At 60.8% G+C, this 57,671-nt stretch carries 44 protein-coding genes and 1 pseudogene (2 of these 45 cut by a window edge); 20 read left to right on the top strand and 25 right to left on the bottom strand.

What is annotated here, in order from left to right; translation table 11 throughout:
• Positions 1-559: the 3' portion of an anti-sigma factor gene (locus M5G20_RS04765; RefSeq protein WP_273918158.1), read on the top strand. It extends 164 nt beyond the left edge of the window; only the last 559 of its 723 coding nucleotides appear in the window; its start codon lies beyond the left edge, outside the window; it ends in the stop codon at positions 557-559.
• A 113-nt stretch (positions 560-672) separates the two neighbouring features.
• Entirely contained in the window at positions 673-1,035 is a 363-nt protein-coding gene (locus tag M5G20_RS04760) for a hypothetical protein (RefSeq protein WP_273918157.1), read from the top strand.
• A gap of 81 nt (positions 1,036-1,116) precedes the next feature.
• Here M5G20_RS04760 and M5G20_RS04755 read toward each other — a convergent pair whose 3' ends face one another.
• Positions 1,117-2,205: a DUF1615 domain-containing protein gene (locus tag M5G20_RS04755; protein WP_273918156.1), complete on the bottom strand. Its 1,089-nt coding sequence runs from the start codon at positions 2,203-2,205 to the stop codon at positions 1,117-1,119.
• A 282-nt stretch (positions 2,206-2,487) separates the two neighbouring features.
• Between M5G20_RS04755 and M5G20_RS04750 the strand changes: the two genes are divergently transcribed.
• Positions 2,488-4,701 (top strand): TonB-dependent receptor, encoded by a 2,214-nt coding sequence (locus M5G20_RS04750; protein WP_273918155.1) that lies wholly within the window; start codon positions 2,488-2,490, stop codon positions 4,699-4,701.
• Between the two features lie 91 nt (positions 4,702-4,792).
• Positions 4,793-6,328 carry an FAD-dependent oxidoreductase gene (locus tag M5G20_RS04745; RefSeq protein WP_273918154.1) on the top strand — a complete coding sequence of 512 codons (1,536 nt, stop codon included), beginning with the start codon at positions 4,793-4,795 and terminating at the stop codon, positions 6,326-6,328.
• 34 nt (positions 6,329-6,362) lie between these two features.
• Here M5G20_RS04745 and hemB read toward each other — a convergent pair whose 3' ends face one another.
• Positions 6,363-7,337: a porphobilinogen synthase gene (hemB, locus tag M5G20_RS04740; RefSeq protein WP_273918153.1), complete on the bottom strand. Its 975-nt coding sequence runs from the start codon at positions 7,335-7,337 to the stop codon at positions 6,363-6,365.
• 69 nt (positions 7,338-7,406) lie between these two features.
• Positions 7,407-8,117, bottom strand: coding sequence for a glutathione binding-like protein (locus M5G20_RS04735; RefSeq protein ID WP_273918152.1), 711 nt, complete (start codon positions 8,115-8,117; stop codon positions 7,407-7,409).
• A 367-nt stretch (positions 8,118-8,484) separates the two neighbouring features.
• On the opposite strand from M5G20_RS04735, the gene M5G20_RS04730 reads away from it, so the two are divergent.
• Entirely contained in the window at positions 8,485-9,159 is a 675-nt protein-coding gene (locus tag M5G20_RS04730) for a histidine phosphatase family protein (protein ID WP_273918151.1), read from the top strand.
• 187 nt (positions 9,160-9,346) lie between these two features.
• Here M5G20_RS04730 and mnmH read toward each other — a convergent pair whose 3' ends face one another.
• The 3 genes from mnmH to M5G20_RS04715 all read right to left on the bottom strand — a co-directional run bounded on the left by mnmH (position 9,347) and on the right by M5G20_RS04715 (position 22,119).
• Entirely contained in the window at positions 9,347-10,450 is a 1,104-nt protein-coding gene (gene mnmH, locus M5G20_RS04725; RefSeq protein WP_273918150.1) for a tRNA 2-selenouridine(34) synthase MnmH, read from the bottom strand.
• Complete coding sequence (gene selD / locus M5G20_RS04720) at positions 10,450-11,484, bottom strand: selenide, water dikinase SelD (RefSeq protein WP_273918149.1); 1,035 nt, start codon at positions 11,482-11,484, stop codon at positions 10,450-10,452. Before selD ends, mnmH begins: the two co-directional genes overlap by 1 nt.
• Before the next feature lie 108 nt (positions 11,485-11,592).
• Entirely contained in the window at positions 11,593-22,119 is a 10,527-nt protein-coding gene (locus M5G20_RS04715; RefSeq protein WP_273918148.1) for an autotransporter-associated beta strand repeat-containing protein, read from the bottom strand.
• A 389-nt stretch (positions 22,120-22,508) separates the two neighbouring features.
• Between M5G20_RS04715 and M5G20_RS04710 the strand changes: the two genes are divergently transcribed.
• Entirely contained in the window at positions 22,509-22,736 is a 228-nt protein-coding gene (locus M5G20_RS04710) for a DUF6555 family protein (RefSeq protein WP_273918147.1), read from the top strand.
• Positions 22,737-22,762: 26 nt separating this feature from the next.
• Positions 22,763-23,041: a hypothetical protein gene (locus tag M5G20_RS04705; RefSeq protein ID WP_273918146.1), complete on the top strand. Its 279-nt coding sequence runs from the start codon at positions 22,763-22,765 to the stop codon at positions 23,039-23,041.
• Positions 23,042-23,072: 31 nt separating this feature from the next.
• Here M5G20_RS04705 and M5G20_RS04700 read toward each other — a convergent pair whose 3' ends face one another.
• The 3 genes from M5G20_RS04700 to M5G20_RS04690 are packed head-to-tail and all read right to left on the bottom strand — an operon-like array spanning position 23,073 to position 24,269.
• A complete protein-coding gene (locus M5G20_RS04700; protein ID WP_212626986.1) occupies positions 23,073-23,231 on the bottom strand; it encodes a metallothionein in 159 nt (52 codons plus the stop codon).
• A 49-nt stretch (positions 23,232-23,280) separates the two neighbouring features.
• Positions 23,281-23,778, bottom strand: a complete 498-nt coding sequence (locus M5G20_RS04695) for a DMT family transporter (protein WP_273918145.1) — start codon at positions 23,776-23,778, stop codon at positions 23,281-23,283.
• Positions 23,778-24,269, bottom strand: a complete 492-nt coding sequence (locus tag M5G20_RS04690) for a DMT family transporter (protein ID WP_273918144.1) — start codon at positions 24,267-24,269, stop codon at positions 23,778-23,780. The genes M5G20_RS04695 and M5G20_RS04690 overlap by 1 nt, the downstream gene beginning before the upstream one ends.
• A gap of 112 nt (positions 24,270-24,381) precedes the next feature.
• Between M5G20_RS04690 and M5G20_RS04685 the strand changes: the two genes are divergently transcribed.
• Positions 24,382-25,317 carry a LysR family transcriptional regulator gene (locus tag M5G20_RS04685; RefSeq protein WP_273918143.1) on the top strand — a complete coding sequence of 312 codons (936 nt, stop codon included), beginning with the start codon at positions 24,382-24,384 and terminating at the stop codon, positions 25,315-25,317.
• A 76-nt stretch (positions 25,318-25,393) separates the two neighbouring features.
• On the opposite strand, the gene M5G20_RS04680 is transcribed toward M5G20_RS04685, so the two are convergent.
• A complete protein-coding gene (locus M5G20_RS04680) occupies positions 25,394-27,076 on the bottom strand; it encodes a methyl-accepting chemotaxis protein (RefSeq protein WP_273918142.1) in 1,683 nt (560 codons plus the stop codon).
• A 179-nt stretch (positions 27,077-27,255) separates the two neighbouring features.
• Positions 27,256-28,572 (bottom strand): Na+/H+ antiporter family protein, encoded by a 1,317-nt coding sequence (locus M5G20_RS04675; protein ID WP_273918141.1) that lies wholly within the window; start codon positions 28,570-28,572, stop codon positions 27,256-27,258.
• 233 nt (positions 28,573-28,805) lie between these two features.
• Here M5G20_RS04675 and M5G20_RS30205 point away from each other — a divergent pair.
• The 3 genes and pseudogenes from M5G20_RS30205 to M5G20_RS04665 all read left to right on the top strand — a co-directional run.
• Positions 28,806-30,095 (top strand): annotated as a pseudogene (locus tag M5G20_RS30205) (HAMP domain-containing protein); the annotation flags it as partial.
• 102 nt (positions 30,096-30,197) lie between these two features.
• Positions 30,198-30,953 (top strand): methyl-accepting chemotaxis protein, encoded by a 756-nt coding sequence (locus M5G20_RS30200; RefSeq protein WP_443218287.1) that lies wholly within the window; start codon positions 30,198-30,200, stop codon positions 30,951-30,953.
• A gap of 286 nt (positions 30,954-31,239) precedes the next feature.
• Positions 31,240-32,916: an MFS transporter gene (locus tag M5G20_RS04665; RefSeq protein WP_273918139.1), complete on the top strand. Its 1,677-nt coding sequence runs from the start codon at positions 31,240-31,242 to the stop codon at positions 32,914-32,916.
• 69 nt (positions 32,917-32,985) lie between these two features.
• Here the strand turns inward: M5G20_RS04665 and M5G20_RS04660 are convergent, their stop codons facing one another.
• From M5G20_RS04660 to M5G20_RS04645, 4 genes are read right to left on the bottom strand one after another with little or no spacing between them, the layout of a single operon-like run.
• Complete coding sequence (locus M5G20_RS04660) at positions 32,986-34,302, bottom strand: sensor histidine kinase (RefSeq protein WP_273918138.1); 1,317 nt, start codon at positions 34,300-34,302, stop codon at positions 32,986-32,988.
• The gene (locus M5G20_RS04655; protein ID WP_150735429.1) at positions 34,299-34,967 is read right to left on the bottom strand and encodes a response regulator transcription factor; all 669 of its coding nucleotides are present in this window, start codon (positions 34,965-34,967) and stop codon (positions 34,299-34,301) included. Before M5G20_RS04655 ends, M5G20_RS04660 begins: the two co-directional genes overlap by 4 nt.
• 3 nt (positions 34,968-34,970) lie before the next feature.
• Positions 34,971-35,294 carry a PepSY domain-containing protein gene (locus M5G20_RS04650; protein ID WP_273918137.1) on the bottom strand — a complete coding sequence of 108 codons (324 nt, stop codon included), beginning with the start codon at positions 35,292-35,294 and terminating at the stop codon, positions 34,971-34,973.
• On the bottom strand, positions 35,294-35,602 hold the full coding sequence (locus M5G20_RS04645) for a PepSY domain-containing protein (RefSeq protein ID WP_273918136.1): 309 nt from the start codon (positions 35,600-35,602) through the stop codon (positions 35,294-35,296). The genes M5G20_RS04650 and M5G20_RS04645 overlap by 1 nt, the downstream gene beginning before the upstream one ends.
• A 159-nt stretch (positions 35,603-35,761) precedes the next feature.
• Between M5G20_RS04645 and M5G20_RS04640 the strand changes: the two genes are divergently transcribed.
• From M5G20_RS04640 to codA, 4 genes are all read left to right on the top strand, one after another.
• Complete coding sequence (locus M5G20_RS04640) at positions 35,762-36,841, top strand: patatin-like phospholipase family protein (RefSeq protein WP_273918135.1); 1,080 nt, start codon at positions 35,762-35,764, stop codon at positions 36,839-36,841.
• Positions 36,842-36,916: 75 nt separating this feature from the next.
• Positions 36,917-37,273 (top strand): 6-carboxytetrahydropterin synthase QueD, encoded by a 357-nt coding sequence (gene queD / locus M5G20_RS04635; RefSeq protein ID WP_008056290.1) that lies wholly within the window; start codon positions 36,917-36,919, stop codon positions 37,271-37,273.
• Between the two features lie 114 nt (positions 37,274-37,387).
• A complete protein-coding gene (locus M5G20_RS04630) occupies positions 37,388-38,218 on the top strand; it encodes an alpha/beta fold hydrolase (RefSeq protein ID WP_273918134.1) in 831 nt (276 codons plus the stop codon).
• A 106-nt stretch (positions 38,219-38,324) separates the two neighbouring features.
• The gene (gene codA / locus M5G20_RS04625; protein WP_273918133.1) at positions 38,325-39,569 is read left to right on the top strand and encodes a cytosine deaminase; all 1,245 of its coding nucleotides are present in this window, start codon (positions 38,325-38,327) and stop codon (positions 39,567-39,569) included.
• A gap of 1,456 nt (positions 39,570-41,025) precedes the next feature.
• Here the strand turns inward: codA and M5G20_RS04620 are convergent.
• The 3 genes from M5G20_RS04620 to M5G20_RS04610 all read right to left on the bottom strand — a co-directional run bounded on the left by M5G20_RS04620 (position 41,026) and on the right by M5G20_RS04610 (position 43,689).
• A complete protein-coding gene (locus tag M5G20_RS04620; protein WP_273918132.1) occupies positions 41,026-42,003 on the bottom strand; it encodes a hypothetical protein in 978 nt (325 codons plus the stop codon).
• A 10-nt stretch (positions 42,004-42,013) separates the two neighbouring features.
• The gene (locus tag M5G20_RS04615; protein WP_273918131.1) at positions 42,014-42,502 is read right to left on the bottom strand and encodes an Hcp family type VI secretion system effector; all 489 of its coding nucleotides are present in this window, start codon (positions 42,500-42,502) and stop codon (positions 42,014-42,016) included.
• 197 nt (positions 42,503-42,699) lie between these two features.
• Positions 42,700-43,689, bottom strand: a complete 990-nt coding sequence (locus M5G20_RS04610; RefSeq protein WP_273918130.1) for a diaminopimelate epimerase — start codon at positions 43,687-43,689, stop codon at positions 42,700-42,702.
• 167 nt (positions 43,690-43,856) lie between these two features.
• Here M5G20_RS04610 and M5G20_RS04605 point away from each other — a divergent pair, with 167 nt between their 5' ends.
• Positions 43,857-45,008, top strand: a complete 1,152-nt coding sequence (locus M5G20_RS04605) for an MFS transporter (protein WP_273918129.1) — start codon at positions 43,857-43,859, stop codon at positions 45,006-45,008.
• A 110-nt stretch (positions 45,009-45,118) separates the two neighbouring features.
• Here M5G20_RS04605 and M5G20_RS04600 read toward each other — a convergent pair whose 3' ends face one another.
• The 3 genes from M5G20_RS04600 to M5G20_RS04590 form a co-directional block, all read right to left on the bottom strand.
• Complete coding sequence (locus M5G20_RS04600; protein ID WP_273918128.1) at positions 45,119-47,545, bottom strand: TonB-dependent siderophore receptor; 2,427 nt, start codon at positions 47,543-47,545, stop codon at positions 45,119-45,121.
• 98 nt (positions 47,546-47,643) lie between these two features.
• Positions 47,644-48,627 carry a FecR family protein gene (locus M5G20_RS04595; protein ID WP_273918127.1) on the bottom strand — a complete coding sequence of 328 codons (984 nt, stop codon included), beginning with the start codon at positions 48,625-48,627 and terminating at the stop codon, positions 47,644-47,646.
• Between the two features lie 64 nt (positions 48,628-48,691).
• Complete coding sequence (locus M5G20_RS04590; protein WP_273918126.1) at positions 48,692-49,192, bottom strand: sigma-70 family RNA polymerase sigma factor; 501 nt, start codon at positions 49,190-49,192, stop codon at positions 48,692-48,694.
• A 188-nt stretch (positions 49,193-49,380) separates the two neighbouring features.
• Here M5G20_RS04590 and tynA point away from each other — a divergent pair, with 188 nt between their 5' ends.
• Positions 49,381-51,669 (top strand): primary-amine oxidase, encoded by a 2,289-nt coding sequence (tynA, locus tag M5G20_RS04585; protein WP_273918125.1) that lies wholly within the window; start codon positions 49,381-49,383, stop codon positions 51,667-51,669.
• A 70-nt stretch (positions 51,670-51,739) separates the two neighbouring features.
• Here tynA and feaR read toward each other — a convergent pair whose 3' ends face one another.
• From feaR to M5G20_RS04565, 4 genes are all read right to left on the bottom strand, one after another.
• Positions 51,740-52,654, bottom strand: a complete 915-nt coding sequence (gene feaR / locus M5G20_RS04580) for a transcriptional regulator FeaR (protein WP_273918124.1) — start codon at positions 52,652-52,654, stop codon at positions 51,740-51,742.
• A gap of 102 nt (positions 52,655-52,756) precedes the next feature.
• The gene (gene paaX / locus M5G20_RS04575) at positions 52,757-53,680 is read right to left on the bottom strand and encodes a phenylacetic acid degradation operon negative regulatory protein PaaX (protein WP_273918123.1); all 924 of its coding nucleotides are present in this window, start codon (positions 53,678-53,680) and stop codon (positions 52,757-52,759) included.
• Between the two features lie 80 nt (positions 53,681-53,760).
• Positions 53,761-54,357 (bottom strand): phenylacetic acid degradation protein PaaY, encoded by a 597-nt coding sequence (gene paaY / locus M5G20_RS04570; protein ID WP_273918122.1) that lies wholly within the window; start codon positions 54,355-54,357, stop codon positions 53,761-53,763.
• 83 nt (positions 54,358-54,440) lie between these two features.
• Positions 54,441-54,707, bottom strand: coding sequence for a hypothetical protein (locus M5G20_RS04565; RefSeq protein ID WP_273918121.1), 267 nt, complete (start codon positions 54,705-54,707; stop codon positions 54,441-54,443).
• Between M5G20_RS04565 and paaF the strand changes: the two genes are divergently transcribed.
• The 3 genes in view from paaF to paaH are tightly spaced (at most 37 nt apart) and all read left to right on the top strand, a layout consistent with a single transcriptional unit that may run on beyond the window.
• On the top strand, positions 54,706-55,479 hold the full coding sequence (paaF, locus tag M5G20_RS04560) for a 2,3-dehydroadipyl-CoA hydratase PaaF (RefSeq protein ID WP_273918120.1): 774 nt from the start codon (positions 54,706-54,708) through the stop codon (positions 55,477-55,479). The genes M5G20_RS04565 and paaF overlap by 2 nt on opposite strands.
• A gap of 37 nt (positions 55,480-55,516) precedes the next feature.
• Positions 55,517-56,308: a 2-(1,2-epoxy-1,2-dihydrophenyl)acetyl-CoA isomerase PaaG gene (gene paaG, locus M5G20_RS04555; RefSeq protein ID WP_273918119.1), complete on the top strand. Its 792-nt coding sequence runs from the start codon at positions 55,517-55,519 to the stop codon at positions 56,306-56,308.
• Positions 56,309-56,311: 3 nt separating this feature from the next.
• Positions 56,312-57,671: the 5' portion of a 3-hydroxyacyl-CoA dehydrogenase PaaH gene (paaH, locus tag M5G20_RS04550; protein WP_273918118.1), read on the top strand. 158 nt of this gene lie beyond the right edge of the window; only the first 1,360 of its 1,518 coding nucleotides appear in the window; its start codon is at positions 56,312-56,314; its stop codon lies off the right edge, out of view.

The following is a 57,671-nucleotide window of genomic DNA, read 5'->3' as shown; positions in this document are numbered from 1 at the left end:
GGGCCTGACTGAACTGGCCGAACCACAAACCCCATCGACGCACCTGTGGCAGCGCATCGAACGCAGCGTGAATGCCCTGAGTCGCCCATCATCGACAACGCGTGAGATCACACCGGCAACCTGGTGGAATCGCCTGCCTCTGTGGCGAGGGCTTACCGGTGCCGGGCTGGCTGCAAGCTTATTGCTCGGCGCGTTGCTGCTGACGCAAACCACGGCCAAACCGACTTATCTGGTGGTGCTGGTCGCCCCGCAGGACAAGGCGCCCGGCTGGGTCATTCAGGCCAGCAACCCCAGGGAAATCCAGCTGATCCCGCTGGGTGTCGCGGAGGTTCCGGAGGACAAGGCACTGGAGTTCTGGACCAAGGCCGAAGGCTGGCAAGGGCCGGTGTCCCTCGGTCTGGTGAAGCCGGGGCAAACGCTTTCGGTGCCGTTGGACAAACTGCCGCCGTTGGAGCCCAACCAACTGTTCGAGCTGACGCTGGAAAACCCCAATGGCTCGCCAATCGGCAAGCCAACCGGGCCGATTCAATTCATCGGCCGCGCTGTGAAGGTGCTCTGAGCGGCAACATCATTGCTGTCGATGTTCACCATCACCTCAATGAAGTTCTCTTAAAAATTGTGCGGCGTAACATGGGCTCCATACCCACCAACAACACCCCGGAGCACACGATCATGAAACGCCAAACCATCCTCAGCATTGCATTCTCGATCTTCGCAGTTAACGCGTTTGCCGCGACCTCTGCTCAACCCGTAGTCGCTGAAGGCGGCTCGGACCGACTGATTGAAAGCCGTGTGGCTGAAGGTGGTTCGGATCGCTTGATCCAGAATCGCGTAGCTGAGGGCGGTTCGGATCGCCTGATCGAAAAACGCGTCGCTGCCGATGGTTCGGATCGTTTGAAAGGTAACGAAGTCGCCGCCGATGGTTCTGACCGCCTGCAAGGCAACACCGTCGCGGCTGATGGCTCGGATCGCCTGAAAGGCAACGAAGTCGCCGCCGATGGTTCCGACCGCCTGAAAGGCAACACCGTTGCGTAACTGAATCACCCCACCGCAGTACCCCAGCAAAAAGCCCGGCCTGATCAGCCGGGCTTTTTCATGCCTGCGTTTTTCTGATCCTCAATTACGCGCCATACAACGCCGATAACGCTCATCCACCCGTTTGGCGAACCACGCGGTGGTGAGTTTTCGAGTGATTTTCGGGCTTTGCAGGACAATCCCCGGCAACACTGCACGGGGCAGCGCTCGCCCCTCGGCCTTTTCAGCCAAGGCAAAGACCCGCTGATAGAGCTTGCTGTCCTCGAATTCGAGGCTGCTGCCCTCCTCCAGTTGGTCCCTGATCGTCGGATTGCGCATGTCCAACTGCTTGCCAAGGGTGCGCACCGCCAGCTCCGTGCTGCCGGGCATGATCGAGCCGTAGCGGATCAGGTCGCCATCCAGCGCCAGCGGGATGCCCGAGGCACGACTGACGGCGTTCTGGAACGCGGCATTGCGGCTGGCGTACCAACCGGCATTGAAGTCGGCAAAGCGATACAGCGGCTGTTCGTAACTCACCGGGTAACCCAGCAAATGGGCGATGCCGAAATACATGCCGCCGCGGCGGGTAAAGACTTCACGACGAATCGAGCCATCCACCGGGTAGGGATACCCCTTGGCCTGTTGCTCGGCAAAATCGATGCTGACCTGCATCGGCCCACCGGTGTGTACCGGGTTGAAACCGGCGAACAGGGTCTGGCCCATGGGCACCATGCCGATGAAATCATCGAAGATCGCACTCAGTTCTTTCTCACTGCGCGCTGCATTGAGGCGGTCGCTGTAGGTTTTGCCATTGGGCGAACTCACCCGCAGTGCCCCGCTGACCAGCAGTCCGGGAATGTGTGCCTTGGTCGCTCGGCGATCGATTTCCTCGCGGGCGATCTTGCCCAGCCCCGGTACGCTCGGGTCGACCTGGAAAGTTGATTCCTGCTCGGTCACCGCGAGCACGGCACACAGGTTTTGCGTGGTCGGTGCAATGCTCTGTGCGGCGAACGCGGCGTAGATATCCGTGGCCCAGCCTTGACGGTCGACCGTTTTGGCCGGCAGCAAACGCACGATTTGCGCCTTGACCTCGGCAGGTTTGCGCACCGGTGGCTCCTGGGTCCGTTGGCTGCTGCAACCGGCCAACACCAGCAACGCGGCGACGCTCATGATCAATCGTTGGGCTTGCATGTTGCTCCAGGGAGTCCGTTGAACCGGGTTAACCATACGACCAATGGCATTGCGCAGGCTATGACTGCGGCACAGAGCAACTGTTCCTCCGGCAACCCGAATCTCTGCCCGGAGTGATGGGAATTGCAACCCCCTCCAATCTTCACCTGCAGACCGTAATGACAAAATGATTGCGCGATGCGATTGGGAACTTCTATCATTTGCATCTGGAGTCGCATTTGCGCATGGAGTTTTGCGCCGTCATTTCCTTTTCTACCGGCGCTCACCGCCCAGGAACGAAACATGATTACTCCAGTCCGCACCGGCGCTCCCTTTCGCCCGACGCTGATCGCCCTGCTTTGTTCATTAACCTTCACCGCCCATGCCGCAACCCCCGCGCCCGCTCCGCAAGCCGATGGCAAAGCGCTGGTGCTGGACGACGTCAACGTCAACGCCCAGGCCCCGTCACCGTCCGAGCTGCCACCGGTGTACGCCGGCGGCCAGGTAGCGCGGGGCGGCCAACTGGGCGTGCTGGGCAATCAGGACGCGATGGACGTGCCGTTCAGCGTGACGGCCTACACCGAACAACTGATCCGCGACCAGCAGGCCGAAACCGTTGGCGACGTTTTGCTCAACGACTCATCGGTGCGTCAGGCTTCCGGGTTTTCCAACCAGGCCGAGACGTTCATGATCCGTGGCCTGCCCCTCAACGGTGACGATATTTCCTACAACGGTCTCTACGGCATCCTGCCGCGGCAGATCATTTCCACTGACGCGCTGGAGCGTGTGGAAGTCTTCAAAGGTCCGAATGCCTTCATCAACGGCGTGACCCCGACCGGCTCCGGCATCGGTGGCGGCGTCAACCTGCAACCCAAACGCGCCGGGGACGTGCCGCTGCGTCGCTTCAGCACCGACATCAGTGACGACGGGCGCATCGGTGAGCATCTGGATGTCGGCCAACGCTTCGGCGAGGACAACCGCTTCGGTGCGCGCATCAACCTGTCGCAACGCGAAGGCGACACCGCCATCGACGATGAAAACCAGCGCTCCAAACTGTTCGCCATCGGCCTCGACTATCGTGGTGATGCCCTGCGCATTTCCGGTGATTTCGTCTACTCGAAGGAGCGCATCAACGGTGGCCGCAGTTCGGTGAATCTCGGCACCGCCACGCACATCCCGGATGCGCCGTCGGCCGACACCAACTACGCACAGAAGTGGGGCTTTACTCAGATTGAAGACACCTTCGGCATGCTCCGCGCCGAGTACGACCTGAACGAGAGCTGGACCGCTTACGCGGCCGCCGGTGCCAAACACACCCGCGAAGTCGGCAACTACAACAGCACGACCCTGGTCGGAAACGATGGCAGCTCCACCACGACCGGCTCGTTCATTCCCCACGACGAGGACAACACCAGCACCATGGCCGGCCTCAACGGCAAATTCGCCACTGGCCCGGTCAGCCATCAACTCAACTTCGGCCTGGCCGGCATCTGGACGCAACAGCGCAACGCCTACGATTTCGACCTGACCCGTTACCCGAACAACATCTATCACCCGGTTGACGTCCCGGCACCACAGGGCGGCTTCTCCGGCGGCGACTTGCACGATCCGGGCATCACCGGCAAGACCTTCGTGCGCAGCGGCGCGGTGTCCGACACCCTGGGGTTCTTCGATGATCGCCTGCTGGTGACCGTCGGCGTGCGGCGCCAGCAAATGGTCGTTCAGGGCTATGCCTACGGTACCGGCACCCGCACGTCCAACTATGACGAATCGATCACCACGCCGGTGTACGGCATCGTGTTCAAGCCGTGGGAACATGTGTCGTTCTACGCCAACCGCATCGAGGGTCTGGCGCAGGGGCCGACCTCGCCGACGACGTCCGGTTCGCGAGTCGTGGTCAATGGCAATGAAGCGTTCGCCCCGGCGCGCTCGAAGCAGATCGAAGCCGGTGTGAAAGTCGACATGGGCACCTATGGCGCCACCCTCGGTGTTTATCGCATCGAGCAGCCGGCGGATGGTTACACCGAAGTCATCGACGACACCACCGCACGCTTCGTGAACGACGGTGAGCAAGTCAATAAAGGCGTGGAACTCAACGTCTTCGGCGAGCCCATCGACGGTCTGCGTCTGCTCAGCGGCGTCACGGTGATGGACACCGAATTGAAGAAAACACAGGGTGGCCTCAACGACGGCAACCACGCCATCGGTGTCCCGACCTTTCAGTTCAACGCCAGCGTCGATTGGGACGTACCCGGCCTGCAAGGCGTAGCACTCAATGGCCGGATGTTGCGCACCGGTGGCCAATACGCCGATGCCGCAAACAACCTCAGCCTGCCGACCTGGAACCGCTTCGACGCTGGCGCTCGCTACGCCTTCAAGGTTCAGGAGAAAGACGTGACCCTGCGCTTCGGCGTCGAGAACGTGGCCAACAAGAAATACTGGGAATCGGCGCAGGGCGGCTATCTGACCCAGGGCGAACCGCGGATGGCGAAGCTGTCGGGCACCATCGACTTCTAGTCGTTGACGCTCGTTTTTCCGTTGAGCAGTCAGCCTGGCCGCCCTACGCCTGTGGACCATACTTGAACCACACGGCGAAGAGGATGGGTTCATGCACCGAAGCGACGTCTTGATCATCGGCGCCGGCCCCACCGGGCTGGTGCTGGCCTTGTGGCTAAGCAAACTGGGGATCCGCGTGCGGATCATCGACAAGACGTCAGCCCCCGGCACCACGTCGCGGGCACTGGCCGTGCAGGCGCGGACGCTGGAGCTGTATCGCCAGCTCGGCCTGGCGGATGCCATCGTCCAGCGCGGCCATCGCGTGGCTGCGGCCAATTTCTGGGTCAAGGGCGAGCCCGTGGCCCGCTTGCCCCTGAGCCGTATCGGCGAGGGTCTGACACCCTACGCGTTTCTCGAAATCTTCCCGCAGGATGAACACGAACGGCTGCTCATCGAACGTCTAGAAACCTTCGGCATCCGCGTCGAGCGCGACACCGAGCTGCTGGGCTTCGAGGAAACCGGCGATGGCATCACCGCCACCTTGCGCCTGGCCGACGGTCAACAGGAAACCTGCCAGGCCTGCTACCTGGCGGGCTGCGACGGCGCCCGCTCAATCGTGCGCAAAACCCTGGACACCGGATTTCCCGGCGGCACCTATCAACAAATTTTCTACGTCGCCGACGTGCAGGCCAGCGGTCCGACGTTCAACGGCGAACTGCACGTGGATCTTGATGAAGCGGACTTTCTCGTGGTGTTCCCGCTGGCCGCTGAAGGTCGTGCGCGATTGATCGGCACCGTGCGCGATGACCGCGCCGAGCAGGCCGAAACCCTGCGATTCGAAGACGTCAGCCGCCGGGCCATCGAGCACATGCAGGTCAAGATCGAACAGTTGAACGGGTTCTCGACCTACCGCGTGCATCATCGGGTGGCGGATCATTTCCGCACCGGCCGGGCTTTTTTACTGGGCGACGCCGCCCATGTGCACAGCCCCGCCGGTGGCCAGGGCATGAACACCGGTATCGGCGACGCGATTAACCTCGCCTGGAAACTCGCGGCGGTGCTGAGTGGCGGTGCCGAGGCCGGCTTGCTCGACACCTATGAAACCGAACGCATCGCCTTCGCCCGCAAGTTGGTGGCCACCACCGACCGGGTGTTCACGTTCGTCACCGCCGAAGGCCCCATGGCTGATGTATTGCGCACACGCCTGGCGCCATTTCTGATTCCAAAAATGGCCTCGTTTGAAGCCTCCCGTGAATTCCTCTTCCGCACGATATCGCAGATCACCCTGAACTACCGCGCGATGCCCCTGAGCAACGGCGTTGCCGGGCACGTGCACGGCGGCGACCGCTTGCCCTGGGCGCACGACGGTGAAGGTGACAATTTCGAATCGCTGAAATGCCTGACGTGGCAGGTGCATGTGTACGGCGACACCAGCGACGAGATGATCGCCTGGTGCCACGAACACCATCTGCCGTTGCAGGTGTTCGATTGGCGGCCGGCGTTTGAAGAAGCCGGATTGGGCCGCAATGGCTTTTACCTGTTACGGCCCGATACCTATGTGGCGATTGCCGAGACGTGTTCCGATCCGAAGGTGATTGAGCGGTATTTCAATCACCACGGGATCCGGCCGTTTTTCAACAACCCCTGACTTGAACAATCCATTGTGGGAGCGGTGGTGTCGTTTAGATCCCGGCCAGTGCCAGGTCCATCGCGAAGTAAGTGAAGATCAGGTCAGCGCCGGCACGCTTGATTGCGCCAAGGCTTTCGCGCACCACACGGTCCTCATCGATGGCACCTGCCTGGGCAGCGAATTTGATCATCGCGTACTCGCCGCTGACTTGATACGCCGACAATGGCAGGCGCGAGGCCTCGCGAATGTCGCGGATGATGTCCAGATACGCACCGGCCGGTTTGACCATCAGCGCATCGGCACCTTCCTGCTCGTCCAGCAGCGATTCACGCAACGCTTCACGGCGGTTCATCGGGTTCATTTGATAGCTTTTGCGGTCACCCTTGAGCGCGCTGCCGCCGGCTTCGCGGAACGGACCATACAACGCCGAAGCGAACTTGGTCGAATAGGCCATGATCGCCGTCTGGGTGAACCCGGCTGCGTCCAGCGCCCGGCGAATCGCCTGGACCTGCCCGTCCATGGCGGCGGACGGCGCGATCACGTCGGCACCGGCACGGGCCGCGGCGACCGCTTGCTTGCCGAGGTTGAGCAGGGTCTGGTCGTTGTCGACTTCATGGTTATGCAGCACGCCGCAATGGCCATGGTCGGTGTATTCGCAAAAACAGGTGTCGGACATGACAATCATCTCCGGCACCGCGTCCTTGGCAATGCGCGACATGCGCGACACCAGGCCGTTGTCGTTCCAGGTATCGCTGCCACGGCTATCGAGGTGATGCGACACGCCAAAGGTCATCACCGACTTGATCCCGGCCCGGGCATACCGCTCGATCTCGCCGGCCAGTTTCGACTCGGGAATGCGCATTACGCCGGGCATGCTTTTGATCGGGACGAAGTCATCGATTTCTTCTTCGACGAATATCGGCAGCACCAGGTCGTTCAGGCTGAACTCGGTTTCCTGGAACAGACTGCGCAGGCTCGCATTGCGGCGCAGACGGCGTGGGCGTGCTTCGGGGAACTGACTGGACATGGGTATTCCTGAGAAACGGGGAAATTTGCAGGAGCAAGCTTGCTCGCTCCTGCAAGGGGTTGTGGGGTTTCAGTTGGCGATGGGTTTGGGGATTTCCAGACCGCGTTTCACTGCCGGCCGTGCGAGGAATTTTTCCAGCACGCGGGTGACGTTCGGGAAGTTCTGGATGCCAACCAGATCGCCGGCTTCATAGAAGCCGATCAGGTTGCGGATCCATGGGAACGTGGCGATGTCGGCGATGGTGTAGCGTTCGCCCATGATCCACTCCCGACCTTGCAGGCGTTTATCGAGAACACCGAGCAGGCGTTTGCTCTCTTCCACATAGCGGTCACGGGGGCGTTTGTCTTCGTAGTCTTTACCGGCGAACTTGTTGAAAAAGCCCAGCTGGCCAAACATCGGACCGATGCCGCCCATCTGAAACATCAGCCACTGAAGGGTTTCGTAACGGCCAGCCCCTTCCTGCGCCAGCAGTTGCCCGCTCTTGTCAGCCAGATAAACCAGGATCGCGCCGGATTCGAACAACGGCAGCGGCAGACCGCCAGGACCGTGGGGGTCGAGGATCGCCGGAATCTTGTTGTTGGGGTTCAACGACAGGAACTCGGGGGACATCTGATCGCTGGTTTCGAAACCGACGCGATGCGGCTCATACGGCAAGCCAATCTCTTCCAGCATGATCGAGACCTTGACGCCGTTGGGGGTCGGCAAGGAGTAAAGCTGAATCCACTCCGGATACTGGGCCGGCCATTTTTCAGTGATGGGGAACGCAGACAAATCGGTCATGGGTTGGATCCACGAGAAAATTGAGAACGCCGATCATAAAGGAGATCACGCGGGTTGAGACCGTCGAAGCCATCAATAACGCTGATGGTCGAGATCAATGCGGATCACAGCGTGATTGCGAGCCTTGGGTGTAGGGTGTCCATAAATCCGCAACATCATGTCGATAACCTTCGCTGCAACCCGTTGAAGGTTACCGGTAAATTGCTGCGCTCTCGGCCGGAATCGAACCAATGGGCTTCAGAGGACTCTGAGCACTGCCCCTTTGAAACGGACCGGCTTCACGACATGGAAAACACCCGACGCTGGAAAGTCGCGGTGTAAAGGTTTGTCAGCCTTAAACCCAATGCGCTGAAGAACCCTTTATTCCATGATCAATCCACTGAAATTTGCCAATCGCTTCAAACATCGCGCCTACCTGTTCTTGCCCGCCCTGCTGGCAACCAGTGCGTTGTTTTTGTCGCTCGAATCCAGTGAGAGCCGCGCTCAGCCGGCCGATGGCACCCAGACGCTGGTGTTCCTGCGTCATGCGGAAAAACCGGCCGGTGGCCTGGGCCAGCTCAATTGCCAGGGACTGAACCGTGCGATAGACCTCGCGACCCTGCTGCCGGAAAAGTTCGGCAAGGCCAACTACGTATTTGCCGCGAACCCGACGCGCAACGTCGAGGAAGGCGAGCTGGACAACTCCTACAGTTACATTCGCCCATTGATGACCATCAGCCCCAGCGCGATCAAGCTCGGTCTGCCGGTGAACATCAACTTCTCGGCCAACGATACCAGCGACCTGGCCGATGAACTGCTGCACGACAAGTATCACAACTCGGTCATTTACACGGCGTGGTCCCACGGCTATCTGCCAGAGTTGATCAACAAGGTCGCCGGGGAAGCGGTCGGCAAGAAGCAGAAGATCACCGAAGATTGGGAATCCAGCGACTTCGATTCGCTGTATGTCCTGACGCTGACCTGGCACAACGGCAAGGCCAGCCTGCAGAGCAATATCTACAAGCAAGGGCTGGATAACGGGCAGGAGACTTGCCCGACCTGAGTCTTGCGTGGCCTGGGCGGGCCTCATCGCTGGCAAGCCAGCTCCCACAGGGGCGTTGCGTGGCCGGTTCGGCCCTCATCGCTGGCAAGCCAGCGCCCACAGGGGTCTTGTGTGACCACAAAATCCGGGAGTAACCAAGAACATTGTGGGAGCTGGCTTGCCAGCGATGCGACCGGTGAATCCACCCTCAACCCCGTTGATTCACCCGCTCACGCAAATACTCCAACACCGCCCCCCGCTCCCCGGCAAACTCGATCCGCGCGCCTTTCTTCTCGCGCTGAAAGGCGTACATCGGATCGTAATACTCAACCAGTAGTCCTTCGATCCAGCCCCGGTGCAAATCCACCGCGCCGCTGCGGCCCTGCTCGATCAACGCTTGCTCCATCAGGATCAGCATCCGCCGATGGCGCTCGCCGCCCAGGCGCTTCTGCACGTTATTCAGGCTGTCCAGCAAACGCTCGGAAAACAGCGTAAAGCCCTGGTCGCCGTGCACGCTGATGAACTCGGCACACAGGTCCACCACATAATCGCGCAAGATCCGCTCGACACGCCCCTGCAGGCTGTCTTCGAGCCAGACCATCGGAAACTGTTGCATGCCTTGATACAGCAGCAGTGGCAGCGCACAACTGCCGACTGCCCGGCTCTCGTCTTCGAGCACGAATTGCTCGAGACCGCGGGCACGCTTTTTCAGCACATCCACTGCCAGGCGATTCTCGAAGTCGATGTTCGACGGCTGACCCGTGGCGCGTTTGCCGAAACTCGAACCGCGATGATTGGCATAGCCCTCAAGGTCCAGCCCGTTGCTCAATAGCGCCAGGACTTCGGTTTTGCCGGTGCCGGTCATGCCGCCCAGCAATACGAAATCACACTGGGCCACGGCTTGATCGACCGCCTCCAGCAGGAAGGTGCGCATGGCCTTGTAGCCACCACCGACCCGCGGATAGTCGATGCCCGCCTCGTCCTTGAGCCATTGCTGAACGATCTGCGAACGCAGGCCACCGCGAAAACAATACAAAAGACCATCGGGATGCGCCCGGGCGAAATCCGCCCAGGCCTGGATCCGTTCGGCCTTGACCGCCCCGGACACCAGTTGATGACCCATTTCGATGGCGGCCTGTTGGCCCTGTTGCTTGTAGCAGGTGCCGATGCGCTGCCGCTCGTGATCGTTCATCAGCGGCAGGTTGACCACGCCGGGAAACGAACCCTTGGAAAATTCGATCGGCGCACGGGCGTCCATCATCGGTCGGTCGTTGAGAAAGATGTCGCGGTAATCGGTGCAGTCGACAGACATCAAGACACCTCGACCGCGTGACTCTGTCGCTCGACCAGTTCGCCGATCGGCGCCAGATCAAGGCCCAGCTCGGCGGCGACTTTGAGGAATTCGGCATTGCCCTCGGGGGTGACGGCGATCAACAGGCCACCGCTGGTCTGCGGATCACACAACACGCGCTTGTGCAGCTCCTGCAGGCGCCCGAGTTTGCTGGCGTAGCTATCGAAATTGCGCAAAGTGCCGCCGGGAACGCAGCCTTGTTCGAGGTAATACTCGACGCCCGGCAAACGCGGCACCCGGTCGTATTCGATACGTGCAGTCAACTGGCTGCCATCGGCCATTTCCACCAGATGCCCGAGCAGGCCGAAACCGGTGACGTCGGTCATTGCGGTCACGCCTTCGAGTTTGCCAAAGCGGCTGCCGGGTTTGTTCAGGGTGCACATCCAGTCGCGGGCCAGGCCGACGTCGGTGCTGCGCAACTTGCCCTTCTTTTCCGCCGTGGTAAGGATGCCGATGCCCAAGGGTTTGGTCAGGTACAGCAAGCAACCGGCGGTGGCGGTGTCGTTGCGCTTCATGTGGCGTTTTTCCACCAGCCCGGTGACGGCCAGGCCGAAGATCGGTTCCGGCGCATCGATGGAGTGACCGCCCGCCAATGGAATGCCGGCCTCATCGCACACCGAGCGCCCGCCACGAATGACTTCCCGGGCAATTTCCGGCGCCAGCACGTTGACCGGCCAGCCGAGGATCGCGATGGCCATCAACGGATCGCCGCCCATGGCGTAGATATCGCTGATGGCATTGGTGGCGGCGATGCGACCGAAATCGAACGGATCATCGACGATCGGCATGAAAAAGTCGGTGGTCGATACCACGCCGCGCTCTTCATCGATGGAATAGACCGCGGCGTCATCGCGCGAGGCGTTGCCGACCCACAGCTTCGGGTCCAGATTCTGCGCACCGCTACCGGCCAGAATCACTTCCAGTACTTGTGGGGAAATCTTGCAACCGCACCCAGCGCCATGGCTGTACTGGGTCAGGCGGATCGGCTCGCTCATCAGGGGCACCTCGTTGGGTCAATGGCGCCGATTCTAACAGAGCGAGGCATGGCTGAACCCGAGACAAAAAAACCGCCCTTGCGGGCGGTCAAGCATTGCAGAAGCGAATCAGAACCCGAGGCTGAAACTGATGGTCATCGCATGGTCGTTGCTGTCGCCGGAGACCTGCCCCGAATAACCGATACCGAGTTTGCCGGTCGGGCTGATCTGGAAATCCACCCCGGCTTCAAGCACCGCGCTGTCCTCGGCAATCGGCACACCCTGCACGGTGTACGAGGCACCGCCGTCGATAAAGGTCATGTCCGCGTCGGGCTTGGTATCACCGAAGGCGTGACGCCAGCCAATGGCGGCACGCGGGGTGAACTGTCCACCGTTGGCCAGGGTGATGCGTTTGCCGGCGCGCAGGCCGAGGGTGGAGAACGTGATGTCCTGGTCGGACTCAGCCGACAGGCGCCCCACCCCGCCTTTCTCCTTGGCTTTGTCGCTGTCGTAGTTGACGTAGGCCAGGCCGGCGAACGGCTCAAGGGCAATGCCGGCCGCCTCGACGGTGTAACCGGCTTCGCCGAACACCTGGGCGCTGCGTGCGTCGTAGTTGGCCTCCAGCCGATCGTTGTAGGCACCGACGCTGACGTCGCGCTTGCTCTCGATGTCATGCCAGCCATACGCCGCGCCAAGGCGCACAGCCAGCGCATCGAATTGCGAGTTCAGGTACGCCGCCAGGTGGTAGCTCTCCACCGTGGCGTCCGAACGCCGGTCATGGGCGTCAATGTCGCTGCGGGTGTAGCCGGCGGCCATCCCAACGCGCCACTGATCATCGAGCTGCTTGTCGGTGCCGAGCAGGAAACCGCTGAGGTTGCGATCCAGTTTCGCGCTGTTGCTGTCGCCATCGGACTCACCCCACGCCCCCAGGGCACGCACCCATCCGACCATCTCGCCGTGGCAACCGTTGCTGCTCAACTGATTGTCGCTGGGCGCCAGTGCGTTGCGCGGATCGTCCGTTGCGCTGCACGACGGCTGGCGCATGCGGTCGTTGACTGCGTCGCGCACGTAGCGGGAATCTTCCAGAATCGCGCTGGCCGTACTCGCGTGGATTTCCCCGGACAGGCTGTCGAAGGCGTTGCGTGCCTGAGCGACGCTGAGGTTGAGGATTTCGTTCTGCAACATTGCCCCGGCCGGCCCGTTGTTGGTCAACGCTGTGGCGGTGTTGAACTGGTTGCCGGTCGCGGCCACGTCGGCGAAGGAGTTGCCGTTGCGGCTGACCGCCAGATTCACCGCGTTCGCATCGTAGACCAGTGCGGTGTCGAGGAACGCGTATTGCGGCAGATCGGTTGTACTGAATGTCCCCGACACGCCACCGCCCGCACTGATCAGTGAATAGATGGTGTTGCCGGTGAACGGTGCGAGGCTCGTGACTTGCAGGCCGCCACCGAGGACTGCGGTGCCTCCGACGGCCAGCGGTGTGGCGGTTGGCGAGCTGACCGTGAGTGCCAACACACCATCGGCGGCGTTGGTCAGGTTACCGCTCACACTCAAGGTGCCATCGGCCCCGCCAGATGCCACGACGCCGTGGTTGTCCACCGCACCGACGCTGCCGTTACCGCTCAGGCCGGCGCCATTGGCGACGGTGATCTGTCCTCCAAGCGAGGCGCGGGCCGCAAGGCTACCGACTTGCAACACGCCCTGATCCACCGAGACGCTGCCGTTGAACGGCTGATTACCGGTCAGCAACAAGCGCCCGGCACCGCGTTTGGCCAGTCGTCCGGTGCCGCTGAGCGTGCCAGAGAACTGGCCGGCGACGCTTTGCTGGAACACCAGTTGTGCATTGTTGAGGATGTTGCCTTGCAGGCTGGTGCTGTTGCCGATCAGCGTACCGCCGCTGACAGTGGTGCCGCCGCTGTAGGTGTTGGCGGCGCTGAGCGATAGCGTGCCGGAATCAAGCTTTTCGATACCGCCAATGCCCACCAGCGGCACGGAGATCTCGGTGGTCGCCCCTGCGTTGACCCGCACCGGCGCGAGACTGCCGCCCGCCCCGTTGACCGGTGTCAGCGAACCGCCAGCCCCCGACGCCAGGCTGTAACCGCTGCCGAGGAACTGCAACCCGGTGAAACGCTGATTGCCGAGCACCGTCACGGCGCCACCCTGCCCGCCGAACACCGCGAACTGGCCGTTGGCGCCCAACGCCTGGGTACCGGTCGGATCGGTCCAGTTGGTGTCCGGCCCCCACACACCGCTGCCGCCACTGATGCTGCCGTCCGGGTTGGTTTTGCCACCGTTCCAGAACTGCACTTCACCCGGCGTGCCTTGCACCAACAGGTTGATCTGATTGGCGATGGCCGTTTGCAGGGTCAGGTTGGCCGCCGAGACCGGCAGGCTGCCGTAGACCAGGCCGTTGTCGGTCAGGCTGCCGCCGTAACTGAATAGTTGATAGACGCCCGTGCCGAAGCCGCCGGCATTGCTGATATTTAGCGTGCCGTCGAGGGTCAGGTTGCCGGCGACGTTGACCACCGTCGTCGAACTGGTGGCCGAGCCGAGGCTGAAGTCCAGGTTGGTCGCCGAGGACAAGGCCAGTGAACCGACCGACAACGGCGTCGCCCCACTGCCGCCCGTCAGGGTCGCGCCGCTGGCCAGTTGCACGGCACCGCCGAGTTGGCCACTGCCGCCGATGCTCGCGCCGCTGTCGACGGTGACGTTGGCGCTGTTGAGTACGCCGTTGACGATCAAGTCGCCGGCCTGCACCGAGGTGTTGCCGGTGAAGGTATTGTTGCCGGTCAGGAGCAATTGACCGCTGCCGGTTTTGTTCAGCGTACCGGTGCCGGTGAGGTTGCCGGTGTAGCTGCCGTCGGCGTTTTGCTCAAAGGTCAGCGCCGCGTTGTTGACGATTGCACCTTGCAGGCTGCTGGTGTCACCGCGGGTGCTGCCACTGTTGAGCGTGGTGCCACCGCTGTAGGTGTTGGCGCCGCTGAGCAGCAAATCACCCGCGCCGTTTTTCACCAGGCTACCGGTGCCGGTTATCGCCCCGATGAGCGTGGTGTTCTGGTTACCCGCCAGAGTCAGCGTTGCGCCGAGGTTGATGGCGTTGGCCAGTTGCAACGCCGAAGTACTGTCGAGGGTGCCGTTACCCAGCACACTCAATGCACCGCTGCTGATGGCGCTGTTGTTGCCGAGGATCAGCGTGCCGTCATTGAGTTGGGTGCCGCCGCTGTAGGTGTTGCTGCCGTTGAGGGTCAGGCTCGAAGCGCCGGTCTTGATCAGACTCCCGCTGCCGCTGACCACGCCGCCGAGGGTCAAGGCGTTGGAGCCGGCGACGTTCAGGCCACCGTTGAGCACCACGTCGTTGCCGAGGCTGACGGCTGCGTTGCTGTCCAGCGCCGTGCCGTTGGCAGCGGTCAACACGCCGGTGCCGAGCGCCGCGTGGTTGCCGACCACGATCTTGCCGCCATTGAGCGCGGTGCCGCCGGTGTAGCCGTTGGCGGCATTGAGCACCAGGGTGCCGGTGTCGTACTTGCCGAGGGTGCCGGCACCGTTGAGCGCTACGCCGATGGTCGCCGTCGCGTTTGGATCGACACGCACCGAGGCGTTGCCCAGCGAACCGTTGACCAAGTTAAGCGAACCCGCCGTGCCGTTTTGCAGGCTGTAGCCATCGGTGACGAACTGCATGCCGGTGATGGTTTGCGCGCCGTTGACGGTGACGGTACCTGCCGTGCCCTGGAACACCGCGAAGTTATTGGCCCAGCCTTGGTTGGTGGTGCCGTTGACGTCGGTCCAGTTGGTGGTGCCCGTACCCCAGGTACCGCTGCCACCGTCCACCGAACCGTTGGCGACCATCTGGTTGCCGTCCCAGAACTGCACGGTAACGCCCGGAGCGGTGACCAGCAGATTGATCTGATTGGCCAGCGCGGTTTGCAATTGCAAATCGCCCGGAGTGACGCTGCCCGGCACGCTGCCGATCAGCATGCCGTTGTCGGTCAGGCCACCGGTGTAGTTGATCAGGCGATACACGCCGCTGCCGAAGCCGCCGATGTCGCTGACGTTGAGCGTACCGTCGAGGGTCAGGTTGCCGCCGACGTTGACCAGTGCGTTGCCGCCACCGGACACCGGTGTGCCGAGGCCGACATCGAAGCTGGAGTTACCGTTGAACACCAGCGAACCGACGGACAATGTGCTGCCGGTCACACCCGCCAGATGACCGCCATCGGCCACCGTCACCGCGCCGGTCAAACTGCCGCTGCCGCCGAGGGTGCCGCCGTTGTTCACCAGTACATTGCCGCTGGCCAGCGAACCGTTGACCTGCAGGGTGCCGGCATTGACGTTAGTGTCGCCGGTCAGGTCGCTGATGCCACTGAGGGTCAGGGTGCCGCTGCCGAGCTTGGTCAATCCGCCGTCACCGCTGAGGATGCCGGCGAACGTGCTGCTGACATTGTTGCCTCCGAGGCTCAGGGTGTTGCCGGTACCGATCAGTGCAGTACCGCTGCCTGTGAGGCTGGCGAGGCTGCCCGATGCACCGAGATTCAGCGCCGCGCCGCCAGCGAGATTGACCGTGGCGTTGTTGCCCAGCGCCGCACCACTCAGCGTGGTCAGGCTGCCGGACAGCACATCGAACGTGCCGCTGAAGGTGTTGTTGCCACTCAGGGTCACGTCGGCCAGACCATTTTTGGTCAGCGTGCCGGCCCCTGCAATCACACCGCCAAGGGTCAGGTTGTTGTTGCCGGCCAGGCTAAAATTGGCATTGACGTTGACGTTGTTGGCCAGCACCAGTGGTGCTGAGTTATCGAGGGTCGAAGCCCCGGCCACGGTCAGCGCGCCGCTGCCCAGAGAGCCACCGGTGCCGAGAGTCAGCGTACCGGCGTTCAGTGTGGTGCCGCCGCTGAAGGTGTTGATGCCGTTGAGCGTCAGGTTCGACGCGCCGTTCTTGATCAGTCCGCCAGCGCCGCTGACGACGCCCGCCAGGGTCAGATTGTGGGTGCCTGTGTTGCTCAGGTTGGCGTTGAGCACCACGTTGTTGCCCAGGCTCAGTGCACTGTTGCTGTCCAGCGCCGAAGCACCGGCCACGGTGAGGTTGCCCAGACCCAGCGCCGAGTTGCTGCCGGCGGTCAGGGTGCCCGCGTTGAGGTTGATGCCACCGAGGAAGTTGTTATTGCCGGCCAGGGTCAGGTTGGCTGCGCCGTTTTTGGTGAGGCTGCCGGCGCCGTTGATCGTGCCGGCAAGCGTCAGATCCGCCGTGCCGCCAATGCCGAGGTTGCCGGCCAGGTTGACGGCGTTGTTCACCGAAACCCCGGTGGCCGCATCCAGCGTGGTACCGCCCGCCGCGTTCAGGGTGCCGGAGCCCAGCGCGGAGTTGGACGCCAGAATCAGTCCACCCGCGTTCAGCGCGACGGGCCCGAGGAAGGCGTTGTTGCCGCCCAGCGTCAGGTTGGCCGCGCCATTTTTGATCAGGCCACCGGTGCCGCCGATCACGCCGTTGAGGGTCAGCGCATGGCTGCCGATCACAGTGAGGTTGCCGTTGAGCGTTGCAGCGTTGCCGAGGGTCACCGCTGCGTTACTGTCCAGTTGCGTACCGGCGTTGGCGGTCAGCGCACCGCTGCCCAACGCAGTGTTACTGCCGACGATAATCTTGCCGCCGTCCAGTTGCGTACCGCCGCTGTAAGTATTGGCACCGTTGAGTACCAAAGTGCCGGAGTCGAGTTTGTTGAGAATGCCGCTGCCATCGATGTTCACGCCGATGGTCCCGGTCACGCCTGGATCGACACGCACCGCCGTGGTCCCGCCAGTGCCGTTGACCGCGGTCAGTTGCCCCGCCGCACCGTTGACCAGGTTGTAGCCGTCGGTGAGGAACTGCATGCCGGTGAAGGCTTGCGTGCCGTTCACCGTCACCGTTCCGGCACTGCCCTGGAACACCGCGAAGTCGCCGGCCCATGGCTGGTTGACCAGACCGTTGGCATCGGTCCAGTTGGTGCCGACCGCATTCCACGTGCCGCTGCCGCCATCGACGACGCCGTTGGCAATGGTCTGGCTGCCGTCCCAGTAACGGATGTTGACGTTCGGCGCCGAGACTTGAATGTTGATCTGATTGGCCACGCCGGTCTGCACCACCAGGTCGCCCAGGCCAAAACCGACCGGCACGCTGGCAACATCGAGGCCCAGGTTGGTCAGGGCGCCGGTGTAGTTGAACAGGCGATACACACCAACGCCGAAACCACCGGCATCGGTGACATTGAGATTGCCGTCGAGGGTGAGGTTGCCGCCGACATTCATCAGCGACGAGGTCGACGGTGTGCCCAGTGCCACATCAACATTGCTGCCGGCCGCGAGGGTCAGAGCACTTGCCGACAAGGTGTTGCCTGACGACAACGCCAGATGGCCGCCGTTGTTGATGTTCACCGAGCCGAGCGCCGAGCCGGTACCGGTCAGGGTGCCGCCGGTATTGACGATGAGTTGTGCACTGCCCAGCGAACCACTGAGGTTCAAGGTGCCGCCATCGATCGTGGTATTGCCGGTGACGCCGTTGATACCGGTCAGATTCAGCGTACCCGTGCCGATTTTGCTGAGGCCGCCGCTGCCGCTGAGGTCACCGTCAAAAGTGCTGGTGACGTTGCCGCCGCCGACCGTCAACGTGTTGCTGCCAGTGAGCTGCACACTGCCGCTGCCGGTCAGCGCGCCGAGGCTGGCGTCGCTGCCCAGATTCAGCCCGGCGCCCGCGCTGATATTGACGCCAGAGGTATTGCCCAACGCATTGGCGTTCAACGTGGTGACGCTGCCGGAAACGATGTTCAGCGCGCCGGTAAAGGTGTTGTTACCAGCGAGGGTCAGGTCCGACAGGCCGTTTTTGGTCAGGCTGCCGGCGCCGTCGATCACGCCGTTGAGGCTCAGGTCGTTGTTGCCCGCGACGGTCAATCCGGCGTTGAGCGTCAGCGCATTGCCAATGCCGAATGACGCGCTGTTATCCAGCGTCGCCGCGCCGCCGACAACCAACGCGCCACTGCCCAAGCCACTGGCATTGCCGAGGGTCAACGTACCGGCGTTGAGCGTGGTGCCGCCGCTGAAGGTGTTGTTGCCGTTGAGGGTCAGGTTGGCCGCGCCGTACTTGATCAACTGGCCGGTGCCACTGGTCACGCCGCCGAGGGTCAGGTTTTGCGTGCCACCGACGGTCAGTGCAGCGTTGAGGGCAACAGCGTTGTTGAGGCTGACCAGCGGCGAATTGCTGTCCAGTGTCGCCGCGCCAGCGACGGTCAGTGCGCCGGAGCCCAATGCAGAACTGTTGCCAACGGTCAGGGTGCCAGCGTTCAGGGTGGTGCCACCGAGGTAGTTGTTGGCCGCATTGAGGATCAGATTGGCCGCGCCGTTTTTCACCAGGCTGCCGGCGCCGCTGACCAGACCGGTCAGGGTCAGGTCCGCCGTACCGCCGATGTTCAGTGCCCCGGCCAGCGCCACCGCGTTGTTCAGGCTGACAGCCGTGTTGGCGTCCAGCGTGGTGCCTGCCGCCGCGTTCAATGTGCCGGCGCCCAGCGCGGTGTTGCTACCAACGGTCAGTTTGCCGGTGTTCAGCGCGGTATTGCCGAAATAGGTGTTGGCACCGTTGAGAGTCAGGTCGGCGGCGCCGTTTTTGACCAACCCACCGATACCGGCGACCACCCCGCCCAGGGTCAACGCGTTGGTGCCCCCCAGGGTCAGCGTGCCGCCAAGGTTGAGGTTGTTGGCCAGGGTTGCCGCGGTGTTGGCATCCAGTGTGGTGCCGTTGGACGCGTTCAGTGCACCGGTGCCGAGTGCAGTGTTGGAACCGACGATCAGTGTGCCGGCGTTCAGCGCGGTGGTGCCGGTGTAGGTGTTATTGCCGTTGAGGGTCAGGCTCGATGCGCCGGTCTTGATCAGGCCGTTGCCGCCGCTGATCACGCCACCGAGGGTCAGTGCGTTGGCGCCACCGGCGGTGAGGTTGGCACCGAGATTGACGTTGTTGTTGAGGGTCACGGCCGAGCTGCTGTTGAGGGTGCTCGCCCCGGCCACAGTCAGTGCCCCTGTGCCCAGCGCCGCGCTGTTGCCGACGGTGAGGCTACCGGCGTTCAGGGTGGCACCGCCAGTGAACGTGTTGACGCCGCCCAGGGTCAGGTTGGCCGCGCCGTTCTTGATCAGTTGACCGGCGCCGTTGACCACGCCGGAGAGGGTCAGGCCGCTGCTGCCGCCGATTGTCAGGGCACTGCTGTTGAGGTTGATGTTGTTGCTCAGGTTGACGGCGGTGTTGCTGTCCAGTGCTGATACATCGATGACGTTCAATGCACCGCTACCCAACGCTGCAGCGTTGCCCACAGTGAGCGTGCCGGCGGCCAGCGTAGTGCCGCCGAGATAGGTGTTGGCACCGTTGAGAATCAGGTTGGTAAAACCGCGCTTGGTCAGCCCGCCACTGCCGCTGATCACACCGCCGAGGGTCAGATCAGCGCTGCCACGGACTTCCAGATCACCGCCGAGGGAAACGTTGTTGGTCAGTGCGACCGCGGTGCTGGCGTCGAGTCTGGTGCCCGCCGCTGCGGTCAAGGCACCGGTACCCAGCGCCGTATTGGAGCCGACAATCAGCGTCCCGGCATTGAGCGCCGTGCCGCCAGCGAAGGTGTTGTTGCCGCTCAGCGTCAGGTCCGCCGTGCCATTCTTGATCAAGTTTCCTGCGCCACTGATGACGCCGCTCAGCCCCAGCGCCTGCGTGCCGCCAAGGGTTACTCCGCCCGCCAGCGCGACGGCGTTGGCCAACGTCACGGCGGCGGTCGCGTCCAGCGTGGTGCCCGCTGCCGCGCTCAACGCACCTGTGCCGAGTGCGGTGTTGCTGCCGACGAACAGGCTGCCGGCATTGAGCAACGTGTTACCGCTGTTGCTGTTGTTGCCGGTCAGTGTGAGGCTCGCGCTGCCGGATTTGGTGATCCCGCCCGTGCCCGACAACACGCCGCCGAGGGTCAGGGCATTGCTGCCGAGCACATTGAGCGCGCCGGTCATGCCAATGTTATTGGTCAGCGTCACATTGGCGGTGCTGTCCAGACTGGTGCCGGCGGCAGTTGTCAGCGCACCGCTACCCAGCGAGTCATTGTTGGTCACCAGCAAGCTGCCGGCGCTCAAGGTTGTGGTACCGGTGTAACCGCTGTTGGCGCCACTGAGGGTCAGGCTGCCGGTGCCGGTTTTGGTGATACCGCTACCGCCGCTGATCAAGCCGCCGAGGGTCAGTGCTCCCGTGCCGCCAGCCGTCAATGTGCCGCCGAGGCTGATGGCGTTGTTCAGGCTGATCGTGCCGGGCGCGCTCACGGTTGTCGCGCCGGTCACGTTGAGGGTACCGGTACTGAAGGCCTGATTGTTGCTGACCTGTACCGTGCCTCCATTGAGCGTGGTGTTGCCCAGATAGGTGTTGGCTGCACTGAGGTTCAACTGACTGGAACCGATCTTGGTCAGCCCACCGCTACCGGAAATCACCCCGCTCAGCGTGGTGGCGTTGTTGCCTTGCACCGTGACACCGCCGGCGCCGAGCGAAATCAGGTTGCTGATGTTCAACCCGGCGTTGCTTGCCTCGAGCACTCCCCCGTTGGAGGTGATCACTCCGCTGCCGAACGTGGCGTTGTTATTGAACCTGGCGATACCGCCGTTAAGCGTGGTCGCGCCGCTGACCAGTGGACCTTGTAACGTCCAGGTGCCGCTGTTGAGGGTCAAGTTGTTGAAGTTGACGTAGGTGGCGCTCGACGCCGTTCCAGCCCCGGTGATACCGCCGCCGACGCCGATCGAGTTTTGCAGGATAAGGCTGTTGGTGCCGCCCGCACCGCCGTCGACCGTGCCGGTGGGCGCAAAAGTCAGGTTGATGCCGATCAGGCCGCCAAGGCCCAGCGAAACCTGAACACCGTCACCGACTTGCACGGAGGATCCCGTCACGGCAGTGAAAGTGTTGGTGCTGTTCGCGCCCATCGACACGCCGCCGGTGATGGCGCCGGCGTTGGTGAAGGTGTTGCCCGCCGCCGACGTCTCGAACGCGATCCGGCCGTTGATGGTGCCGGTGCTGCTGTTGGTCATGTTGACTTGCGAGCCGCCGTAGACGCCGATCACCGGGGTGTCGGCCAGGGTGATGCCGCCGATCGACAGCCCGGTGGAAGAGATGGTGCCGTTGTTGGTGATACTGGTGGTGCCGGCAGCAGCGTTGTTCACGCCAATTGCCAGGCCGTCGATGCTGGTCAGGTTGAGCCCGAGCAGCATCCCGGTACCGCGAATGATCCCGCTGGCGTTATTGAGAATGCTGACGGTACTGGTGGCACCGGTACCAATGAACGCGCCGCCGCTCAACACCGAGACCAGGCCGAGCAGTGCCGGGTCGATGGTGCCGGAGTTGTTCAGGGAGATATTCACCCCGGTCAGGTTCATGACACGGCTGCCGAGGGTCGCATTCATCTGCGCTCCGGAGTTGACGTTGACCGTCAAGGCGTTAGTGGCACTGGAGAAATTATTGAGAAACAGCGGCAGCGAGGGAACGCCGGTACAGGTTACCGTCGAACCCAATGTCGAACACGTAGCCAGTGCGGGTGAGCTCACACCGCCGAACAACAGTCCGGCGACGCTCAGGTACACAGCAAGGGAAAGAGGGGAAAAACGCGAAATGAGGGCGACACCAAACCTTGCTTCCACGGGGTACTCCTTTCGTGGCCAAACCACTTCAATCCATGAAGGGCAAGCAGCAATGACGGTTAAACCGTGACGTGCTGTCAGACTGCAACTACCCAGGAACCGTATCACTCCTGAAACACAGTAGTAGAGGGTGGGTAATGGGCTACCTGTTAAATAGTGCTAGTACTTTGGTGATATGTGTGGGGAACGTGCTGGTTTCGTGGAACTTTTTGAAAATGGATCCACTCGCGGAAGTTGGGTGATTGTCGTGATGCTATCGCCAGGCATTGGCCAAAACGACTCGCCGTTACCGAGGAAACGGACAGGCCGCTGTCACCGTCCGACAATCCGAATGAATTTTCCCAGTGGCGTGCGATCCCTCTATGTACACAGGGAGGATCTAGGGCTTTATGAACAACGCAAAACTTTTCGTCATCGAATACACCCTTCATGGCGCCCCCAAGTCGTTCATTATCCGTCTGGAAAAAATGGACAACGTGGAGGCCTGGCACTGGGCAAGCTGCGACGCGGGCGTCGGGCGAATCCCGCGCTTTGGCCGCGAAAAAGTGCAGAAAACCAGCAAGCCGATGGCGGAGAAATTCGGTGTGGAGAACGTCAAATGGCGGCCGGCAAATTGAAATCCGGCGGGTACGGGGGATAGAACATGGCAGCCACAACCATCAGCCAACCTGCGCATCTGGACTATGGACTGGATACGCTGTTCGGCCGCATCACCAAGAGCGCTGAATGCCGGGTCGGCCTGGAACACGTCGAACATGACCCGATCCGCTTCGCCTTGCGCATTCCGGCACCTTTGCCCGAAGACCTGGAACAGGCGAAAACCCTGGTACTGCGGGTCGAAGGACGCCGACTGACCGGCACCGTTCGCCACAGTGAGCGGCTGGACGATGACAGCCTGAAACTGGAAGTGGAGCCCGACTAGGCTCCACATTCCAATGCGCGGGTCGCTGTTGTCAGTGAGCGCACTTGCAGCCTTTATGGCTGCATTCTTCGCCGTGTTCGTGATGCTTGGCGCAAGCCTCACAGCAATAGTGCTTGCCGTGACGCACGATCGGATGCTCGCCGAGCTTGCAGTTGCATTTCGGACAGTCACAGGTACGGTCATCGGTCATGGAGCTGACTCCTTTGGCAGTGGTCGTCAGGGCTTGAGGAAGAGCCCGTTCAACCAGTGTAGGAGTTGGGACGGGACGCGTTTGCCGAAGAACCCACCGACCGACTGCTGCTGCGATACATGAACACCAGCGCCAGCCCCAAAAGCACCATCGCCACGACCCGACTCCAGGACAACTCAATCGCCGGATTCCCCAACCAGCCAAAATTATCAATCAACATCCCCATCCCCAACTGCCCGACAATCACCGCCACCGTCGCCACCGCCGTCCCCACCCGCGGCACCGCGCCAACCATGACCATCATGTAGACCACCCCAAACAGCGCCCCGCTGAGCTGCCACTTCGGCACCTCCAGCAGACTCACCGCGTAAGCCGGCTCAAAAAACACAATCAGCAAACCGGTCAACACCGTGCCCACCACAAAGGTCAGCAAACTGCTGCGCAGCACCCCCACCGTTTCACCCAGGCGCCCATTGATCGCCGCCTGCACACTCAATACCGCACCGGCAGCGACAACCACCGCCAACAAAACAATCAGACTCATCATTACCCCCGAGCAATCAGAACAAGTGCCGCGACAATCAGCAGCAAGGCCAGCCAACGTTCGCCGTTAACCTTTTTGCGCGTGGCACCGAACCAGCCGAAATGGTCGATCAAGACACTCTTGCCGACCTGCCCGGACAGAATCGCGATCATGGTCATCGCGATACCGATGTGCGGGGTGGCCAGCGTCAGCACCACCACATAGATCGGCCCGAGAAAACCACCGATCAATTGCCAGCGCGGCAACTCGCTAAAGGCCGGACCCTTTTGCGGGCCGCTGAGCAATAGCAGGAAAAACAGAATCGCCGAGCCCACGCCAAAAATACTCAAGGTCGCCCACAAGTGACCCACCTGAACGCCCAAAGGCCCTAGCAGACCGGCCTCCACCGAAAGGCCCATACCGGCCAGAATCACCAACGGCAGCAACAACAGCCGTAGCCCGGAACGGGTGACCGGCGCCGCTGTGCCACTCACGTCATCAACAGAAGCCTGCATAGTCAACACCTGCGTAAAGGAACGATGGCGCGCATTATCGTCTGGCATAGCTGTGCGATAAATGGGAGCATCCGGACAACACTTTTGCGTAACTCGCACAGCAGGATTGACCATGCACGGCCTCAACGAACTGGGATTCAAGACGCTTCGGCTGTTTGTTTCGGTACTCGATCACGGCAGCTTTTCCGAAGTCGCCCGCCGCGAAGGCGTGGCACCCTCTTCGATTTCCCGGCAGATCCAATTGATGGAGCAGGCCCTCAGCCAGCAATTGCTCTACCGCCACACCCGCGCCGTTACGCCCACCGAAGCTGGCCGGGTGCTGGGCGAGCACGCGCGGCTGGTGCTGGTGCAACTGGAGGAAGCCGAGCAGGCGTTGCTGGAACAACAAAGCGAGCCGAGCGGGCTGGTGCGCATCAACGCACCGGTGGTTTTCGGCCAGCGGCACCTGACGCCGTGGCTGGGGCAACTGTGGGCGCGTTATCCGAAGCTGCAACTGGATATCCAGCAGACCGACAGCTACGTCGCGCCTTTGCAGGAAGGCGCCGACTTGCTGTTTCGCATCGGCCCGCTGCGCGACTCCAGCCTGCAGGCGCGGGTTCTGGCGCCGCAGCGTTTTCAGGTGGCGGCGAGCCCGGCCTATCTGGAACGCCACGGCACGCCCGAACATCCCGACGAACTCGCCAGGCACCAGTGCCTGGTCTACAAAGGCGTGTCTGGTCTGCAGCGCTGGTTTTTCCGCAAGGGTACCCAGCCGTGGGTGCCGTATTCGGTGAAGGGGCCGCTTACGGGTAACCACGCTGAGACCCTGACGCAAGCCGCTGAACAGGGGTCGGGGCTGGTGATGTTTCCGTCATGGTTGATTGGTGAGTCGGTACGCAACGGCACGCTGGTGCCGGTGCTGGGGAACTATCAGGTTTCCAACAGCCTGGAGCCACAGCAGATCGCCGTGCTCTGGCCCGGCAGCCGGCGCTTGTCGGTGAAGGTCAGGACGGTGATTGACTACTTTGTCGAGTGTTTCGGCGAAGTGCCGTACTGGGACAGACCGTAGGAGCCGGCTTGCTGGCGATGGCGTCTTCGAGGGCGCTATCGCCAGCAAGCCGGCTGCTGCAGTGGGGTGTTGCTGGTCAGATGCGGAATTGGCCGACCAGACTGCCCAGCCGCTGCCCAAGGTCCGCCAGGCTGCGCGAGGTTTGCGCGCCCAGCTGGGTTTCATCGGCGACGTTGTCGACCGCCACCGCAATCTGGTGGACGCTGCGGTTGATCTCTTCAGCCACAGCCGTCTGTTCCTCGGCGGCGCTGGCGATCTGCGCGTTCATCGAATTGATGGTGGCAATCAACTGCGCCATGGTATCGAGCGAGGCACCCGCCTCGTTGGCTTGCGCGGACGTGCCGTCACCGGCTTCGCTGGAACGGCGCATGGCTTCCACCGCCGATTGGGTGCCGGCCTGCAAGCGATCGATCATGCCCTGGATTTCCTGAGTGCTGATCTGCGTACGGCTGGCCAGCGCCCGTACTTCATCGGCCACCACCGCAAAGCCGCGCCCGGCCTCACCGGCACGGGCCGCTTCGATGGCCGCGTTGAGTGCCAGCAGGTTGGTCTGCTCGGCGATCGAGCGAATCACCCCGAGCACGCTGACAATCGACGACACGTCTTTTTGCAGGCTGTCCAAAGACACGCCGCTGCTGCGAATGTCATCCACCAACGCATGAATCTTGACGATGCTGCCCGCCACCACACGCTTGGCGGCCTGTCCTTCTTCATCGGTCTGCTGGGCGGCAACCGCGGCATTTTGCGCACTCTTGGCCACTTCCTGGGCGGCGGCGGACATCTCGTTGATCGCCGTGGCGACCTGATCGGTCTCGTGACGCTGACGCTCCATGGCCTGGTCCGAACGGTTGGCCTGGTCGGAAACCTGGGTCACCAGCCCGGTCAGCTGTGAAGTCATTTCGGTGATCTGGCGCACCAGGCCATGGATCTTGTCGACGAAGCGGTTGAACGAGCCGGCCAGTTGGCCCAGCTCATCCTGGCTGGTGATGTTCAGGCGACGGGTCAGGTCACCCTCGCCCGCCGCGATGTCGTCGAGGTTGGCTTTCATCTGGTTCAGCGGGCGCAGAATGGTGTTGGCCAACAACATCCCGGCTGCGGCGAGCAGCACCAGCACCACCACGGCCACGCCGACAATGCTCAGCACCACGCCTTGCATGCGTTCCTGAACCTTGGCCTCGACCACGGCGACTTGCGCTTCGATACCGTCAAGGTTGACCGACGTACCCACCGCCATGTCCCACTTCGGCAGGTATTCGGTGTAACCGAGCTTGGGCACCAGCACCTTGTTATTGCCCGGCAACGGCGAGCTGTATTGCAGGTAGTGCGTACCGTCCTGGGCGACTTTCACCAGGTCGCGGTTGACGTAAACCCCGTTGGGATCGCGGTTGTCCTTGAAACTTTTGCCCACGCCTTCAGGATCTTTGGCCTTGAACAGGCGCACGGTATTGGAGTCGTAGCCGAAGAAGTAGCCGTCCTTGCCGTAGGTGATGTTCGACAACAACTTGATGGCTTGCGCCCGCGCCGCGTCATCGCCCTGCGCAGCAGCGTCGTACAGCGGCTTGATCGTGGTCATCGCCACGGCCACATAACTTTGCAGGGTCGCCTTGGCATCGCTGAGCAGGCGCTCGCGGGTGACCTCGACCTCTTGGCGGGCCTGGCCTTGCAGGATGAACAACGTGGTCAGGCTGATAACCAGTGCGAAGAGCAACACCGGGAGGACGGCAAGGGACAGGACTTTGGCCTTCAGGCTCATGCGCATGACGTTCACTCTTTGATTTTGTTGGCGTGGTTAAAGCTTTAACGGCAGGCCAATTCAAAAGTTGAACGCGGTCACTGTGGGAGCGAGCCTGCTCGCGATGACGGCCTGTCAGTCACATAGATGCTGAAAGTGCCGACGCTTTCGCGAGCAGGCTCGCTCCCACGGGGTGAATTGCGGTGTTACAGCACCATCGCGGCAATCCAGCCAAACGCCAGCAGCGGCAGGTTGTAGTGCAGGAAAGTCGGGACCACGGTGTCCCAGATGTGATGGTGCTGGCCGTCGATGTTCAGGCCGGAAGTCGGGCCGAGGGTCGAGTCCGAGGCTGGCGAACCGGCGTCACCGAGGGCGCCGGCGGTGCCGACAATGCACACGATGGCGATCGGGCTGAAGCCCAGTTGCACGCACAACGGCACAAAAATCGCCGCCAGGATCGGCACGGTGGAGAACGACGAGCCGATGCCCATGGTCACCAGCAAGCCCACCAGCAACATCAGCAACGCACCGACGCCTTTGCTGTGATCGATGTACGCGGCCGACGATTCGACCAGCGTCTGCACCTCACCGGTGGCCTTCATCACTTCGGCGAACCCCGAGGCGGCGATCATGATGAAGCCGATCATCGCCATCATCTTCATGCCTTCGGTGAACAGGTCGTCGGTGTCGCGCCATTTGACGATGCCCGAGACCGAGAAAATCAGAAAACCAGCCAGCGCACCAATAATCATCGAATCCAGCAGCAACTGAATAATGAAGGCTGCGGCAATCGCCACAACCGCCACCATCAGGCTCATCGGGTTGTACCGCACCGCAACCTGCTCGACTTGCTCGATCTTTTTCAGGTCGTAGACACGCTTCTTGCGGTAGCTGATGAACGCGATCAGCAAGCCCGTCACCATGCCCAGCGCCGGAATACCCATGGCGTGGGTGACGTTGATGCCGCTGACGTCCACACCACTGCGGGCGACGTTGGCCAGCAGGATTTCATTGAGGAAGATGTTGCCGAAGCCCACCGGCAGGAACATGTACGGGGTGATCAGGCCGAAGGTAATGACACAGGCGATCAACCGTCGATCCAGCTGCAGCTTGGTCAGCACGTAGAGAAGCGGCGGCACCAGCAATGGAATGAAGGCGATATGTATCGGCAAGATGTTCTGCGAGGCAATGGCCACGACCCAGAGCAGACCGATCAACAACCACTTGACCTGGCCACCGCCCGTGGCGTGCTGGCGATCGACCATCGACAGCACCTTGTCGGCCAGCGCATGGGCCATGCCGGACTTGGCAATGGCCACCGCGAAAGCACCGAGCAACGCGTAGGACAATGCCACGGTCGCCCCGCCGCCGAGGCCGCTGTTGAAGGCTTTGAGGGTCGCGTCGATTCCCAGGCCACCGGTCAAACCGCCCACCAGCGCACCCACGATCAGCGCGATCACCACATGCACGCGGGACAGACTGAGTATCAGCATGACGCCAACCGCGGCAATTACTGCATTCATTTCATTACCTCGACACAAACGGAAAGAGTCCGGTCGGCAGCAAGCATGGGCCGCCAGCGGATTGATGTATGGGTTTTATTAGAGGGCGCGCACTGTGAAGGAAGCAGCGGCAAGCTGCAACCCTCAAGCCAGTGTGTTTTTCACTGGCAGCTTGCCGCTGGCAACTCAAGAAAGCTGCTTTCAAGCCGTTACAGTGCAAAGTCTCAGATATTTATCGAATAAAGGACGTCTCCATGTCGCTCAGACAACTTTCCATTCAATGGAAAATCACCCTGCTGGCCGGGCTGTGCCTGGCGGGCATCGTGACCCTGCTGGTGGGTCTTTCGCTGTACCGCATGGAGCACAGCTCCGCGTTGGTGAAAGCTTCCAGCATGGAGATGCTGACTGAAGCGGCCCAGGCGCGGATCGAGTCCCAGGGTGAAAACCAGGCGCTGGTCATTCGCCAGCAATTCATGGACGCCTATCAATACGGGCATGGGTTCTCCCGTCAGGTGCTGTTTCTGCGGGATCAGGCCGAAAAGCGCTTCCTCGATGCCTTCGACCTGCGCGAAGACCTGACCCGTCAGGTCAAATCGGCCCTGCAAGCCAATCCGGAACTGCTGGGTTTGTCCCTGGTGTTTGAACCCAACGGGCTGGACGGCAAGGACGAACTGTTCAGCGGCCAGGACGAATTGGGCAGCAACGACAAGGGCCGCTTCGCCCTGTACTGGTCGCAGCCTGCGCCGGGCAAGGTGACGTCGATGGCGCTGCCGGAAAGCGACATGACCGACACCAGCACCGGCCCCAGCGGCGAACCGGCCAACGCCTGGTTCACCTGCCCGCGCACCAGCCTCAAGCCCTGCGTGATCGAACCCTACTTTTATATGATCGACGGCCAGAAAGTGCTGATGACCAGCATCGTTTTCCCGCTGATGGTCAACGGCAAGGTGATCGCTTCGTTATCGGTGGACATCAATCTCAACCGCTTGCAAGCCATCAGTCAGGGCGCCAGCAAAAAACTGTACGACGGCCAGACCCGTGTCAGCATTATCAGTCCTGCCGGCCTGCTCGCCGGCCACAGCCCGGACGCCGGCAAACTCAGCCAGCGCCTGGAAGCCATCGACCCCACCAACGGTGCCGAGTTGATGCGCACCCTCGCGACCAGCAGCGAGACCGCCAGCCTGCACAGCAATCAACAGCTCAAAGTACTGTCGCCGTTCCAGCCGATCCCCGGTGGAAAATCCTGGGGCGTGTTGCTCGACGTCCCGGAGAAAGTGCTGATCGGCCCCGCCGAGACCCTGAAAAAGCAACTGGATGAAGGCAACACCGCCGGCACCCTGACCGAATTGGGCCTGGGTGCGCTCGCCGCATTGATCGGGCTGGTACTGGTGTGGCTGATGGCCCGCAGCGTGACCAAGCCGATTTTGGGCGTGGCGCACATGCTCGAAGACATCGCCAGCGGCGAAGGTGACCTGACCCGCCGCCTGGCCTACGACAAGCAGGATGAACTGGGCCAATTGGCGGGCTGGTTCAACCGCTTCCTCGACAAGCTGCAACCCATCATCGCCGAGGTCAAACGCTCAGTGCAGGACGCTCGCAGCACTGCTGACCAGTCGTCCGCCATCGCCACCCAGACCAGCGCCGGCATGGAGCAGCAATACCGTCAGGTGGATCAAGTCGCCACCGCATCCCACGAAATGAGCGCCACGGCCCAGGACGTCGCCCGCAGCGCGGCCCAGGCAGCGCAAGCCGCCCGGGATGCTGATCAGGCGACCCGCCAGGGCCTGAACGTGATCGACCGCACCACCGCCAGCATCGACAACCTCGCCGCCGACATGAGCGCGGCGATGGTGCAGGTCGAAGGTCTGGCGGCCAATAGCGAAAAGATCGGTTCGGTGCTCGAAGTGATCCGCGCCATCGCCGAACAGACCAACCTGCTCGCGCTCAACGCCGCCATCGAAGCGGCCCGTGCCGGTGAGGCCGGGCGCGGGTTTGCCGTGGTGGCCGATGAAGTGCGTAACCTGGCGCGGCGCACCCAGGAATCCGTCGAGGAAACCCGGCTGGTGATCGAGCAATTGCAAAGCGGCACCCAGGATGTGGTGGGGTCGATGGGCAACAGCCATCGCCAGGCCCAAGGCAGTGTCGAGCAGGTCGGCCAGGCCGTGACGGCTCTGCGGCAGATCGGCGAGGCGGTGACCGTGATCAGCGACATGAACCTGCAAATCGCCAGTGCCGCCGAAGAGCAAAGCGCGGTGGCCGAGGAAATCAACAACAACGTCGCGACCATCCGCGATGTGACCGAGTCGCTGTCGGGGCAGGCCAACGAATCGGCGCGGGTGAGCCAGTCACTCAATTGCCTGGCGAATCATCAGCAGGGTTTGATGGATCAGTTCCGCGTTTAAGCCCCAGTAATCCCCTGTGGGAGCCAGCCTGCCTGCTGGCGATGGCGGTGACACATTCAGTATCAAATGTGTCTGATACACCGCTATCGCGAGCAGGCTCGCTCCTGCAGTTCTGTAATGTCCATCGCTGCCGTGCTCAATGATGGCGAGTGGATATCTGCCGGAAGCCGATTATGCTTCAGGAAACCTTGCAGCGATGCGAGGCCGTCAGTCTGTGTCCAAAGGCCCGGGTACGGCAATAAATGAGAGGTGCTCCGGCCTACAACAAGAACAACGGAGAAAACTCATGGCGGCAATCGACAATACAACCACGGGCAGCGCGCCCAACCGCGGGATCACCCGGGAGGAACGCAAGGTCATCTTCGCCTCGTCCCTGGGCACCGTCTTCGAGTGGTACGACTTTTACCTTTATGGCTCCCTCGCCGCGATCATCGCCAAGCACTTCTTCGCCGGTGTCAACGAGACCACATCCTTCATCTTCGCCCTGCTCGCATTCGCTGCGGGTTTTGCCGTGCGGCCATTCGGCGCGATTGTGTTCGGCCGATTGGGCGACATGATCGGGCGCAAACACACCTTCCTCATCACCATCGTGATCATGGGTGTTTCCACGGCGATTGTGGGCTTCCTGCCGGGCTACGCGACCATCGGCGTGGCGGCACCGATCATCCTGATCACCTTGCGCCTGCTGCAAGGCCTGGCCCTGGGTGGCGAATACGGCGGTGCCGCAACCTACGTGGCCGAACATGCGCCGAAAGGCAAACGCGGCTTTTTCACCTCGTGGATCCAGACCACCGCCACCCTCGGCCTGTTTCTGTCACTGCTGGTGATCCTTGCCTGCCGCACCATCCTGGGCAATGAAGCCTTCGAGGCCTGGGGCTGGCGGATTCCGTTCCTGCTGTCGATCCTGTTGCTGGCCGTTTCGGTGTACATCCGCCTGCAACTGAGCGAGTCGCCGGTGTTCATGAAAATGAAGGCCGAGGGCAAAGCGTCCAAAGCGCCGCTGACTGAATCCTTCGCCCGTTGGGACAACCTGAAAATCGTCATCATGGCCCTGCTCGGCGGCACGGCCGGCCAGGCCGTGGTCTGGTACACCGGGCAGTTCTATGCGCTGTTCTTCCTCCTGCAAACGCTGAAGATCGACGCGCAGACCGCCAACTTGCTGATCGCCGGTTCACTGCTGATCGGCACACCGTTCTTCGTGATCTTCGGCAGCCTGTCCGATCGCATCGGCCGCAAAGGGATCATCATGGCCGGCTGCATCCTCGCGGCGCTCACGTACTTCCCGATCTTCAATGCGCTGACCCAATACGGTAACCCCGATGTCTTCGTCGCACAGGAGAAGAACCCGGTCACGGTGGTCGCCGATCCCGACCAGTGTTCGTTCCAGTTCGACCCGGTGGGCAAGGCCAAATTCACCAGTTCCTGCGACCTGGCCAAGACCATACTGGCCAAGCGGGCGATCCCCTATAAGAACGAGAAGGCCGAGCCTGGGGCCGTGGCGCAGGTGCGCATCGGCGACAAGGTGATCGAGAGCTTCGAGGGCACCGGTATGCCGGCCGCCGACTTCAAGACCCGCAACGATGCCTTCACCGCCACACTCGCGACCGCTCTCAAGGAGGCCGGTTACCCCGAGAAGGCGGACCCGGCCAAGACCAACTATCCAATGGTGCTGTTGCTCCTGACCATCCTGGTGATCTATGTGACCATGGTCTACGGCCCGATCGCTGCGTGGCTGGTGGAGCTGTTCCCGGCGCGTATCCGCTACACCTCGATGTCCCTGCCCTATCACATCGGCAACGGCTGGTTCGGTGGCTTCCTGCCGACGGTGGCATTCGCCATGGTGGCGGCCACCGGGGATATCTATTACGGGCTGTGGTATCCGATCGTGATTGCGGTGATGACGGCAGTTCTGGGGATTTGCTTCATGCCGGAAACCAAGGATCGGGATATTCACCACACCTGAGTCGGACGTAACAGACACCCTGTGGGAGCAGGCTTGCCCGCTCCCACAGGGTCCGGGTCTTGTCCAACATCAGATGCGCTTGGGCAGTTCAATCCGCACTTTCAACCCGTCCCACTCGCTCTCCTGCAAGTGCAAAGCTCCGCCCCAGGTGTCGACGATGTCGCGCACGATGCCCAATCCCAAACCATGCCCGTCAGTCTGTTCATCCAGCCGTGTGCCGCGACTGAACACCTGATCGCGCTGGCCTTCGGGAATGCCCGGCCCGTCGTCTTCCACGCTCAACTCAAAGCCGTTCGCGGTCTCGACCACACTCAGCCGGACTTCGGCGTCCGCCCATTTACAGGCGTTGTCCAACAGATTGCCGAGCAATTCCAGCAGATCCTCGCGATCCCACGGCAGTTGTAGCCCGGCCGGTGCGCGGTAGCTCAGGTCCAGGTGTTCACCGTGAATCATGTTCAGTGTCGCCAATAACCCCGGCAGTTCGGCGTCGCAGTCAAACAGCGCACCCGGCAGTGCATCGCCGGACAAGCGAGCGCGATTGAGTTCGCGATTAAGCCGCTGCTGCACCTGCTCCAGCTGTTCCTTGAGCACCTTGCGCAGTTGCGGGTGCGCGTCCAGTTGCTCGCTCGAGGCCAGGCTCAACAGCACCGCCAGCGGAGTTTTCAACGCGTGGCCGAGATTGCCCAGCGCATTGCGCGAGCGCTTGAGACTGTCTTCCGTATGCGCCAGCAGGTGGTTGATCTGCGCCACCAGCGGCTCCAGCTCCACCGGCACCTGCTCATCAAGTTGCGAGCGCTGTCCCTGTTGCAGTTGTGCGATCTGCTCGCGGGCCTTTTCCAGGGGGCGCAAGGCGCGGCGCACGGTGACGCGTTGCAACAGCAGAATCAGCAGCAACCCCGCCAGGCCCAATCCCAGCCCCACCTGCCGCATCCGCTGGAAGCTCTCGCGCACCGGCGTGTAATCCTGCGCCACGCTGATGGAAATCGACTGGCCGAGGCGTCGATAGTCCGAGCGCAACACCAGCAACTGCTGCCCCTCCGGCCCCAATTGCAGGTTGCTGTGCAGGCCAGGATGCTCGAGTCGCGGCAGCTCCTGGTCCCACAACGAACGGGAACGCCAATGGCTGTTGGCAAAATCGATACGGAAGTAGTGGCCGGAAAACGGCCGTTGATAGGCCGGTGACAAGCGTCGCTCATCCAGCTGCAATCCTTGCGGGCCGCGCGCCAGTGCCACCAGCAGGTTCTCGCTGTCGTTGCGCAACCCGGCCTCGAGGTAGCGCTGCAAGCCCATTTCGAACAGCCACAAACTGGTTTGCGCCAGTATCAGGCCAACAATCACCATCACGCTGATCAGGCCCAGGCTCAAGCGCCGCTGGATCGACCTCAACGCGCTTGCCCGCCAAAGAGGTAACCCTGGCCGCGACGGGTTTCGATCACGCTTTTGCCGAGCTTGCGCCGCAGGTGATTGACGTGGACTTCCAGCACGTTGGAATCGCGCTCGGTTTCACCGTCGTAGAGGTGTTCGGCGAGGTGGCTTTTGGAAAGAATTTGTTCGGGGTGCAGCATGAAATATCGCAGCAAGCGGAATTCGGCGGCGGTGAGCTGAATGTCCGCGCCATCGCGGATCACGCATTGACGCCCCTCATCCAGATGCAGCCCTGCGGCCTTGAGCGTCGGTTGATTGGCCTGGCCATGGGAGCGGCGCAACAAGGCCTGGATGCGTAAATGCAGTTCTTCGGGATGGAACGGTTTGGTCAGGTAATCGTCGGCACCGGCCTTCAGGCCCTCGATGCGTTCGGCCCAGGAACCACGCGCGGTGAGAATCAGCACCGGCGTCGCCAGACCGCCGGCGCGCCATTGTGCCAGCACGTCGAGGCCCGGCACCCCCGGCAAACCGAGGTCGAGAATGATCAGGTCATAGGGCTCGGTACTGCCCTGATGCACGGCGTCGCGACCGTCGGCCAGCCAGTCCACGGCGTACCCTTGGCGATTCAGGCCGGCCAACAGTTCGTCGGCCATAGGCACGTGATCTTCCACCAGAAGCAAACGCATCGATCAATCTTCCTTGTCTTTCAATAAACGGCCGGTGGCGGCATCGAGGTCAAGCTCGCGGACGACGCCTTCGGTGGTCAGCAACTCGACTTCATAAATATAGATGTCGTGCTTCTCTTCGAGCTCGGCTTCCAGCAGTTTCGCCCCGGGATAGCGGTCCAGCGCCTGCTGCAAAAGTTGCTCGAGCGGCAGGATCACGCCCTGTTGGCGCAGGTGAAGGGCCTCGTCCTGGTCGAGGTCGCGAGCCATGACCACTGAGCAAAAAGCCAGCAGCGCCAGCGCCCATCGGCTGCCGATGCGCCACCGTGTAAAAGAAAACAGCGTCATTACGAATCCTGATGATCCTTGAGTACTTGCCCACTGACAGCGTCTAATTCCAGATCCCAATCGATGCCCTGCGGGTCGCGCAGTTCAATCTGGTAGATGTACTTGCCGTACTCTTCTTCCAGCTCGGTTTCGGTAACGGTGGAACCCGGATGTCTGGCCAATGCGGTGGCGTTTAGCTTCTCGAACGACACAATGGTACCAGCGTCGCGCAGCCTCAAGGCTTCATCCGGCCCCAGATCGCGCGCGTGGGCGATACTGGCGGTGAGCGTGAGGATGGACGCGGTGAACAGGGCAGTCAGGGTTTTCATGGGTGTCTCCGTATTCTTTTATGTGTTGCCTACAGGGCCACCATAGCGACAAGAACTTAATTGAAACTGAATTGCCATCATTGCCCGTGTCGGGGCCGTATGGAACCACAAGATTGCAAGTGACTTATAATCTTCCGCTTGCCAACATTCGAGACCGGTATGACCGCCATCCACATCAAGTTCCCTTCCCTGACGATCAAGGCCGGGCCGCGTGCCTTGGCGCGCATTCGTGAAAACGGCTTGAATGCCGCGGATGTCGGCACATTACCGGGCGCTGCCGGTGGCCCGAAGGCGTTGGGGATTCAGGGGCTGGACCTGGCGTTGTTCGGCGACTGGTTGCCATCGGCGCCACGTGAGCGCTCGCTGATCGGGGCGTCGGTGGGTTCCTGGCGCTTCGCCAGTGCCTGCCTGCCGGACGCGGCCGAAGGCATTCGCCGCCTCGGTCACCTCTACACCGAGCAGAACTTCGCCAAGGGCGTCACCATGGCGCAGATCAGCCAGAGCTCGCGGCGCATGCTCGATGATTTGCTCGACGGTCGCGATGCCGCCCTGCTCGACAATCCCCATTACCGCCTGAACATCATGGTGGTCAAAAGCCACGGCCTGCTCGCGGACGATCACCGCGGTCGCCTGGGCTTGGGCCTGTCATCGGTGATCGCCGATAACCTGCGTGGCCGTGCCCGGCTGTCGCGGCACTTCGAGCGCCTGATCATCCACGACCCGCGCCTGGCGCCACCGCTCGATGCGCTGCACGACTTCCCGTCGCGTTTCGTCGCCCTGGATGCCGGCAATCTGCGCCAGGCCCTGCTCGCGTCCGGGTCGATCCCGATGGTGATGGAAGGCGTTCGTGATCTGCCGGGTGCCGGCGCTGGCACATTTCGCGACGGCGGCCTCCTCGACTATCACCTCGACCTGCCCTACAGCGGTGATGACATCGTGCTCTATCCGCATTTCACCGACCGGGTAATTCCCGGCTGGTTCGACAAGACTCTGCCCTGGCGGCGCGCCTGCCCGGCACGCCTGCAGAATGTGTTGTTGCTGGCACCGTCCAGGGAATACCTGGCGCGCCTGCCCTACGGCAAACTGCCGGACCGCAACGACTTCAAGCGCTTCATGGGTGACGCCCCGGGCCGGCAGAAATACTGGCGTGCGGCGATGGATGAAAGCCGTCGGCTGGGCGATGAGTTTCTCGAACTGGCCGCCAACGGTCGCCTTGGCGAGCGCTTGCTGACCCTTTAGTCAAAACAAGCTGGTAAACTCGCCGCCTGCCCGAATCGCTACGGCGAACGTCACCTGAACAGAGCTGAAAACACTGTGGAAATTTTCAAAGAGTTTACCTTCGAATCCGCCCACCGCTTGCCCCACGTCCCGGACGGCCACAAGTGCGGGCGCCTGCACGGTCACTCGTTCAAAGTGGCGATTCACCTGAGCGGCGACCTCGATCCGCATACGGGCTGGATCCGCGACTTCTCGGAGATCAAGGCAATCTTCAAGCCGTTGTATGAGCGTCTGGACCACAACTACCTGAACGACATTCCTGGCCTGGAAAACCCGACCAGTGAAGTGTTGGCCAAATTCATCTGGGCTGAACTCAAACCTCTGCTGCCGGAACTCAGCGCGATTCGCATTCACGAGACATGTACCAGCGGTTGCATCTACCGCGGCGAATAAAGCGACTTCCCTGCAAGGGGAAATGCGTTTTGTCCGAGAACCGGAAAACAGCCTTCATTGGCTGTTTTTTTATGCCTATGCTTTTTGGCTCGCACCCGCCAAGAGGACACGCACATGACTGAATGGCCACTGGCTCAAACCTATCGCTTCAAAGGGCACTCCGTTCGCTACGCCGTGCGTGGCGATGGCCCGCCACTGGTGTTCGTGCATGGCACGCCCTTCTCTTCCTATGTCTGGCACCGGATTGCGCCGCACTTCATCACCACCCACCGGGTGCACTATTTCGATCTGCTGGGCTATGGGCAGTCGGAAAAAATCGATGGCGACGTATCCCTGGGCGTTCAGAACGAATTACTCGCGCAGTTGCTGGAGCACTGGGGCCTGGTCAGCCCCGACGTCGTCGCCCATGACTTTGGCGGCGCTACCGCCTTGCGTACACATCTGCTCAACGGGAAGGATTACCGCAGCCTGACGCTGATCGACCCGGTGGCGCTGACGCCCTGGGGCTCACCCTTCGTGCAGCATGTGCGTCAGCATGAGGCGGCGTTCAGCGGCCTGCCCGACTACATCCAGCGGGCCATCGTGCCGACCTATATTCGCGGGGCAATCAAGCGCGACATCGCCGACAACGAACTCGCACCCTACGTGCAACCCTGGCTCGGTGATCCCGGCCAAGCGGCGTTCTACCGGCAGATTGCGCAGATGGACGAGCGCTACACCCGCGAGGCTGAGAACCTGTACCCGAACATTCGCTGCCCGGTGCAGATTCTGTGGGGTGAGGACGATCAGTGGATTCCCATCGAACGCGGGCGCGCCTTGCAGCAACTGATACCCGGCGCGCAATTCCATCCGGTCCCCAACGCCGGGCACCTGGTGCAGGAAGATGCCCCCGAGGCCATCATCGCAGCGCTATTGAGATTCTTGCCCCTGCAAAAATCCGCCTGACCAAAGCCAATCCCCTGTGGGAGCGAGCAGGCTCGCAGCCACATTTGATCTGCGTTGATCAACCGGGCTAACGTAAGGGTATTGAACCTCTAAAAGGACGCTCCTGATGCACATCATCAACGCCCGGTTGCGCAACCAGGAAGGCCTGCATGAGTTGCACCTGGAAAACGGCCTGATCAGCAACATCACCCGCCAGATCGAGGCGCCAACCCTGGGCCCGAACGATCTGGATGCCGGCGGCCATCTGGTGGTGCCGCCCTTTGTCGAGCCGCACATTCACCTCGATGCGACCCTGACCGCCGGCGAACCGCGCTGGAACATGAGCGGCACGCTGTTCGAGGGCATCGAATGCTGGGGCGAGCGCAAGGCGACCATCACCCTGGAAGACACCAAGACCCGGGCGAAAAAAACCATCCAGGACCTGGCGGCCCACGGCATCCAGCACGTACGCACCCATGTCGACGTCACCGATCCGCAGCTGACCGCCCTCAAAGCGATGCTCGAAGTGCGCGAGGAAAGCCGGCACCTGGTGGACATGCAAATCGTCGCGTTCCCCCAGGAAGGCATCGAGTCCTATCGCAATGGTCGGGACTTGATGGAGGAAGCAATCCACATGGGCGCCGACGTGATCGGCGGCATCCCGCATTTCGAATACACCCGCGACCAGGGCGTCAGTTCGGTGAAATTCCTGATGGACCTGGCCGAACGCACCGGGTGCCTGGTGGATGTGCATTGCGATGAAACCGACGACCCGCACTCACGCTTTCTCGAAGTGCTCGCCGAAGAAGCCCGCAGCCGCGACATGGGCTCGCGGGTCACCGCCAGCCACACCACGGCCATGGGCTCCTACGACAATGCCTACTGCGCCAAACTGTTTCGTCTGCTCGGGCATTCGGGCATCAGTTTCGTTTCATGCCCCACCGAGAGCATCCACCTGCAGGGCCGCTTCGATAATTTCCCGAAACGCCGGGGCGTGACCCGGGTCAACGAGCTGCTCGAAGCCGGCATGAACGTGTGTTTCGGCCAGGACTCGATCGTCGACCCGTGGTATCCACTGGGTAACGGCAACATTTTACGAGTACTCGAAGCGGGGCTGCACATTTGCCACATGCTCGGTTATCGCAATCTGCAAAGTGCGCTGGATCTGGTGACCGACAACAGCGCCAAGGCCCTCGCCCTGGGTGACCGCTACGGACTGGAACCGGGCCGCCCGGCGAACCTGCTGATTCTTTCCGCCGAAAATGACTACGAGGTAATCCGCAGCCAGGGGTTGCCGCTGTATTCGGTACGTGGGGGCAAGGTGTTGATGAAGCGGACGATGCCGGTGGTGGAATTCTCCGGGCTGGATTGATCTTCGGCTTTAAATCCATTTGCAACTGGGTCATCGCTCGTCGATTCGTCATCGGTTATGTACCGTGGCGTCAAACTGGCGATAACCAAATGTAAAAATCACACGAAAAAGAATCTAAGGACTAGCATCGCAGAAAACACCACTCCACCTACAATCCACGGCGCTATCAACTTCCGCTTAAGGTCTAGCGGTAAATTCAACAACTCATCCTTTTCTACAAGACCGCGTTTTTCGCATAGCCGAGGAATCAAAAACATTGTTGCAATCGATCCACACCTGAGTACCTTCCCAATCAGACCCAAACCAGAGAATGCTTCACGATTATTTACCACGAACTTACTTCTACCTAAGTAACTTTCTATTATTTCCGTGTATCGACTGGAGAACAGAAATATCCACACCAACACCAAAAACAGCAAGAAAATTAAAAATAGTCCAGTAAAAGCCAACACAACTCTCATTATTGAAAATACTCATAAATTACAGAACCGCCCATCCCACCTATATCCCCACCGCCTTCTCCTCCTGCCCAACCGCCTACTTCACTCCCTACAGCCACTCAAGTTTGCGCACCGAATCCGCCAGCCACAATCAACAAAGACAAGTAAAAATCAAACAAAAAAAAGCCAAAGAACAAACATTGCAAAAAACAATACACCTCCTGCAATCCAAGGCGCTAACAGCCTTCGCTTAAGGTAAACAGGCAAATTGGATAACTCGTCTTTTTCTATAAGGCCACGTCTCTCGCAGAGTTCAGGGATCAAAAATATTAATGCTATGGAGCAATTCCTGATAACCATCCCAATTAATCCCGCACTTTCAAATACGGTTCGATTATGCTGCACGATTTTACTATCACTTAGATAACCCTCTATTATCTCCGTGAATCGATAACAAGATAAAAACAGCCAACACATTACTACAAACATGGCAACCATGATTAATGTCGAAATGATCGCAAACGCAATATCACTCACCTTGGCAGTAACTCACAAACGACTTTCGCTTCTCTCACCATGTTTAAATCAATCCCTGCAACACTCCATCAATTTGCCCCTATTAATCATAGAACCTGAAGACCACAAAACAAATCATCAAGCATAAAAAAATCGAATAACGAGCATTGCAAAAAACGACACCCCTCCCATGACATAAGGAATTATCAACATTCGCTTAAGGTTTGGCGGCAATTTCAACAACTCATCCTTTTCTATAAGACCCCGTTTTTCGCATAACCGAGGAATCAGAAACATTGTTGCTACCGATCCATTCCTGAGAACTTTTCCAATCAGACCCAAACCAGAGAATGCCTCACGATTATTCGCTACAAATCGACTTTTACTTAAACACTCCTCAATCAACTCCGTGTACCGATAAGAAAATATCAACATCCAAAAAATAGCTACAAATGCCATAAAGTATATGAACAGTATTATTAACAGAAGCGCTGAATCACTCATTTTAGTGAGTGCTCGTACAACAGCTCGCCACTCAACTCACCAAAAGATTCACCAGATTCGCCTCCAATCAAACCTCCGACCCCACCCCCGATCACGCCACACGCCAGAGCGCCGGGACCGCCGGTAGCGATCCCGAATACGAGGGCACATCCTAGCGCAGCTCCATAACCACCAGCCGCCCCTCCCAAAGCTCCAAAGAAAAGGCCCCCGGACAACTTCCCTCCTTCTACATATTTAGCTTTCCTGCATTGATCCTCACGCCCAGTCGTGCATGCATTATAAATTGAAGCACCTGTCGCAGTGACACTCAGACCGACTCCAAGGTATGTACCCTTTTTCATGAGACTCGAAGCTTTCGCCACGCCATTAATGGTTTCAGCGTAGCCGGCTATGGTTCCTGTATGCAGGTAGCTTTTGGTGGAGATGCCCAGCATGTCCTTGATCGAGCCTTGGTTACGTAAACCGGACCCAAATCGGGCAAAGCTTTTTAATTGACCATCAAGCTTCTCAAATAGCGCCTTACGCTTTGCATAAAAAGCATCTCGACTGCCAGCGCCACCATTTCTGGGAATTTCACCATGAGCGGTTTCAATATTTTCGAGGGTTTTCTTGATGCCATCCAGGTGCTTGCTCCAGGCGCCCCCCACCGCGCCAATCCCTATGGATGAATAACCGAGAATCCTTGTCAAAAGCTCGTGATTTTCAACTAAAAAACCATCACTCTGCATTCCATTCGTCATAATCGCCAAATGGACTTCCAACGCTTTGCGCATATAAAACGCTTCTTCGGCGGTGCAGATCGATACTGAATCATCGCCAACAATGATTATTTCACCGGGCAATACAACCGTATTGATAACATGCGAATTCAGCACATCAAACTTGACACTGGATTTCTTCCCAAGATTCAAATTCGACTTTAAATATGAATATGGCTGCACATGCTCATTGATAAAAATGTAGGCCTTTGACATCAACTAAACCTCACGAGCATTTTTTATTTGCAATACGATCCCACCCACCGGCCACGTTTCCGCCGCCTGCGCCGTCCGTACGTTTTTGCTGGGTGTAGATCGTTTTTATGCGCCCGTAATCAAGACTGATCGTTTCAGTAGGGACTCCATCATTTGCAACTTGCGAATAACTGGAGATGATTACCTCTTCCAGCTGAATCTCGAAGTACTTGAGTTTTTCGCCTCCTGCGCGGTGCAACCTCAATACAACATCTTTCAGATGTTCACCTGCGCAACTGGCTTCCAGGAGTTTGCTACTGGATTTATCCAGGGTTTTGGTAAACGTAAAATCGGAAACGGTGGTACGCCCGGAAGAAGCGCCCCCTGCAGAACTGGCCGTAGCCGACGTTCCCTGTTGGGTGCCGAAGCGGTAGCCGGTAATTTCGATCCAATCCCTGTGTTGCTCATCAAGCGCTTCACCCGGGATACCATTGATTTTCAAAAAAGCATCAAATGCCATGCCACCGTTCCTTGGCAGTGGAGTTGGGAGTCAACTCCGTCATGAGCAAATCTACAACTTTCTCTATAAAGAATGATTTGACTTACACGTCCTGAATACAGTGAAAAAGACCTTTCCTATGTCGCTCTGCCAGATTTCTGTAGGACATGTCCACAGATGCCGGGTTTACTTGGGGTGGCGATCCGATAACGGCGACATCAGACCAACCGAGCCGTACCAAACAGGCTGACCCGACTCAATTCCCCCCGCTCTTGCTCCAGCAAGATTGGCGCCGTACCACCGGGCATGGTCACCCTCACCTCCCCGGCAGTCACCCAACCCACCCGCCAGGCCGCACACGCCACCGCGGTGGCGCTGGTGCCCGACGATGCTGTCGGCCCTTCGCCGCGCTCGAATACCCGCGCGGTCACACGCTGCCCGCCCTCATGCATCGCCCATTGCAGATTGATCCCCGCCGGGCATGGTTGTCCTGCACCGGTTGGCATGGCATAGGCGATGCGTGTCAGCCCTTCGTCCAACACCGGCTCGCGCATTTGTTCATTGCTCGGTAACGCATCCGCGCGGTCCACCAGCGTCACGCAATGCGGATTACCCACCCGCACAAATTGACTGCGCGTCCACGCGCCGTTCAACACTGCCAACGGATGCACATGGCTCAGCTCACGACCATTGAACGTCACGCTTTCAACGCCCTGCGCACTCACCGCCTGCGGGCCGAAAGCCGGTTGCCCCAAATCGAGCCAGAAGCCTTGCACCCCGTCGACCTGCGCCGCCTTCACCAACGTTTCCCCCGGTGAAACCAAATCGGTCTTGTCATGATGAACCCTGAGCACGCATGCCTGGTCCAGGGGCAATAGCCCTTGGTCACTCAGCGCTTGGGAGAAGATCGTCAGGCCGTTGCCACTGCGTTCGGCAAGCGTGCCATCGGTGTTGACGATCAACACGTCGAAGGGTGGCAAGGACTGGAACGGACCAACCAGCAAACCATCACTGCGATGATCCTTGCTGCCGGGAGGCTGCTCTCCCGGCGCCCAGGAACAGCACGCCTCGATAGCCGCCAATGCCCAGCCCTCGCGGGTTTGCGCAGCCTGGCTGGCTTGATCCGGCAAGTCTATGCCTTGGCTGCGCAGCGCTTGCGGCGCCACAACCATGTAGATATTGCCCCGGGCATCGTACATCCGCGCCATGGCGGTCTCCCTGCTGGAATGATCGGTCGGGCTCACTATCGCGAAACACGCATCGGCTGTGCAAGGATGTCTGCCTGTCGGAACGCAAAACCTGGCGGACGCTGATCGAAACCTCGCCGCACGATCACTGTCCCTTGGAGACGCGACGTTTTTTGCCAAGGATTGATATGACCAACCTCAACACCCAGACCTCATTCGTTCCCGGACGCCTGGAACAAATGTCCACGCGCGTCGCTTTTTTCATCGCCGGGGTCGGCATTGCCGCGTGGGCGCCGTTGGTGCCGTATGCCAAGGCGCGGGCCGGGCTGGATGAAGGCACGCTGGGTCTGTTGCTGCTGTGCCTGGGGGTGGGTTCGATTCTGGCAATGCCGATGGCCGGGATCCTCGCCACGCGCTTCGGTTGCCGCAAAGTGGCGACCGGCGGGACGCTGCTGATCTGCGCGGCGCTTCCGCTGCTGGCCACGGTGTCATCGATTCCGGCCTTGATCGGCACGCTGTTTATGTTCGGCGCGGGGCTCGGCACGGTGGATTCAACGGTCAACCTGCAAGCCGTGATCGTCGAACGCGCCAGCGGCAAGAACATGATGTCGGGGTTTCACGGTCTGTTCAGCCTCGGCGGGATCGTCGGCGCGGGGGGTGTCAGTGGTCTGCTTGGCCTGGGATTGTCGCCGCTGGGCGCAATGCTGGGGGTGATCGTCCTGCTGCTGGTCGCCCTGCTGAAAGCTGCGCCACACATGTTGCCCTACGGCAGCGATAGTTCCGGGCCGGCGTTCGCCGTTCCCCATGGCATCGTGCTGTTCATCGGTGGCATGTGCTTCATCGTGTTCCTCGCCGAGGGCGCTGCGCTGGACTGGAGCGCAGTGTTTCTGGCGCAAGAGCGGGGAATAGATACGGCGTATGCAGGGCTTGGTTACGCAGCATTTGCCTTGACCATGACGGCCGGACGTTTGACCGGTGACAAAATCGTACGGCGGTTGGGCGCCACACGGGTGATGGTGTTCGGTGGACTGACAGCGGCAGCCGGGCTGTGTCTGGCGACCTTCGCCCCAAGCTGGGAAGCGGCACTGGCCGGATATGCGTTGCTCGGTGCCGGTTGCTCGAACATCGTGCCGGTGCTGTACACCGCCGTGGGCAAGCAAACCGTCATGCCGGAAAGCATCGCCGTGCCGGCCATTACTACGTTGGGCTATGCAGGGATTCTTGCGGGGCCTGCGCTGATCGGCTTTGTCGCCCATGCCGCCAGTTTGAGTTTCGCCTTTGGGTTGATGGCGCTATTGCTGGTGGCTGTGGCGATTGGCGGGAAGGCGCTAAAAGTCTGAAGGCATTGCTGGCAAGCCAGCGCCCACAGAGTTCGCGGTGAACACAACTCAGGTGTACGACTACGATCCTGTGGGAGCTGGCTTGCCAGCGATAAAGGCTCCCCGGTCTATCAGAACCCCACACTGGCCTGCACAAAGAACGTACGCGGCGCACCCACGTACATGCCCGAATTGTTGTCGCTGGAGCGGGTGAAATACTGCTTGTCGAAGATGTTTTTCACCCCCGCGCCGACCTTCAGGTTCGACACCTGCGGGCCGAAGTCATAGCCGCCGCGCACGTTCCAGGTGACGTAGCCCGGAATGTCGCCGTACCGACCATCGGCGGTGCCTTCGGTGATGTAGTTGTTGGTGAAACTGCCATCCGCGTTCACAGCCACGCCTGGTGAGCGTTGCTTGGACTGGGCGAACGCATCGATGTTGTAGGTCCAGCGATTGATGTCGTAACGCAGGCCGGCCGTGGCCACCTGGCGCGAGTAGAACGGCAGGTCGCGGCCCTTGAAGCCCGGAATCTCGCCTTCGTACACGGCGCGGGTGTAGGTGAAACCAGCGTTGGCGGTCAGACCATCCAGACGCGGGTCCAATGCGGCCATGTCGTAGTGCACCGACGCTTCAACACCCCGGTGAGTGGTCGCGCCAAGGTTGGTCCATCCCGCATCGTTGCTGATGTACTGCAACTCTTTATCGAAGTCGATGTAGAACAGCGTCACTTCGCCGCCCCACACCTCATCGTTGTAGCGCGTGCCGATTTCGTAGGTCTTGGCTTTTTCCGGCTCCAGGCCGTTGGCGGTGCTGTCACCCGTGCCGCCCTGACCAAGCTGGAAATACTGCAGGCTGCCGAACGAGGTTTCGTAGTTGGCGAACAGTTTCCACGCATCGGAGAGGTGATACATCACGCTCAGCGCCGGCAACGGCTCGTTGCTTTCGATGCTGCGGTTCTTTTCCGGTACCGGCCGGCCGGCGGTGTCGAGTACCGGGCGGTCATGCCAGTCGGTGCTGATGTGTTCAAAGCGAATGCCGGGGGTGACGGTCCAGTTGCCGACGTCGATTTTGTTATCGACGTACACCGAGTTGGCCTCAGTGCCGCCGGTACGGTCCTGGTAGACATGGCCATCGGAACCCGGACGCGCCACCGGTTCGTTGGCGCTGTTCAGCGCCAGACGGCTGGCCTCTTCGTGCATGGCCTCTTTCAGATAGCGATAACCGACACTGACTTCCTGGGTGGTCGGGCCGACGTCAAACACATGGGACACCCGTGGTTCAATGCCGAAGGTGTAGTAGGTACGCGGGAACGAGCCGATGGTTTTCTGATCGCGGGCGGCGATGTTGCTGCCACGAAAACTGTCGGTGTAGTAGGTCAGCACTTCGGCCTGGGTGCGGTCGTCGAGCTGGCGGATCCACTTGAACGACACGTCCTTGCGGCGGCCGCTGAAGTTGTCGTTGTTACGGTCAGACTGGAACGGATCGGCGTCGTACTGCGCCTGGGTCAAGCCGCCGGGCATGTCGGCGCTGGCGTCGTAATAGTGAAAATTGAGACTGAAATCGTCCACATCAGTGGGCGCCCAATGGGTCTTGAGGATCACGTCGTCGATGTCGTTGCCGTTGTTGCGCTCACGGTAGCCGTTGCCGTTCACACCCGAATACAACAGCGCCACGCCCATGCCGTTGTCGGCGGTGCCGCCGGCAAACAACGTGTCGATGTGCTTCCAGCCACCGTGCTGGGAGGTTTCCAGGGTGGTGCCGATTTCTGCCGAGGCTTTTTCCGGGATCGCGCGGGTCACGAAGTTGATCACACCGCCAACGTTCTGTGGTCCGTAACGCACGGAACCGGCACCGCGTACCACGTCGATGCTGTCGAGGTTGCCAGAGGAAATCGGTGCCATGGACAGCTGAGGCTGACCGTAAGGCGCGAACGCGGCGGGCACGCCGTCGATCAACACGGTGGAACGTGGCGACAGACGCGACGTCAGGCCGCGAACGCCGACGTTCAGGGAAATATCGCTGCCACCGGTACCGTTGGCCTCCTGCACTTGCACACCCGGTATGCGCTTGAGCACGTCGCCGACGTTCATCGCGCCCTGTTCGATCATCGCTTCGCGGCGGATCACGGTCCGCGCGCCCGGGTGGTTCTGCACCACGGCGGCATCGGCGTCACCGAGCCAGTCGCCGACCACCTTGATGTCGGTCACGCCCAATTCCAGCGGACCGCTGGCCGCCGCTGTCGGTGCCGGCAACAAGGTCACCGAGCCTTCATTGATCTGGTATTGCAGGCCGCTGCCCTGCAACAACTGGCGCAGCGCTTCCTCCGGCGCAATATTGCCGTCCACCGCTGGCGCCTGCTTGCCAGCCACCAGTTCAGGGCTGAAAAAAACCTGCAACGACGTTTGCTGACCCAGCTCACTCAAGGCCTGACCCAATGGCTGCGCCCGGATATGAATGGCGTCGGCCGCAAAAGCCTGGGGCATCGCAACGTTGACCGCCAGCGCGAGTGCCAGCGGCAACCAGGGAAGTTTGTTGTTTTTAGCGGTGGATTTTTTCACGTCGAACGTAGTCCTGTGGATCGCAAGAGTGTGCGCTTGTTAATGCAAACCAGTTGCAGTTGAACAGGAAGACGATGAACTCGAAAAAAACCTGAATTTTATTTTGAAATTATTTCCTGACTGCCGTCATCGAGGGTACGCACGGCCACCGGAAGGATGCTCGGCAGGGCCTTGAGCAACGCATCGGTGTTGTCGGATCTGAATACGCTGGTCAGGCGCAGATTGCCGATTGCCGGGCTGCCAACCTTGAGCGGCTTCTCTCGATAGCGCGAGACTTGCTCGGCAACGTCGGCCAGGCTGGCGTTGTTGAACACCAGTTTGCCGTTGCGCCAGGCGGTCAGCTCGGCCGGATTGACCGTATAGGCTGCCGCGACTTTGCCGTGCGCATCGACGTGGGTGCCGAGGCCGGCAGTGAGGCTGACGAAATCATTGTCCGCGGCAGCGTGCCCCTGAACCTTGACGGTACCCTGCTCCACCACGACCCGGGTCTCGGTGGCGCCACGGCGCACATCGAAACGTGTGCCGGTGACGGTGACCTTGCCGCTGCCGGCATCGACGACGAAGGGCCGCCGGGTGTCATGCTGGACGCTGAACATCGCCTCGCCTTCGGCCAACTCGATGCTGCGACGGTCCTTCTCGAAGCGCACCTGAATGCGACTGCGGCTGTCCAGATCGACCACCGAACCATCGGGCAACGCCACATGACGCCGCTCGCCGAGCGCAGTGGAAAATTCTGCAGTGTACGGCGACGGTCGGTTCAGGCCACTGAACAGTCCCAATCCGAGCGCCACCGCCAGCACACTGGCGGCCACCGCATAGCGCACCATGGGGCGACGCTTGTGGCGCATCGGGGGGTCCTGACACAGCGCTTGCAGGCGCGCGGCAGGCACCAGGTCGGCGGCTTTCCACAGCCCCTGGAGCAATTCGAATTCGTGTCGGTGTTGAGGGTGTTCGTCCAGCCAGGTTTCGAACCGGACCTGCGCTTCGGTATCGACGACGGGGTCCTGCAAACGCACAAACCAACGCGCCGCGTCATCACGAACGGTTGTTTGCCCGCACGCACAAGCACGAGTATCCATCATGGAAGTTCCTGTTTGGCTGGGGATGAACAATGGCCGCCGACCCGCCTTATGCAGGCGCTGTACCTCATGGCTGCTGCCCCTCCAGACGGTCGCGCAGATGCCGCAGCGTGCGGATCATATACTTTTCCACCATGTTCTTGGACAGACCCAGGCGTGCGGCGATTTCAGCCTGGGTCAGGCCTTCGATTTTCTGCCAGACAAACACCTTGCGGCAGTTGATCGGCAGCTCGGTGAGCGCGCGTTCGATGGACTCGGCCAACTGGATCGCATGCATGAAATGCTCCGGGTCGCCGGTCGACGACACACTGAGATCGATCGCCTCTGACTCCATGGCGCCCCGTCGATCCTCACGCCGATAACCGTCAACCGCGATGTTGCGCGCGGTCTGATGCAGGTAGGCCCGAGGTTGTTCCACCGCCGTCGAATCCGATTCAAGCACGCGCACAAAGGTATCGTGGGCCAGATCCTCAGCCTGCTGACGGTTTCTCAGGCGACGGGTCCAGGTGCCAACCAACTCTTCGTAATGCTCGAAAAAGCCGTGTCTGCGGGGCAGCTTGGGGATCATTTCGGTGTGCTGTGGAGACGGGGGCGTGAATAGTAATGCTTCCTATTAACCCATGGCAACGATTTGCGAACTGGCGCCTGCAAAGGCAGGTATCCCAAGCAATTTGGCAGAAATCCGAATGCAGTCGGCGACGGGTTGTAGCAAAGTGCAAGAATGCCAGTCACCGGCTTTTCCCCAGGAATGCACACATGCCCAGCAACCACGCATCGCCCAAAAGATCACCGCTTGCCCGCCTCGCCCTGGCCATTTCCCTGAGCGCCCTCGGCCTGCCTTTCTGGGCCGGCAATGCCCAGGCCCACGGCGGTCAGGCAGAAATGGTTCCCCTGCAAGCGGGTCTGGAAGCGTTTGGTGCCACGGTCAAGTGGGACGATTATTCGAACCTGTTCACCATTGCCAAGGACGGGGTCTACCTCAAGGTCAAGCCCGACAGCAAAGTGGCCATGCTCAACGGCAAGCGTATCGAGCTGACGGTGCCGGTGGTGTTCAAGCACCACACCGCGTTCATGTCCAAGGATTTCATCAACCAGGTGTTCCAGTCCGGCCTGGACAAGACCTTCGTCGTCGAAACCCGCCCCAGCCCGCTCAACCCGTTGAGCGCGGCTGAAATAACCGCGGCAGTGGATATCCTCAAGCAATCGGAACACTACAAACCGGGCTTTCGTTTCACCGAGGTCTCGGTCAAGGAACCGCCGAAGGATCAGGTGTGGAACTTCATCTACACCGGGCAAAACGTCACCCAGCCGCGCCAGGCCTCAATCGTGGTGCTGGACGGCAAACATGTGATCGAAGCGCTGGTGGATTTGGACAGCCAACAACTCAAGTCCTGGAAACCCGTGCAAGGCGCCCACGGCATGCTGTTGCTGGACGATTTCGCCACGGTGCAAACCGCCGTGGAAACCAGCCCGGAATACGCGCAAGCCCTGGCCAAGCGCGGTATCAATGATGTGAAGAAGGTTGTGGCCACACCGCTGACTGTCGGCTACTTCGACGGCAAGGACGGCCTGGCGCAGGACAAGCGCCTGCTGAAAATCGTCAGTTACCTGAATGTCGGTGACGGCAATTACTGGGCGCACCCGATCGAAGGGCTGGTGGCGATTGTCGATCTGGAACAGAAAAAACTGATCAAGATCGAAGACGAAGCCCTGATTCCAGTGCCGCTCAAACCCACGCCTTATGACGGGCGTGGACGCCAGGGCGTGGCGGTCAAGCCGCTGGAAATCATCGAACCCGAAGGCAAGAACTACACCATCAGCGGCAACAGCATTCACTGGCAGAACTGGGATTTCCACGTGCGCCTCGACTCGCGGGTCGGGCCGATCCTGTCCACCGTCACTTATGACGACAAGGGCAAGAAACGCAAAATCATGTACGAAGGTTCGCTGGGCGGGATGATCGTGCCTTACGGCGACCCGGATGTCGGCTGGTACTTCAAGGCCTACCTCGATTCCGGCGAATACGGCATGGGCACCCTGACCTCGCCGATTGCCCGCGGCAAAGACGCCCCGGAAAACGCCGTGTTGCTGGACGCCACCATCGCCGACTACACCGGCGCACCGACCGCGATTCCCCGCGCCATTGCGGTGTTCGAGCGCTACGCCGGGCCAGAGTACAAACACCAGGAAATGGGCCAGCCCAACCTCAGCACCGAGCGTCGTGAACTGGTGGTGCGCTGGATCAGTACCGTGGGTAACTACGACTACATCTTCGACTGGGTCTTCCAGCAGAACGGCACCCTCGGCATCGACGCCGGCGCCACCGGGATCGAAGCGGTCAAGGGTGTGAAGTCCAGGACCATGCACGAAGACACCGCCAAGGAAGACACGCGCTACGGCACCCTGCTCGACCACAATATCGTCGGTACCACGCACCAGCACATCTACAATTTCCGCCTCGATATGGACGTCGACGGCGAGCAGAACTCACTGGTGGAAGTGAACCCGGTGGTGCTGCCCAACGACCGTGGCGGACCGCGCACCAGCACCATGCAGACCGAGACTAAAGTGGTCACCAGCGAACAGCAGGCGGCGCAGAAATTCGACCCGTCGACCGTGCGCCTGCTGACCAACTTCAGCAAGGAAAACAAAGTCGGCAACCCGGTTTCCTATCAGTTGATTCCGTATGCCGGCGGCACGCACCCGGTGGCCAAGGGTGCCAATTTCGGCAAGGACGAATGGCTCTATCACCGCCTGAGTTTCATGGACAAACAACTGTGGGTAACGCAATACAACCCGGAGGAAAAGTACCCGGAAGGCAAATACCCGAACCGCTCGGACAAGGACTCGGGGCTGGGGCAATTCACCCAGGATAACCAGTCCATCGAGAACACCGACGACGTGGTCTGGCTGACCACCGGCACCACCCACATTGCCCGCGCCGAAGAGTGGCCGATCATGCCGACCGAGTGGGTGCATGTGCTGCTCAAGCCGTGGAATTTCTTCGATGAAACGCCGACGTTGAATCTCAATTCACCGAAGTAACCATGCAATGCCCCCTGTAGGAGCTGGCTTGCCAGCTCCTACAGGATTATTCGGTGCTCATGAAAATGCCTCAGGCGTACTGCTTGCGATACTCCCCCGGCGCAATGCCGAAGCGCGACTTGAACGCCGTCGAGAAATAGCTCGAATCAGAAAACCCCCACGAGTAACCCAGCACCGACAACTTCTGATCCTTGCCCGATTGCCGCAGCGATTCGGCGCACAGGTCCAGACGGCGGTTCTTGATGTAGCGCGCGACCACCAGGCCTTTCTTGGCAAACATCCGGTACAGGCCTCGGGTCGACATGCCGACTTCCCGCGCCAGCCATTCCGGGCACAGCTCTTCCGAGCGGATGTGCTGATCGATAACACTCAGGGTCTTGCGGAAGGTGCGCTCGTGCAGGTCCGTGCCATCTTCGGTCTGGCTGATGGCTGGACGCAGCAGGCTGACAATGGCTTCCAGGGTCGCCTCGCTTTCTTGCCGTGTCAGGTGCTGTTGACGCGTAGCATCGAGGATCAGCCGGTGCGACAGCATGGCGATCGGTGACGTCGCGGCAATCCGGTGGCCGCATCTGACCTGATTGAAACGCAGGGTTTGCTCGACCAGCTGATAAGGCAGGATCAGCGACAACTGCCGGGAGTTTTCGCTGTAGGTGAAGTCACTGGGCCGCGAGGCATCGATCAGCGTGATATCGCCAGCGGACAACAGCACCTTATCGTCGCCCTGGGCCATGCCCGCGGTGCCATCGAGCTGGAACACCGCAAAATACTTGCCGCCCTCGCCCTCCGCCACTTGCTGCGGCGTGCGGTAAAGCCGCGCCTGGCACGCATCGACGAAGCTGAGTTTGAGGGCATCGCTACGGTACTCGCGGATCTGCCCGGCAAAGTCGCTGCCCAGGGGTTGTGCGTTGAATGCGCCGCAGATCTGGTTGATCTGATGGATCCACTGATCGAACCCATCCTGGCGCTGTGCGGTTGTAGAAATCATGTCAGGCCTCACGCAGGCTTATTGTTATTGTCTACGCCAATCCACACGACATCGGGATGCTTCAAGTCTCCTGAACCGCACCACTTCCTGAACAATGACGTGCTATTTCAGTCCGCCAAAACGCCGATAAAAGCTTTCACCGACATCCGGCAACGGACCATCGGCCGTTTCCAGTGCGCTGTTGAGCCACTCTTCGGCCTTGGCGTAAATCAAACGGTAAATATTGCGGCACAACTGCCGGGCCGCACGCCCTTCCCAATCGCCGGGCAACAATTCGTCCGGCAGTTGCGGGTCACGCAGCAGCAATTTGCGGTACTCGTGAATAAGCAGGATCCGCGCCAGAAAGCAGTCGGCCGGTTGCAGGTTTTCCTGCTCGCGAAGCGCTTGCCAGAGCGGTCGGAACAACTGGATGAACTCGCTGTAGTGAGTCGCCAGCTCCTCAATGTTCCAGCTCTCGCGCACTTGCAGGCGCAGGGCTTTGGAGGCCAGCACATCCTGGGCGGTGGTCTCGAAGACGATGGTGTCTTCCTGGGCGCCGAGGTCAATCAGGGTCGCGTTGACATCGGCTCGGTCGCTGCGCGGGCAAGCCAGGACCACTGGCGAAATCGCACCAAAACCTTGCCACTCCAGTTCTTCGCGCACTTGTTTGCGCTTGTCCTGGGTCAATTGCGACAGCATCACCAGGCACCAGGAACCATCCCAGGCCGGCATCGTGGTGCTGTAGACCCGCTTGAAGGCCTTGTCGAAACGCCGGCGACCGGTGCCGGTCAGGCTGTAATAGCTACGGCGACCGACTTTCTCGGCCGTCAGCCAGCCTTCCTTGGTCAAACGAAAAATCGAGGTGCGGATCAACCGTTCGTTGATGCCGATCGGCTCGAGCAATTGAATCAGGCTGCCCAGCCACACGGTGCCACCGTGGGGTTCGATGGCATCACCGTACAACGTGATGATCAAGGAACTGGCGCGAATCGGCGTCTGCTCCTGGAAGCGCGTAATCAGATGGTTCAAAGGTGTCAGGGACGACATGGGCGTACCGAGCGAAAAAAGAAAAGGAATATACCGAAAGCCATGGGGTTAAGCCCAATCCCCTTGTAGGAGTTCTGAGTTCATGCGGTATTGCCCTTGGGCCGCAAACCACTGTCACTGATCCGCGGGCGGTCCGGCTCCGGTTCGCTCAAAGGTTCGCAGACCTGCATCTGTTCCAGGCAGCGCTTGGCCAGTTGCTGATACTCACGCGTTCCCGCCTGCTTCCACGTCACTTCCTGATCGCTGAGGGTGCGCTTGACGCTGGCCGGGGCGCCCATGATCAGCGACTGCTCCGGGCATTCGAAACCCGCCTTGACGAACGCCGCCGCCGAAACGAAAGAACGCGGGCCGATCCGGGCGTTGTCCATCACCACCGCATTCATGCCCACCAGCGCATCGGCCCCAATGCGGCAACCATGCAGCACCGCGCCGTGGCCGATGTGGCCGTTGCGTTCAACCACGGTGTCGCTGTCCGGGAAGCCGTGCATCACACAGGTGTCCTGCAGATTGGCGCCTTCCTCCAGCACGATCCGCCCGAAATCGCCGCGCAGGCTGGCCAGCGGACCGACATAGCAATGCGGGCCGATGATCACGTCACCGATCAGCACGGCGGACGGGTGCACATAAGCAGTCGGGTCTACCACCGGGGTCAGGCCATCAAGGCTGTAGCAGGTCATGGAGGCGTCCTTCACAAAGCGATGCAAATAATGATTCATTTTGTATCACATCATTTTTACCAGTACAAAGACTAAAAACCGTATCACTTGAAACCGGCCTTTCCGACGAACGCCTGCACGGCCCTGAATCCAGCACAAAACCCAATAAAATCGGGATAAAACGCACCATCAGTGTCGCTCAATCGGCGATATGCCAAACTCAACATCCGACCAATTAGACACATTAATTCTATTTCAGTATTGCTTTTACGTATCACGTTGTAGCTATACTTGGGCAAAACCGGCCCCTGCGGCCGATCCAATAACGAGCCGGCACCGCGCCGAGCGTGCACCGTGAGGGCATCCGCCATGCCTCTAACCCTTGCCGTCGAGTTGATCGAGCCTGGCGTCCGCCTGATTACCCTGCAGCGCGCGCAAGCATTGAACGCCCTCAACACTCAATTACTGGGTGAACTGGCGGACGAACTGAGCGCCGCCCAGGCCGATCCGGACACCCGCGTCGTCGTGCTCACCGGCAGCCGCAAAGCCTTCGCCGCCGGTGCCGACATCAAGGAAATGGCCGAGCGTGATCTGGTCGGCATCCTCGACGACCCGCGCCAGGCTTCGTGGCAGGCCATCACCCGCTTCAGCAAGCCGCTGATCGCTGCCGTCAACGGCTTCGCCCTCGGCGGTGGCTGCGAGCTGGCGATGCACGCCGACATCATCATTGCCGGCGAAGACGCCCGTTTCGGCCAACCGGAAATCAACCTCGGAATCATGCCTGGCGCCGGTGGCACCCAACGCCTGCTGCGCGCCGTCGGCAAATCCATGGCCATGCAGATGGTCCTGACCGGCGAGCCGATCGACGCCCGTCAGGCCCAGCGTGCCGGGCTGGTCAGCGAAGTCACCCAACCGGAATTGACCGTCGAACGCGCCTTGCACATCGCCCGCACTATCGCCGGCAAAGCCCCACTGGCGGTCCGCCTGGCCAAGGAAGCATTGCTCAAGGCCATGGACACCGACCTGGCCAGCGGCCTGCGTTTCGAGCGCCATGCCTTCACCGTGCTGGCCGGCACCCGCGACCGCAATGAAGGCATCGCCGCTTTCCAGGAAAAACGCCTGCCGACCTTCACCGGCCAGTAATCACCGAATTCGAGATCGCCAAGAGAGCGCCAAGACCATGAACTTCGAACACATCCTGTTTTCCATCGAGGCCGGCGTCGCCCTGCTCAGCCTCAACCGTCCGGAACAGCTCAACAGCTTCAATACGCAGATGCATGGCGAGGTGAAGGAAGCGCTCAAGCAGGTGCGGCAGAACCCGGACGTGCGCGTGTTGCTGCTGACCGGCGAAGGTCGCGGCTTCTGCGCCGGGCAGGATCTGAGCGACCGCAATGTCGCACCGGGCAGCGCCGTGCCGGATCTGGGGGAGTCCATCGAGAAGTTCTACAACCCGTTGATCCGCCAGTTGCGCGACCTGCCGATGCCGGTGATTTGCGCGGTCAACGGCGTGGCCGCCGGGGCCGGCGCTAACATTCCACTGGCCTGCGACCTGGTGCTGGCGGCGCGTTCGGCGAGTTTTATCCAGGCGTTCTGCAAGATCGGGCTGATCCCTGATTCCGGTGGTACCTGGACCCTGCCGCGCCTTGTCGGCATGGCCCGCGCCAAGGCTTTGGCCCTGCTCGGCAATCGCCTGAGCGCCGAGCAGGCCGAGCAATGGGGTTTGATTTATCAGTGTGTGGACGACGCCGAATTGCGCGACGAAGCATTGAAACTGGCCCGCCACCTGGCCACCCAGCCGACCTACGGCCTGGCACTGATCAAGCGCAGCCTGAACGCCAGCCTGAGCAACAGCTTCGACGAACAGCTTGAGCTGGAGCGCGACCTGCAACGTCTGGCCGGGCGCAGCGAGGATTACCGCGAAGGCGTCGGCGCCTTCATGGAAAAACGCACCCCAAGCTTCAAGGGGCGCTGAGTCATGACCGCATTGAACACATCTGCACGCATTGCCGTGATCGGTGCCGGCGCCATGGGCGCGGGCATTGCCCAGGTCGCGGCGCAGGCCGGACATCCGGTGCTGCTGCTGGACAACCGCCCTGGCGCTGCCGCGCAAGCCATTGAAGGCATCGACCGGCAACTCGGCAAGCGGGTCGAGAATGGCAAACTGTCGGCCGAATCGCGCAGTGCAACCATCGCTCGCCTGCACGCGGTGGAAGCCATCGAAGCCCTGGCCGATTGCGAGTTGATCATCGAGGCCATCGTCGAAAACCTTGAGGTCAAGCGCACGCTGTTCCGTCAGCTCGAAGGCATCTGCGGCGAGCATTGCATCCTCGCCAGCAACACCTCGTCGCTGTCGATCACCCGCATTTCCGCGCAGCTTGATCATCCAGAACGTCTGCTGGGCCTGCACTTCTTCAATCCGGCGCCGGTGATGGCACTGGTGGAAATCGTTTCGGGTCTGGCCAGCGATCCGGCACTCGCCGAGTGCCTGTATGACACCGCCAAGGCCTGGGGCAAAAAACCGGTGCACACCCGCTCCACGCCAGGTTTCATCGTTAACCGGGTGGCGCGGCCGTTCTACGCCGAGAGCCTGCGACTGCTTCAGGAAGGCGCGGCAGACTGCCCGACACTGGATGCGTTGATGCGCGAGGCCGGCGGCTTTGCCATGGGCGCGTTCGAGCTGACCGACCTGATCGGCCATGACGTCAACTACGCCGTGACCTGTTCTGTATTCGACGCTTACTACCAGGACACGCGCTTCCTGCCTTCGCTGATCCAGAAAGAACTGGTGGACGGTGGACGCCTGGGGCGTAAAAGCGGTCAGGGTTTCTATAGCTACAGCCCAGATGCGCAACGTCCGCAAGCCGCGCAGATCAGCAGCGAAGCGCAAGTCGACGCTTGTGCTGTCGAAGGCGACCTCGGCATTGCCCAGGGCTTGCTGGTGCGCCTGCGTGAACAAGGCATCGACATTGTTCAGCGTGACGGCCAGGGTTTGCTGCGGGTCGGTGACGCCGTGCTGGCCCTGAGCGACGGACGCATGGCGTGTCAGCGGGCTCGTGAAGACGGGCTGCGCAACCTGATCCTGCTGGACCTGGCGTTCGACTACGGCAAAGCCCGGCGCATCGCCATCAGTCATGCGACGGGCATTGATCCGCTCGCGCTCAAGCAAGGCATCGCCCTGCTGCAACGCGCCGGCCTCAAGGTCAGCCTGCTCAGCGACAGCCCGGCCCTCGCCGTGCTGCGCACCGTGGCAATGCTCGCCAACGAAGCCGCCGATGCGCTGCTGCAAGGCGTGGCCTCGGCCGGCGACATCGACCTGGCCATGCGCGCCGGGGTCA

Source organism: Pseudomonas sp. TNT2022 ID1044 (assembly GCF_028656895.1).
Taxonomy (GTDB): domain Bacteria; phylum Pseudomonadota; class Gammaproteobacteria; order Pseudomonadales; family Pseudomonadaceae; genus Aquipseudomonas; species Aquipseudomonas reinekei.
Note: the sequence above shows the minus strand (reverse complement) of the source record. Positions and strands in the feature narration are given on the sequence as shown.

Excerpts from the sequence above, each read along its gene's own strand:
- M5G20_RS04690 (WP_273918144.1), bottom strand. The coding sequence starts at position 24,269 with ATGCAGGCTTCTGTTGATGACGTGAGTGGCACAGCGGCGCCGGTCACC.
- M5G20_RS04700 (WP_212626986.1), bottom strand. The coding sequence starts at position 23,231 with ATGACCGATGACCGTACCTGTGACTGTCCGAAATGCAACTGCAAGCTC.
- M5G20_RS04655 (WP_150735429.1), bottom strand. The coding sequence starts at position 34,967 with ATGCGTTTGCTTCTGGTGGAAGATCACGTGCCTATGGCCGACGAACTG.
- M5G20_RS04710 (WP_273918147.1), top strand. The coding sequence starts at position 22,509 with ATGAACAACGCAAAACTTTTCGTCATCGAATACACCCTTCATGGCGCC.
- M5G20_RS04665 (WP_273918139.1), top strand. The coding sequence starts at position 31,240 with ATGGCGGCAATCGACAATACAACCACGGGCAGCGCGCCCAACCGCGGG.
- M5G20_RS04760 (WP_273918157.1), top strand. The coding sequence starts at position 673 with ATGAAACGCCAAACCATCCTCAGCATTGCATTCTCGATCTTCGCAGTT.
- M5G20_RS04595 (WP_273918127.1), bottom strand. The coding sequence starts at position 48,627 with ATGATGGATACTCGTGCTTGTGCGTGCGGGCAAACAACCGTTCGTGAT.
- M5G20_RS04695 (WP_273918145.1), bottom strand. The coding sequence starts at position 23,778 with ATGATGAGTCTGATTGTTTTGTTGGCGGTGGTTGTCGCTGCCGGTGCG.
- M5G20_RS04705 (WP_273918146.1), top strand. The coding sequence starts at position 22,763 with ATGGCAGCCACAACCATCAGCCAACCTGCGCATCTGGACTATGGACTG.
- M5G20_RS04755 (WP_273918156.1), bottom strand. The coding sequence starts at position 2,205 with ATGCAAGCCCAACGATTGATCATGAGCGTCGCCGCGTTGCTGGTGTTG.
- M5G20_RS04605 (WP_273918129.1), top strand. The coding sequence starts at position 43,857 with ATGACCAACCTCAACACCCAGACCTCATTCGTTCCCGGACGCCTGGAA.
- M5G20_RS04730 (WP_273918151.1), top strand. The coding sequence starts at position 8,485 with ATGATCAATCCACTGAAATTTGCCAATCGCTTCAAACATCGCGCCTAC.
- paaX (WP_273918123.1), bottom strand. The coding sequence starts at position 53,680 with ATGTCGTCCCTGACACCTTTGAACCATCTGATTACGCGCTTCCAGGAG.
- M5G20_RS04680 (WP_273918142.1), bottom strand. The coding sequence starts at position 27,076 with ATGCGCATGAGCCTGAAGGCCAAAGTCCTGTCCCTTGCCGTCCTCCCG.
- M5G20_RS04685 (WP_273918143.1), top strand. The coding sequence starts at position 24,382 with ATGCACGGCCTCAACGAACTGGGATTCAAGACGCTTCGGCTGTTTGTT.
- M5G20_RS04630 (WP_273918134.1), top strand. The coding sequence starts at position 37,388 with ATGACTGAATGGCCACTGGCTCAAACCTATCGCTTCAAAGGGCACTCC.
- M5G20_RS04750 (WP_273918155.1), top strand. The coding sequence starts at position 2,488 with ATGATTACTCCAGTCCGCACCGGCGCTCCCTTTCGCCCGACGCTGATC.
- tynA (WP_273918125.1), top strand. The coding sequence starts at position 49,381 with ATGCCCAGCAACCACGCATCGCCCAAAAGATCACCGCTTGCCCGCCTC.
- codA (WP_273918133.1), top strand. The coding sequence starts at position 38,325 with ATGCACATCATCAACGCCCGGTTGCGCAACCAGGAAGGCCTGCATGAG.
- M5G20_RS04620 (WP_273918132.1), bottom strand. The coding sequence starts at position 42,003 with ATGTCAAAGGCCTACATTTTTATCAATGAGCATGTGCAGCCATATTCA.
- M5G20_RS04650 (WP_273918137.1), bottom strand. The coding sequence starts at position 35,294 with ATGACGCTGTTTTCTTTTACACGGTGGCGCATCGGCAGCCGATGGGCG.
- paaY (WP_273918122.1), bottom strand. The coding sequence starts at position 54,357 with ATGACCTGCTACAGCCTTGATGGCCTGACCCCGGTGGTAGACCCGACT.
- mnmH (WP_273918150.1), bottom strand. The coding sequence starts at position 10,450 with ATGTCTGTCGACTGCACCGATTACCGCGACATCTTTCTCAACGACCGA.
- M5G20_RS30200 (WP_443218287.1), top strand. The coding sequence starts at position 30,198 with ATGGAGCAGCAATACCGTCAGGTGGATCAAGTCGCCACCGCATCCCAC.
- feaR (WP_273918124.1), bottom strand. The coding sequence starts at position 52,654 with ATGATTTCTACAACCGCACAGCGCCAGGATGGGTTCGATCAGTGGATC.
- M5G20_RS04590 (WP_273918126.1), bottom strand. The coding sequence starts at position 49,192 with ATGATCCCCAAGCTGCCCCGCAGACACGGCTTTTTCGAGCATTACGAA.
- M5G20_RS04745 (WP_273918154.1), top strand. The coding sequence starts at position 4,793 with ATGCACCGAAGCGACGTCTTGATCATCGGCGCCGGCCCCACCGGGCTG.
- M5G20_RS04645 (WP_273918136.1), bottom strand. The coding sequence starts at position 35,602 with ATGAAAACCCTGACTGCCCTGTTCACCGCGTCCATCCTCACGCTCACC.
- M5G20_RS04610 (WP_273918130.1), bottom strand. The coding sequence starts at position 43,689 with ATGGCGCGGATGTACGATGCCCGGGGCAATATCTACATGGTTGTGGCG.
- hemB (WP_273918153.1), bottom strand. The coding sequence starts at position 7,337 with ATGTCCAGTCAGTTCCCCGAAGCACGCCCACGCCGTCTGCGCCGCAAT.
- M5G20_RS04565 (WP_273918121.1), bottom strand. The coding sequence starts at position 54,707 with ATGGCGGATGCCCTCACGGTGCACGCTCGGCGCGGTGCCGGCTCGTTA.
- paaF (WP_273918120.1), top strand. The coding sequence starts at position 54,706 with ATGCCTCTAACCCTTGCCGTCGAGTTGATCGAGCCTGGCGTCCGCCTG.
- M5G20_RS04615 (WP_273918131.1), bottom strand. The coding sequence starts at position 42,502 with ATGGCATTTGATGCTTTTTTGAAAATCAATGGTATCCCGGGTGAAGCG.
- M5G20_RS04675 (WP_273918141.1), bottom strand. The coding sequence starts at position 28,572 with ATGAATGCAGTAATTGCCGCGGTTGGCGTCATGCTGATACTCAGTCTG.
- paaG (WP_273918119.1), top strand. The coding sequence starts at position 55,517 with ATGAACTTCGAACACATCCTGTTTTCCATCGAGGCCGGCGTCGCCCTG.
- selD (WP_273918149.1), bottom strand. The coding sequence starts at position 11,484 with ATGAGCGAGCCGATCCGCCTGACCCAGTACAGCCATGGCGCTGGGTGC.
- M5G20_RS04735 (WP_273918152.1), bottom strand. The coding sequence starts at position 8,117 with ATGACCGATTTGTCTGCGTTCCCCATCACTGAAAAATGGCCGGCCCAG.
- M5G20_RS04640 (WP_273918135.1), top strand. The coding sequence starts at position 35,762 with ATGACCGCCATCCACATCAAGTTCCCTTCCCTGACGATCAAGGCCGGG.